General features: G+C 68.1%; 41 protein-coding genes and 1 riboswitch. Of the genes, 16 read left to right on the plus strand and 25 right to left on the minus strand.

Annotated elements, in window-relative coordinates; genetic code table 11:
* Positions 1–164: 164 nt before the first annotated feature.
* The gene (locus ABB34_RS10600; RefSeq protein ID WP_057641295.1) at positions 165–719 is read right to left on the minus strand and encodes a queuosine precursor transporter; all 555 of its coding nucleotides are present in this window, start codon (positions 717–719) and stop codon (positions 165–167) included.
* 460 nt (positions 720–1,179) lie between these two features.
* Positions 1,180–2,151, minus strand: coding sequence for a mitochondrial fission ELM1 family protein (locus ABB34_RS10605; RefSeq protein WP_057641296.1), 972 nt, complete (start codon positions 2,149–2,151; stop codon positions 1,180–1,182).
* Positions 2,152–2,283: 132 nt separating this feature from the next.
* On the opposite strand from ABB34_RS10605, the gene ABB34_RS10610 reads away from it, so the two are divergent.
* The gene (locus ABB34_RS10610; RefSeq protein ID WP_057641297.1) at positions 2,284–2,874 is read left to right on the plus strand and encodes a malonic semialdehyde reductase; all 591 of its coding nucleotides are present in this window, start codon (positions 2,284–2,286) and stop codon (positions 2,872–2,874) included.
* 87 nt (positions 2,875–2,961) lie between these two features.
* The gene (locus ABB34_RS10615) at positions 2,962–3,633 is read left to right on the plus strand and encodes a YceI family protein (protein ID WP_083490161.1); all 672 of its coding nucleotides are present in this window, start codon (positions 2,962–2,964) and stop codon (positions 3,631–3,633) included.
* 81 nt (positions 3,634–3,714) lie between these two features.
* Here the strand turns inward: ABB34_RS10615 and ABB34_RS10620 are convergent, their stop codons facing one another.
* Together ABB34_RS10620 and ABB34_RS10625 are read right to left on the minus strand one after the other, a co-directional pair.
* Positions 3,715–4,116 carry a hypothetical protein gene (locus ABB34_RS10620; RefSeq protein WP_057641298.1) on the minus strand — a complete coding sequence of 134 codons (402 nt, stop codon included), beginning with the start codon at positions 4,114–4,116 and terminating at the stop codon, positions 3,715–3,717.
* 279 nt (positions 4,117–4,395) lie between these two features.
* Positions 4,396–4,707 carry an I78 family peptidase inhibitor gene (locus ABB34_RS10625; protein ID WP_057641299.1) on the minus strand — a complete coding sequence of 104 codons (312 nt, stop codon included), beginning with the start codon at positions 4,705–4,707 and terminating at the stop codon, positions 4,396–4,398.
* Positions 4,708–4,885: 178 nt separating this feature from the next.
* Between ABB34_RS10625 and ABB34_RS10630 the strand changes: the two genes are divergently transcribed.
* Positions 4,886–5,944: a linear amide C-N hydrolase gene (locus tag ABB34_RS10630; RefSeq protein ID WP_057641300.1), complete on the plus strand. Its 1,059-nt coding sequence runs from the start codon at positions 4,886–4,888 to the stop codon at positions 5,942–5,944.
* Positions 5,945–5,975: 31 nt separating this feature from the next.
* On the opposite strand, the gene ABB34_RS10635 is transcribed toward ABB34_RS10630, so the two are convergent.
* Positions 5,976–6,767 carry a siderophore-interacting protein gene (locus ABB34_RS10635; RefSeq protein ID WP_057641301.1) on the minus strand — a complete coding sequence of 264 codons (792 nt, stop codon included), beginning with the start codon at positions 6,765–6,767 and terminating at the stop codon, positions 5,976–5,978.
* A 77-nt stretch (positions 6,768–6,844) separates the two neighbouring features.
* Positions 6,845–7,414 (minus strand): PadR family transcriptional regulator, encoded by a 570-nt coding sequence (locus tag ABB34_RS10640; RefSeq protein ID WP_057641302.1) that lies wholly within the window; start codon positions 7,412–7,414, stop codon positions 6,845–6,847.
* On the opposite strand from ABB34_RS10640, the gene ABB34_RS10645 reads away from it, so the two are divergent.
* Together ABB34_RS10645 and aceE are read left to right on the plus strand one after the other, a co-directional pair.
* Positions 7,400–7,633 carry a hypothetical protein gene (locus ABB34_RS10645; RefSeq protein ID WP_152979585.1) on the plus strand — a complete coding sequence of 78 codons (234 nt, stop codon included), beginning with the start codon at positions 7,400–7,402 and terminating at the stop codon, positions 7,631–7,633. The two genes, ABB34_RS10640 and ABB34_RS10645, sit on opposite strands and share 15 nt — an antisense overlap.
* A gap of 351 nt (positions 7,634–7,984) precedes the next feature.
* Positions 7,985–10,672 (plus strand): pyruvate dehydrogenase (acetyl-transferring), homodimeric type, encoded by a 2,688-nt coding sequence (gene aceE, locus ABB34_RS10650; RefSeq protein ID WP_057641304.1) that lies wholly within the window; start codon positions 7,985–7,987, stop codon positions 10,670–10,672.
* Between the two features lie 129 nt (positions 10,673–10,801).
* On the opposite strand, the gene ABB34_RS10655 is transcribed toward aceE, so the two are convergent.
* From ABB34_RS10655 to ABB34_RS14935, 3 genes are all read right to left on the minus strand, one after another.
* Entirely contained in the window at positions 10,802–12,025 is a 1,224-nt protein-coding gene (locus ABB34_RS10655) for an MvaI/BcnI family restriction endonuclease (protein WP_057641305.1), read from the minus strand.
* A 20-nt stretch (positions 12,026–12,045) separates the two neighbouring features.
* A complete protein-coding gene (locus ABB34_RS10660; protein WP_169788710.1) occupies positions 12,046–13,299 on the minus strand; it encodes a DNA cytosine methyltransferase in 1,254 nt (417 codons plus the stop codon).
* A gap of 61 nt (positions 13,300–13,360) precedes the next feature.
* Positions 13,361–13,807, minus strand: coding sequence for a very short patch repair endonuclease (locus ABB34_RS14935; RefSeq protein WP_338062555.1), 447 nt, complete (start codon positions 13,805–13,807; stop codon positions 13,361–13,363).
* A gap of 105 nt (positions 13,808–13,912) precedes the next feature.
* Between ABB34_RS14935 and ABB34_RS10665 the strand changes: the two genes are divergently transcribed.
* Complete coding sequence (locus ABB34_RS10665) at positions 13,913–14,350, plus strand: DUF4920 domain-containing protein (protein ID WP_083490162.1); 438 nt, start codon at positions 13,913–13,915, stop codon at positions 14,348–14,350.
* A gap of 129 nt (positions 14,351–14,479) precedes the next feature.
* On the opposite strand, the gene ABB34_RS10670 is transcribed toward ABB34_RS10665, so the two are convergent.
* From ABB34_RS10670 to ABB34_RS10685, 4 genes are all read right to left on the minus strand, one after another.
* A complete protein-coding gene (locus ABB34_RS10670; RefSeq protein ID WP_057641308.1) occupies positions 14,480–14,938 on the minus strand; it encodes a hypothetical protein in 459 nt (152 codons plus the stop codon).
* Positions 14,939–15,044: 106 nt separating this feature from the next.
* Positions 15,045–15,626, minus strand: coding sequence for a nicotinamide riboside transporter PnuC (pnuC, locus tag ABB34_RS10675; protein ID WP_057641309.1), 582 nt, complete (start codon positions 15,624–15,626; stop codon positions 15,045–15,047).
* Positions 15,623–17,803: a TonB-dependent siderophore receptor gene (locus ABB34_RS10680; protein ID WP_057641310.1), complete on the minus strand. Its 2,181-nt coding sequence runs from the start codon at positions 17,801–17,803 to the stop codon at positions 15,623–15,625. Before ABB34_RS10680 ends, pnuC begins: the two co-directional genes overlap by 4 nt.
* 70 nt (positions 17,804–17,873) lie before the next feature.
* A riboswitch (TPP riboswitch) is annotated at positions 17,874–17,968 on the minus strand.
* A gap of 43 nt (positions 17,969–18,011) precedes the next feature.
* Complete coding sequence (locus tag ABB34_RS10685; protein WP_057641311.1) at positions 18,012–19,145, minus strand: phosphotransferase enzyme family protein; 1,134 nt, start codon at positions 19,143–19,145, stop codon at positions 18,012–18,014.
* A 540-nt stretch (positions 19,146–19,685) separates the two neighbouring features.
* Here ABB34_RS10685 and ABB34_RS10690 point away from each other — a divergent pair.
* Together ABB34_RS10690 and ABB34_RS10695 are read left to right on the plus strand one after the other, a co-directional pair.
* Positions 19,686–20,183: a hypothetical protein gene (locus ABB34_RS10690; RefSeq protein ID WP_057641312.1), complete on the plus strand. Its 498-nt coding sequence runs from the start codon at positions 19,686–19,688 to the stop codon at positions 20,181–20,183.
* Positions 20,184–20,278: 95 nt separating this feature from the next.
* Complete coding sequence (locus ABB34_RS10695) at positions 20,279–20,608, plus strand: hypothetical protein (RefSeq protein WP_057641313.1); 330 nt, start codon at positions 20,279–20,281, stop codon at positions 20,606–20,608.
* A 22-nt stretch (positions 20,609–20,630) separates the two neighbouring features.
* On the opposite strand, the gene ABB34_RS10700 is transcribed toward ABB34_RS10695, so the two are convergent.
* From ABB34_RS10700 to ABB34_RS10715, 4 genes are all read right to left on the minus strand, one after another.
* Positions 20,631–21,275, minus strand: coding sequence for an ABC-type transport auxiliary lipoprotein family protein (locus tag ABB34_RS10700; RefSeq protein ID WP_057641314.1), 645 nt, complete (start codon positions 21,273–21,275; stop codon positions 20,631–20,633).
* The gene (locus tag ABB34_RS10705; protein ID WP_057641315.1) at positions 21,272–22,198 is read right to left on the minus strand and encodes an MlaD family protein; all 927 of its coding nucleotides are present in this window, start codon (positions 22,196–22,198) and stop codon (positions 21,272–21,274) included. The genes ABB34_RS10700 and ABB34_RS10705 overlap by 4 nt, the downstream gene beginning before the upstream one ends.
* Before the next feature lie 159 nt (positions 22,199–22,357).
* A complete protein-coding gene (locus ABB34_RS10710) occupies positions 22,358–23,200 on the minus strand; it encodes an ABC transporter ATP-binding protein (RefSeq protein WP_057641316.1) in 843 nt (280 codons plus the stop codon).
* Between the two features lie 35 nt (positions 23,201–23,235).
* A complete protein-coding gene (locus ABB34_RS10715) occupies positions 23,236–24,348 on the minus strand; it encodes an ABC transporter permease (RefSeq protein WP_057641317.1) in 1,113 nt (370 codons plus the stop codon).
* 85 nt (positions 24,349–24,433) lie between these two features.
* On the opposite strand from ABB34_RS10715, the gene ABB34_RS10720 reads away from it, so the two are divergent.
* Positions 24,434–25,693, plus strand: coding sequence for a threonine/serine exporter family protein (locus tag ABB34_RS10720; protein WP_057641318.1), 1,260 nt, complete (start codon positions 24,434–24,436; stop codon positions 25,691–25,693).
* Positions 25,694–25,857: 164 nt separating this feature from the next.
* Here the strand turns inward: ABB34_RS10720 and ABB34_RS10725 are convergent, their stop codons facing one another.
* From ABB34_RS10725 to ABB34_RS10735, 3 genes are all read right to left on the minus strand, one after another.
* The gene (locus tag ABB34_RS10725) at positions 25,858–26,226 is read right to left on the minus strand and encodes an H-NS histone family protein (RefSeq protein WP_057641319.1); all 369 of its coding nucleotides are present in this window, start codon (positions 26,224–26,226) and stop codon (positions 25,858–25,860) included.
* Positions 26,227–26,378: 152 nt separating this feature from the next.
* Positions 26,379–28,073: a proline--tRNA ligase gene (locus ABB34_RS10730; protein WP_057641320.1), complete on the minus strand. Its 1,695-nt coding sequence runs from the start codon at positions 28,071–28,073 to the stop codon at positions 26,379–26,381.
* Positions 28,074–28,208: 135 nt separating this feature from the next.
* The gene (locus ABB34_RS10735; protein WP_057641321.1) at positions 28,209–28,577 is read right to left on the minus strand and encodes a DUF4124 domain-containing protein; all 369 of its coding nucleotides are present in this window, start codon (positions 28,575–28,577) and stop codon (positions 28,209–28,211) included.
* A gap of 76 nt (positions 28,578–28,653) precedes the next feature.
* On the opposite strand from ABB34_RS10735, the gene pssA reads away from it, so the two are divergent.
* The 3 genes from pssA to rimI are packed head-to-tail and all read left to right on the plus strand — an operon-like array spanning position 28,654 to position 30,364.
* The gene (gene pssA / locus ABB34_RS10740) at positions 28,654–29,430 is read left to right on the plus strand and encodes a CDP-diacylglycerol--serine O-phosphatidyltransferase (RefSeq protein ID WP_057641322.1); all 777 of its coding nucleotides are present in this window, start codon (positions 28,654–28,656) and stop codon (positions 29,428–29,430) included.
* A complete protein-coding gene (locus ABB34_RS10745) occupies positions 29,427–29,870 on the plus strand; it encodes a hypothetical protein (protein ID WP_057641323.1) in 444 nt (147 codons plus the stop codon). The genes pssA and ABB34_RS10745 overlap by 4 nt, the downstream gene beginning before the upstream one ends.
* Positions 29,867–30,364 carry a ribosomal protein S18-alanine N-acetyltransferase gene (gene rimI, locus ABB34_RS10750; protein ID WP_057641324.1) on the plus strand — a complete coding sequence of 166 codons (498 nt, stop codon included), beginning with the start codon at positions 29,867–29,869 and terminating at the stop codon, positions 30,362–30,364. The genes ABB34_RS10745 and rimI overlap by 4 nt, the downstream gene beginning before the upstream one ends.
* A 201-nt stretch (positions 30,365–30,565) precedes the next feature.
* Here the strand turns inward: rimI and ABB34_RS10755 are convergent, their stop codons facing one another.
* From ABB34_RS10755 to ABB34_RS10770, 4 genes are all read right to left on the minus strand, one after another.
* The gene (locus ABB34_RS10755; RefSeq protein ID WP_057641325.1) at positions 30,566–33,412 is read right to left on the minus strand and encodes a valine--tRNA ligase; all 2,847 of its coding nucleotides are present in this window, start codon (positions 33,410–33,412) and stop codon (positions 30,566–30,568) included.
* 33 nt (positions 33,413–33,445) lie between these two features.
* The gene (locus ABB34_RS10760; protein ID WP_057641326.1) at positions 33,446–33,646 is read right to left on the minus strand and encodes a YqaE/Pmp3 family membrane protein; all 201 of its coding nucleotides are present in this window, start codon (positions 33,644–33,646) and stop codon (positions 33,446–33,448) included.
* Between the two features lie 12 nt (positions 33,647–33,658).
* Positions 33,659–34,081, minus strand: a complete 423-nt coding sequence (locus ABB34_RS10765; RefSeq protein ID WP_057641334.1) for a DNA polymerase III subunit chi — start codon at positions 34,079–34,081, stop codon at positions 33,659–33,661.
* Between the two features lie 112 nt (positions 34,082–34,193).
* The gene (locus tag ABB34_RS10770; protein ID WP_057641327.1) at positions 34,194–35,681 is read right to left on the minus strand and encodes a leucyl aminopeptidase; all 1,488 of its coding nucleotides are present in this window, start codon (positions 35,679–35,681) and stop codon (positions 34,194–34,196) included.
* A 103-nt stretch (positions 35,682–35,784) separates the two neighbouring features.
* On the opposite strand from ABB34_RS10770, the gene lptF reads away from it, so the two are divergent.
* Together lptF and lptG are read left to right on the plus strand one after the other, a co-directional pair.
* Positions 35,785–36,870: an LPS export ABC transporter permease LptF gene (lptF, locus tag ABB34_RS10775; RefSeq protein ID WP_057641328.1), complete on the plus strand. Its 1,086-nt coding sequence runs from the start codon at positions 35,785–35,787 to the stop codon at positions 36,868–36,870.
* Positions 36,867–37,973, plus strand: a complete 1,107-nt coding sequence (lptG, locus tag ABB34_RS10780; protein ID WP_057641329.1) for an LPS export ABC transporter permease LptG — start codon at positions 36,867–36,869, stop codon at positions 37,971–37,973. Before lptF ends, lptG begins: the two co-directional genes overlap by 4 nt.
* Before the next feature lie 99 nt (positions 37,974–38,072).
* Here lptG and ABB34_RS10785 read toward each other — a convergent pair whose 3' ends face one another.
* Positions 38,073–38,546 carry an RDD family protein gene (locus ABB34_RS10785; RefSeq protein WP_057641330.1) on the minus strand — a complete coding sequence of 158 codons (474 nt, stop codon included), beginning with the start codon at positions 38,544–38,546 and terminating at the stop codon, positions 38,073–38,075.
* 100 nt (positions 38,547–38,646) lie between these two features.
* On the opposite strand from ABB34_RS10785, the gene ABB34_RS10790 reads away from it, so the two are divergent.
* Both ABB34_RS10790 and purL read left to right on the plus strand, forming a co-directional pair.
* Entirely contained in the window at positions 38,647–39,423 is a 777-nt protein-coding gene (locus ABB34_RS10790) for a DsbC family protein (protein ID WP_057641331.1), read from the plus strand.
* 181 nt (positions 39,424–39,604) lie between these two features.
* Complete coding sequence (purL, locus tag ABB34_RS10795; protein ID WP_057641332.1) at positions 39,605–43,486, plus strand: phosphoribosylformylglycinamidine synthase; 3,882 nt, start codon at positions 39,605–39,607, stop codon at positions 43,484–43,486.
* Positions 43,487–43,621 lie beyond the last annotated feature (135 nt).

Below are 43,621 nucleotides of genomic sequence, written 5' to 3' on the forward strand. Positions count from 1 at the left end.
ATGGAGTCCCGATGGTTCAGGCGTCGCTGACTGCGTTTGCCCCGCATCCGCCCTTCGGGCACCTCGCTCCGCGCCCCGGCCCGGCGCAGCGCGCCGGGCGTTCAAGCGTGTGCGAGCCAGTGGCTCGCGAGCAACATGCTTTCACCCCGCAGGGAGAAAGGGCGTTACATCCGCGCCGGCGCCATCTTCCACAGCAGCGCGCGGAACGGCACCAGCAGGCACAGGCCGATGCCCAGCTTCACCAGCCAGTCGCCCACCGCCCAGCTGAGCCACGGCAACGCCGAGCCGGCGAAGGCGATCGACCAGAAGATCGCCGTGTCCAGCGTCGCGCTGCAGGTGGTGGCCACCGCCGGCGCGCGCCACCAGTTGCCGGCGCGCAGGCGGTCGAACACGGTGATGTCCAGCAGCTGCGCGCAGATGAAGGCCATGCACGAGGCGATGGCAATCCGCGGCGTGGCGATCCACAGCGACAGCACCACCGCCACCGCGAAACCGGCCCAGGCCACGCGCCGCGCGGCGCGCGGGCCGAAGCGGCGGTTGATCAGGTTGCTGACCAGGAACGCCACCGGGTAGCTGAAGGCGCCCCAGGTCAGCCAGTCGTTGATCGGGTACTGCACCAGCACGTTCGAGCCCAGCACCACCGCGCCCATCGCCAGCACGGCCAGCAGCAGCGAGGTGGGGGTCAGCGGGGCGAAACGGATGGGCGGATACGGGGACATGGACGGCAATGCCGGCACCAGGGGCACCGGGGAATGATCGGAAGGGGAAACCGCCCTGCCGGAACCGGCAGGCGCGGGGCCGGGCATTGTAAACGTCCGGCCTGAATCAGGCGTGGGCGCATGCCGGTGGCTTGCGGCGTGGTGCCCGATCATGTGCACCTTCGGTGGATGCGAAGGCCTCATGTGAATGGTTCCGCATCACGTAGGTGCCGGGCTTGCCCGGCACGGGGCTTTGCCGGGACCTGATTGGTACGAAGTTTCAGTTTCAAGCCCCTCTCCCTTCGGGAGAGGGGTTGGGGAGAGGGTATGGGGCGAAGCCGCGCGGTATTTGATTGCACCAGGCTTCGCCGGAACCCTCATCCGCCCCTTCGGGGCACCTTCTCCCGGAGGGAGAAGGGATAAGCTGAAAGTCGGTGCTGACCGGGTACCGGGAAGGCTCCATGCGGGGCAAGCCCCGCAGCTACAACCCCAGCCTTGCCTTCACTTCGGCGGCGATGCGCGGGGTTTCGCGCAACGGCTCGATGGCCGGTTGCGGGCCAGCCGCCAGCGCATCCCGCGCGTCGAGCAGGCGGCCACGCGCGCGCAACGACTGCTGGAATCGTGCCATCCGCGCCTGTGCGCGTTGGCCGAGCAGCACGCCCACCGGCACGCGGGTGGCGCAGGCCTCGGACAGCAGGTTCACCGAATCCGGGGTGCAGACGATGCGGTCGGCCCAGCCCAGCAGGCCGGCATACGGGTTGGAGCCGTCGCCGCCATCGCTCCAGATCACGCCGGGGACATCGTCGAAGGCGCGCAGCAGCGCCTGCGTCACCGCGCGCGGGGTGCGCCGCGAGGTGGTCGCCAGCACGCTGCCGCCTTCGCCGCGGATGCATGCGGCCAGCTCGGCCAGCAAGGGCGCGATCTCCTGCTCGCGCCACGGCGCATGCTCGGTGGGCCCGCCCACCAGCAGCGCGGTGCGCGGGCCGGGCAACTGCTCGAAGCTGGAAAACGCGGCGCGGCCGCAGGCCAGCCATTCGTCGTTCACCGGGTTCAGGCTGCCGAGCAGGGTGAGCACGTTGCCGCCGCGCAGGCGGTCGTGCTCGGGCACCACCAGCAGTTGCCAGTGGCGCGGGGTGATGCGCGGGTCGAGGATCTGCACGGTGTGCGTGCCGCGCCGGCCAAGCACGCGCAACGCGCCGGCGGCCTGCCGCCCGCAGCCGATCGCCAGCGCCGGCGGGTTCGCCGCCAGCCGCGCGAAGCCTTCCCCGTAGCCCTGCGCGGCGCCGGGCAGCCACCGTGGCGCCAGCCAGCGCCACGGTGCGCGCGGCTGCAGTTGCAGGCGCTGCTGCCCCCCCAGGCGCAAGGCCGATGCCAGCGCCACGGCCTGGCGCAGGTTGCCGGCGCGGCCGTCGGTAATCGTCCAGGGAAGTGTCGATTGTTCTGCGTGTGGCATTGATTCGTTTCAATCGGGCCTGGGGTTGCAGCGGTCGTGGCCCCTTACACTGCGGCCACTTGTTCGTTGTGCCATTGTTGCGGCCTTCATCGCGCAATGCCACGGCCGCAGCCCATTCGCCCTGGAGTTTCCATGTCCGACGTTTTCGACGATGCCGCGCTCGACCAGCTGTTCCGCACCGCCCGTACCCAGAATGCCTTCCAGGACCGCCCGGTCGAGGACAGCCAGCTGCACGCGCTGTACGAGCTGCTGAAGTGGGGCCCGACCGCGGCCAACGCGACGCCGGCGCGCTTCGTGTTCGTCAAGTCGGCCGAGGCCAAGCAGAAGCTGGCGCCGGCGCTGTCCGAGGGCAACCTGGCCAAGACGATGGCCGCGCCGGTCACCGTCATCGTCGGCTTCGACCTGGATTTCCACGAGAAGCTGCCGTACCTGTTCCCGCACACCGACGCCAAGAGCTGGTTCGACGGCCCGCGCGAAGGCCGCCACGAGGCCGCGTTCCGCAACGGCAGCCTGCAGGGCGGCTACCTGATCCTGGCCGCGCGCGCGCTGGGGCTGGACGCCGGCCCGATGTCCGGCTTCGACAACGCCAAGGTCGACGAGGCCTTCTTCGCCGGCACCGCGATCAAGTCCAATTTCCTCGTCAACCTCGGCTACGGCGACCCTGCCGGCGTGTTCCCGCGCCTGCCGCGGCTGTCCTTCGACGAGGCCGCGCGCATCGCCTGATTGCCGCACCCGGCGCCGCCAGTGGATGCCGGCCCTGTTGAACCCCGCACCTTCCTCCACCCATCCAGCCCCGTACCGGAGAGACCGATGAAGACCATGAAACTGCTGCTCCCGCTGGCCCTGGCCGCCGCCATCGCCGCCTGCTCCCAGCCGGCCGAACCGGCCGCCGCCGTCGATGCGGCCACCGCCGCGCCGGCCGAAACCGCCGCCGCTCCCGAAGCCGAGGCCTTCCAGGTGGCGTCCGGCACCTACAAGCTCGATCCCAGCCACACCGACGTGCTGGTGCAGTGGAACCACATGGGCTATTCCAACCCGAGCGCGCACTTCGGCGATGCCGACGGCACCCTGGTCTACGACGCCGACGACGTGGGCAAGTCCAGCGTGGAAGTGACCCTGCCGCTGTCGGGCCTGAACAGCTTCACCGCCAAGTTCGACGAGCACCTGCGCAGCGCCGATTTCTTCGACGCGGCGCAGTTCCCGACCGCCACCTTCAAGAGCACCAGGGTGGAAGCGGCCGGCACCAACAAGCTCACCGTCACCGGCGACCTGACCGTCAAGGGCATCACCAAGCCGGTGACGCTGGACGTGACCATCAACGGCGCCGGCGAACACCCGATGATGAAGGTGCCGTCGGTGGGCTTCGATGCCACCACCACGCTCAAGCGCAGCGATTTCGGCGTGGGTGCCTATGCGCCGGCGGTGAGCGACGAGGTCAAGGTGCGCATCACCACCGAGGCGTCGATCCCGAAGGCCGAGTAAGCCCGGCAATTGCCGATGCACGAAGGCCCGCCATTGGCGGGCCTTCTGCTTTCCGTGGGTGCATGGCCCGGCTGCCGTGCCTCAGCCCAGTGATTGCAGCCACGCGGCGGCGGCAGTGCTGGGCGTTTGCCCGGCTTTCACCGGCAAGCCGCTGGCCTGCACGAACGTCTGCGCGGCCTGCGCCAACCGCTGGCGCGCGACCAGCATGACCTGCCGGGCCGCGGCCTGCTGCTTGCGCAGCTGCACGATGTGTATCGACGGCCGTCCCGCCGGCGCGTACTTCTGGTCGCGGCGCAGCACGTCCGTCACCTGGTCGACGTCATGTTCGGCCTGCAGCAGCAGGTGCTGCGCGCGCACCAACGCACGCAGCGGCTCGCGCAATGCCTGCGTTCGGGCCAAGCCGGCCAGCGCCGTGTCGCAGTGCGCGTCCGCGGCCATGCGCTCGCGCAGGGCTTCCAGTCCCGCCATCGTCAGCTTGCCCACGCCATCGCCTGTTTCACCGTGACCGGGCGCGATTGTCGCATCGACACGTCTGTTGGAGTGCGAGGGCATGTCCGTAGATGCGGGGCTTGCCCCGCATGGGGCATTACCAGGGGAGCTCCCGTGCCGGGCAAGCCCGGCACCTACGAGGCATCTTGTAGATGCGGGGCTTGCCCCGCATGAAGCTTTCCCGATGAGCCCCGTGCCGGGCAAGCCCGGCACCTGCAACGGCGTTGCTCGTTGGGGTGCCAGGGAACGTCGTTTCTTTGCCTGCCGCTTGGCTTATTCGCAGCGCACCGCGGTGATGGTGTTGCCGGCGTCGAGGTACACGCGCAGGCGGTCGCGGCGGAAATCGCGGGAGACGACCGTGGTCGGGCCGACCGGGTTCACCAGCCCGGCGCCGCTCTCGCGCGACAGCCGGCGCATGTTCGCCTCGTTGCCGGGCTCGCCTACCGCCCACTGCGACTGCGAGGCATCGCACTGGCCGTCGCCGGCGACGGTGGGGCCGGGCGTGCTCAGGCAGCCGGACAGGCCCGCGGCGAGCAGCGCGGCGCTGGCGCAGGAACGGAAATGGCGGGGGAACCGTGGGGTCATGGCAGGCAACCGGATGAACCGCCGGAAGCATAGCAGCCACGGCCCCGGGCATGCCGGGCCGGCGGCGCACATCGCGGCACGGGGGAAACGGCGCGGGCGTTCACGGCTGCGGGACGGCACTTGTCCTAGCGTCGCCCGGAACCATCACCGAAACAGGGCGGAAGGGGAGCTTGCAGCCATGAAGAATCCGGGGAAATCCATCATCGCGGCGTGCATCGCCCTCGTCGCCGGCGGCCTGGGCCAGCAGGCAGACGCCTGCACCCGTTTCGTCTACCAAGGCGCCGGCAACGAGGTCATCACCGGCCGTTCGATGGACTACAAGGTCGATACCGGCACCCACCTGTGGATGTTCCCGCGCGGCATGCAGCGCACCGGCGAGGCCGGCGCGAACTCCCTGCGGTGGACCTCGCGCTACGGCAGCGTCGTCGCCAGCGCCTACGACATCGCCATCACCGACGGCATGAACGAGGCCGGGCTGGTCGCCAACCTGCTGTGGCTGGCCGAATCGGAATACCCGGACCGCGACAGCGGCAAGCCCGGCCTGAGCATCTCGGCGTGGACGCAGTACATGCTCGACAACTTCGCCAGCGTCGACGAGGCGGTGAAGGCGCTGGCCGACGAGCCGTTCACGCTGATCACCGACAGCCCGCCGGGCGAACAGCGCCTGGCCACGCTGCACCTGTCCCTGTCCGATGCCAGCGGCGACAGCGCCATCATCGAGTACATCAAGGGCAAGCAGGTCATCCACCACGGCCGCGACTACCAGGTGATGACCAACTCGCCGATCTTCGAGGAACAGCTGGCGTTGAACGAATACTGGCGGGCGATCGGCGGCACGGTGATGCTGCCGGGCACCAACCGCGCCGCCGACCGCTTCGCGCGCGCCTCGTTCTACGTCAACGCGATCCCCAAGTCCGCCGACCCGGTCGAATCCGTCGCCTCGGCCTTCGGCGTGATCCGCAACGTGTCGGTGCCCTACGGCATCACCACGCCGGACCAGCCGAACATCGCCTCCACGCGCTGGCGCAGCGTGGCCGACCAGACGCGCAGGCTGTATTTCTTCGAGTCGGCGTTGGCGCCCAACGTGTTCTGGGTGGACCTGAAGAAGATCGATTTCTCTGCGGAAACCGGCAGGACCCGGCGGCTGGACCTGGGCCAGTACCAGCGCACCATCCATTCGGGCGAAGCCAACGCGCAGTTCGAGGAAACCGCGCCGTTCCGCTTCCTGGGCGTGTGAGCCCGGGTTCGTCCTTTGCCGATCCCGCCGCTTATTCCGCGTCGTCGGGATCGGCCTTCCAGTAGCCGGTGGCGCGGATCCATTCCTTGGGCACCTGCAGGTGGCCTTCGACGAACTTGCGCATCAGCCGCGCGCGCCGCGACTCGACCGCGATCCAGTAGAACGCATCGCCGTCGGGCGCCTCGAAATCCACCAGCGCGTCCTCCAGCAGGGTGCTGCCGGCCGCGTCGAAGCCGTTGCGCTCGAACCACGTCACGTTGACCTGCGCGGTGCTTTCCAGCGGCTGGCGGTCGCCTTCCTCGGGGATCTCGACGAACACCTCGGCCACGGCGTGCGCGGGCAGTTCCGCCAGCCGCCGGGCGATGGCCGGCAGCGCGGTTTCGTCGCCGATCAGCACGTAGGCATCGAAGTCGTCGGCCACCACGTGCGAGCCGCGTGGGCCGGCCACCACCAGCGCGTCGCCGGGGGCGGCGGCGGCCGCCCAGCTCGTGGCCGGGCCATCGCCGTGCAGCACGAAGTCCAGCACCAGCTCGCCGGCCGCTGCGTCGTAGTGGCGCGGGGTGTAGTCGCGGGCGGGCGAGGGCGGCTTGCCCTGCGGGTAGCGCGGGCCGTGTTCGGTCAGTTCCGGCAGCACGAACTCGCCTTCGGCGTTGGGGAAGAACAGCTTGACGTGGTCGTCCGGGGAGCGGCTGTCGAAGCCTTCCAGCGCCGGCCCGCCGACGACGATGCGCTGCATGTTGGGCGTCAGCCGTTCGCTGCGCAGCACCTGCAGGTGGCGGAAGCGGGGCGTGAGGCGGACCAGTCGGGTTTCATGGCGTGACATCGGGAATCCTGCGCAGGGTGGGGAATGCGGGAGCGCCACGGCCAGCGGCCGTGGCGGGTGTTGGTGCGGTGGCCGGCTCAGGCCGTCGCATCGTCGGCGTCGATGCGGCCATGCGCCTGCATCAGGATGCGTGCGACGCGTGCGGCTTCCTCTTCGGTCCACAGGCCCTGGCGATCCAGCAACGCACGCTTCAGCTGCTCCATCGCCTCGCGCACCGGCGGCGGGATGGTGGCCTTGGCCATGCGCCGGGCGCTGTCGCGGGTGCGGGCCTGCGCGGCATCGATCATTTCGCGGTTGGCGTCGATCTGCTCGCGGCCGGCGTCGGTGATGGCGTAGCGCTTGCGGCTGCTGTCCTGCTCGGCGGCGATCAGGCCCATGTCCTCCAGCAGCGCCAGCGTCGGGTAGACCACGCCGGGGCTGGGCGCATAGGCGCCGCCGAACAGTTCGCCGATCAGCTGGATCAGCTCGTAGCCGTGGCGCGGCTGTTGCTCGATCAGCGCCAGCAGCAGCAGGCGCAGGTCGCCGCGGCCCAGCGGCCGGCGCGAGCCGCCATCGCCGCCGCGGCCCCCGCGTCCGCCACCGCCGCGGTGTCCGGGATGGGCGCCGCCGTGGCCGTGTTCGCCGTGGCCCCGGTGGCCGCCCTGCATGCGCATGCCGCGCCGGTGCGGGCCGCCATGCCCTTCGCCGCTGCAGTGGATGCGGCCGGCGTGGTGCCCGCGATGGTGCGGGTGCAGACCGTCGGCGCCCACGCCATCGCGGGCATGCGGCCGGTGGAAGGGATGCCTTTCGGGGCGGAAGAAGGGATGTGCGTGGTGATGATGATGGGATTCAGTGTTCTTCATTTTCAGATATATCGATTTTTGTAGAAGAAAAGATATATCTAAAAGCGCGGAATGCCAATGCGGAAATCAAGCCATGAAGGGTCCCGTTCAGCTTGGGGAGTCGATGCCGTGGTCCCGCCTGTTTCGTCGGCCAACTGCCGGCGCCATCGGCGGCATCGGGACGGTGTGCTTCATCGCCATCGGCCGGCTGCGGACAGGGTGCCCGGATTGTCCCCGCATGGCGTCCGTGGCCTGTCGCGGATGTCTTGCGGACAGCGGCTTTCCAAGCCTCCATACGTATGCGTAGCCAGCTTTGCGGGCAACCGGGTGCGTTACACTTTGCGGCTCGAAACTAACGAACAAGCGCGCGCGTGCGTGCAGTAACTGGGAGCGACAATGAACTGGTTGAACGAGGTGCTGAACAACGATCCGAACCCACTGGAAACCCAGGAGTGGATCGAGTCGTTGAAGGCCGTTATCGATGTCGAGGGCCCCGAGCGCGCGCATCAACTGCTGGAAGGCATGGTCGAGCTGACCCGACGTTCGGGCGCGTACCTGCCGTTCTCCCCGACCACCGAATACGTCAACACCATCGAGCCGCAGCTGGAGGCCAAGAGCCCCGGCAACGCCGAGCTGGAATGGCGCATCCGTTCGATCATCCGCTGGAACGCGATGGCGATGGTGGTGCGCGCCAACCGCAAGCCCGGTGACCTCGGCGGCCACATCGCTTCCTTCGCCTCCGGCGCCACGCTCTATGACGTGGGCTTCAACCATTTCTGGCGCGCCCCCAGCGAGAACCACCCGGGCGACCTGCTGTTCATCCAGGGCCACAGCTCGCCGGGCATCTACGCCCGCGCCTTCCTCGAAGGCCGCATCGACGAGCAGCAGCTGGACAAGTTCCGCATGGAAGTGGACGGCGGCGGCCTGTCCTCCTACCCGCACCCGTGGCTGATGCCGGACTTCTGGCAGACCCCGACCGTGTCGATGGGCCTGGGCCCGCTGGCGGCGATCTACCAGGCGCAGTTCATGAAGTACCTGGAGCATCGCGGCCTGATCGAGAAGAGCGACCGCAAGGTGTGGTGCTTCATCGGCGACGGCGAGAGCGACGAGCCGGAAACCCTCGGCGCCATCGCGCTGGCCGGTCGCGAAGGCCTGGACAACCTGATCTTCGTGGTCAACTGCAACCTGCAGCGCCTGGACGGCCCGGTGCGCGGCAACGGCAAGATCATCCAGGAACTGGAAGGCGTGTTCCGCGGCGGCGGCTGGAACGTCATCAAGCTGCTGTGGGGCTCGTACTGGGATCCGCTCCTTGCCAAGGACACCGACGGCGTCCTCAAGAAGCTGATGATGGAAACCGTCGACGGCGAATACCAGAACTGCAAGGCCTTCGGCGGCGCCTACACCCGCGAGCATTTCTTCGGCAAATACCCGGAGACCGCGGCGATGGTGGCCAGCCTGTCCGACGACGACATCTGGCGCCTGAACCGCGGCGGCCATGACCCGCACAAGGTGTACGCCGCCTACCACCAGGCGGTGAACACCAAGGGCAAGCCCACCGTGATCCTGGCCAAGACGGTCAAGGGCTACGGCATGGGCAGCGCCGGCGAGGCGCTCAACCCGACCCACCAGACCAAGAAGCTGGACGACGAGGCGGTGCGCCACTTCCGCGACCGCTTCAACATCCCGGTCACCGACGAGCAGCTCAAGGACGGCCAGGTGCCGTTCTACAACCCCGGCCCGGATTCGCCGGAAGTGCAGTACCTCAAGCAGCGCCGCGCCGAACTGGGCGGCTACCTGCCGGCGCGCCGGCGCAAGGCCAGCAAGTCGTTCGTCGCCCCGCGCCTGGAAACCTACGAGCGCCTGCTCAAGGATTCCGGCGAGCGCACCTACTCGACCACGATGGCCTTCGTGCAGACGCTGAACATCACCCTGCGCGACAAGGAGATCGGCCCGCGGCTGGTGCCGATCGTCGCCGACGAGGCGCGCACCTTCGGCATGGAAGGCCTGTTCCGCCAGATCGGCATCTACGCCCCGTACGGCCAGAAGTACAAGCCGGTCGATGCCGACCAGCTGATGTACTACCGCGAGGACCAGAGCGGGCAGGTGCTGCAGCAGGGCATCAGCGAACCGGGCGCCATCGCCTCGTGGATGGCCGCCGGCACCAGCTACTCGGTGTCCGACGTGCCGATGCTGCCGTTCTACATCTACTACTCGATGTTCGGCTTCCAGCGCGTGGGCGACCTCGCCTGGCAGGCGGCGGACATGCGTACCCGCGGCTTCCTGCTGGGCGGCACCTCCGGCCGCACCACGCTCAACGGCGAAGGCCTGCAGCACGAGGACGGCTTCAGCCAGCTCGTGGCCGGCGGCATCCCCAACGTGCGCAGCTACGACCCGACCTTCGGCTACGAAGTCACCGTGATCCTGCAGCACGGTACCAAGGCCATGCTCGAAGACCAGATCGACGAGTACTACTACATCACCCTGCTCAACGAGAACTACACCCACCCGGCGATGCCGGAGGGCGCGGCCGAGGGCATCATCAAGGGCATGTACCTGCTCAAGGACGCCGGCAAGCCTAAGAAGGGCGAGCTGCGCGTGCAGTTGCTGGGCAGCGGCAGCATCCTGCGCGAGGCCATCGCCGCGGCCGAACTGCTGGACAAGGACTTCGGCGTCACCGCCGACATCTGGAGCTGCCCGGCCTTCAACGAACTGCGCCGCGACGGCTTCGACGCCGAGCGCTGGAACCGCCTGCACCCGGAAGGCGAGCAGCGCAAGGCCTACGTCACCGAACTGCTGGAAGGCCGCCAGGGCCCGGCGATTGCCGCCACCGACTACGTGCGCGCCTACGCCGACCAGATCCGCGCCTTCGTGCCGATGACCTACTCGGTGCTGGGCACGGACGGCTTCGGCCGCTCGGACACTCGCGCCAACCTGCGTCGGTTCTTCGAGGTGGACCGTTACTACATCGCGCATGCCGCGATCGCGGCGTTGGCGAAGGATGGGAAGATGACGGCGAAGGATGTTGCCCGGGCGATCAAGCAGTACAACATCGACCCGGAGAAGGCGAACCCGGTTGGGGTTTGAGTCGGACTTCCTGCGGTGCTGGCAGTCATCTGGTTTTCGTAGATTAGGAAGGGCGGCTTGGCCGCCCTTCCTTCTTGATTTTGTGCGGGAGGCGCGTCCATCGGTTTTGGGCAATGGGAAGATAACTCCTTAGAACGTATGGAGTTCGCCGGGAGGAAATAGCAAGTCCATGTCTCGTTTCCAGATCTTGAAGAGGGGGCCTTGCTCTTTGACCCGGCCATCGAGATCTTTCGTGATCAGGTGGTCGACGGTGACTATGCCGGACTCCAGTAGTGTGGGTAGGGCGTTGATCATGGGTTTTCGCGTGTGCAGCACATGCTCGTAGCGGAACTCCTCTGCATCGCCCGATTTGCGGCTGGCGGCAGTTACCCAGAATGTTTCGGGATGTTTCGTTGCAAGTGATTGCTTCAAGTCTTCGATCCGCCACGCGACGACTTGCGGATGCTTGGGGTGTTGGCTGTTCTCGTGCAACAGGGCTTGGTCCCGACTGAACTCAAGGTACAAGCCTTGGCTGTTCGGTACACGGGCGGAAACAGTGCAACGTAGCTGCCTTTCGTACTTTTCAGTTGCACGTCGGTAGCCAAAGGTATCCAGGATCGCGGCACTGCTCTTCAGGTGGCTGATCGACCAATCCGGGACTTTCGCGAAGAGGGTTTGCCGATTCTTCCCGCCTTTCCTGCCCGACTTGATTTCGATTCCCTTGTAGTCGGGGAGGCGGGAACTGTTGGTGCGGATGCCCAGCAGTTCCTCAAGTAGCCTCCCGACCTCGGTATCGCGCCGCTTGCCAGCGATACCGCGATGCCATTGGCCGGAGATGCCCCGTATGAGGGCAAGCAGCTCATCGGCAACAGTGCGGGATACGGCAAGCAGCGGCGCAAGTATCGCCTCAAGGTCGATGTCGGTGCAGTCCGCAATGCGGAGCCGCTCCCCGTGCCGGGGAGAAACTCCGGGGACTAGTCCCGCGTTGCTCGCATTGACCACGAGAAGTTCGTTGTTGCCGACGGCAATGAGTACCAGGACATTGCCCGGTTCCGCATGCTGTGCCAGTCCATAGATCCAAAGGCGGGGGTCTCCCTTCTTGGTAACTGGTCGATAGAGGCTCGTGGTCGTGGAGACGATGCCTGCGGAGGTAGCGATACGGGTGGGGACGAGCTTCTTATGGTCCCCACCCTGTTCTTGCTTGTCGAAATCATGGACCCCTGACGCCTTCAGGAAATCCCTGACGCTACCGGTGGCATCCATGATGCCCTTTGCCATGCCGGTGGCGGTAGGGACGACTAGGCCTACGTCTAGCCCCTTGTTTGTGAAATAACGCAGTACTTCTTGGATGGAAACGTCGGCGGCGGATAGCATCCTTTCCTCGGGAACCAGTACTAGTCCTTGGATAGTAGCGCCTTCAGGTGCTCGCCCACGGCCTTGGCGAGGCCAACTGGTACCGCGTTGCCAATCTGCGTGTACTTGGGCACCTCGCGGTCGAAGATTCCCTCCCTGGGGTTACCCGCACGCCGGATGCCGCCGGTGGTGCGCTTGCCAGCAAATCGGTACCAATCCGGGAACATCTGGAGCCTCGCCCATTCCCGGACGGTCAGGACGCGGGGCTGGGAAAAGTGCACGTAGTCATCCGCAAGGGAGGTCGCGGTTATGGTCGGGCCTTCCTTGCCCCAGCGGGCCGGGAGCAAGCGCTGGGCGAATTTCTTGGTGCGGAACTCGCTCGGGACATGGCCGCCACTGGAATGCATCGCGCGAAACTTTGCCATGACGCGTTCGTTGTGCTTGCTGTATTCATGCTCCGTAAGCGGAGCGCCCTTCTTGTATGGAGGACCACCTTCCTGCGGCGTGCGCATGGACTTTTGGATGGCCGTGCGCGCGGATGCTGGATACTGGGTCGTGGCTCCTCCGTTCTCATAGTCAGGGTCAACTAGGTCGCCGAGCAGGTCGATAAGGTCAGGTGCGGTGGCTTCGGTCGGGGCAGGGAGGTAGCCGCGGGCTATGGCGTCCTCGGGATTGCCTTCGCGGGTGAGGGAAGCCTGGACGTCGTCACGTATGCCAACCATGAGGACGCGCGGACGATTCTGCGGGACCCCGTAGTCCTTCGCATATACCAGTGAGTACGCGACGGTATATCCGGGTATGTCCTGGTACGTGCCGAGGATGTCCCTGAAGATTTCCCCCTTTTGCCCTGATTCGGTCCATCTGCTGTTCAAGAGGCCACGGACGTTCTCGAAAAGAAACGCCCGCGGCCGCATCCTGTGGATGATCGCCGCCATGTCTTGGTATAGGTGGTTCGACGGTAGCTGCTCCTTGTCCACGGAATATGACCGCCGGTGCCCGATCCCGGAAAATCCCTGGCATGGCGGGCCGCCGACCAGCAGGTCTAGCTCGCCGTGCTGGATTCCAAACGTTCCTGCTAGCCGTTTCTCCAGTGCGGGTAGGAATTTTTTCTCCAATACCATCCCCTTGACATCGGCGGTGCTGAAGCCTGATTCCGCCAGCCACTCATGCCTTTCTTGACGATTCTGGATATAGGTGCGACGGGCATCGTCGTTTAGTTCATTTACGAAAACCGGGGTGAAGCCCGCTTGCTCAAGGCCGAGGGAAAGGCCACCGCATCCTGCGAATAGGTCCATGACCTTGAGGGTCCTTTTAACCACGGGAAGATCTCCTGAATATGCAATTGGCAAATACTGGCTAGGCGCCGTCTCGCTGGTTGCGACGTATGCGCTTCGCCAAGGCCTTGATGGTCCGCTCCCTGCCCGCGATGGTCCTTAGCTGGCATTCCCATACAACGTATACGTGCCAGCCTTGGCCCCGGAGTGCTTGGGCCACGCGCACGTCCCTGCGCTTGTTGGTCAGGAATTTTTTTTCCCAAAACGCGGGGTTCGTGCTAGGTATGCGTCCTTTCTGGCAGCTATGGGAGTGCCAGTAGCAGCCATGCACGAAGATAGCGGTGGAGTATCTTCGCATAACGATGTCAGGGCGTCCAGGGAGGTTCGCGACGTTCACCCGGAACCTGAACCCTTCGGCGTGTAGGGCTTTTCTTACGAACAGTTCTGGCTTGGTGTCCCGTCCCCTAACCCGGGCCATCCTCTCGCTGCGTTCGGTGGGGCTTAGGAAGTCCGCCATGTGCGCAAGCATGCGTATGTAGGAAGAAAATTTCCAGGGGGATTGTCGCGGGTTTGGCGGAAGTTGCGTGGACCGGCGTATTCTCGCCTCTACATCCTCAATTCGCTGGAGCCCCCCATGCGCCGCGTCCTTCTCCCCGCCTTGCTACTGGCTTCAACCAGCTTCGCTTATGCCGGCGAGCCTACCCGCTATGGTGCGCCGTTGCTCGCTACGGCAGTGATCCCGGTGTCCGAGGCGGTCGCTGCGTTCGACCAGCATGCCGGCAAGCCGCAGCGTTACAGTGGCCGCATCACCGATGTTTGCCAGGCGCAAGAGTGCTGGATGGTGCTGGAGGACAACGGCCAGACGGCGCGGGTGATGTTCAAGGACCATGCGTTCCTGATCCCCAAGGACAGCAGTGGTCGTGCCGAGGTGGTTGGCGTGCTGTCGCGCAAGGAGCTTGCGCCCGAGCAGGTCGAGCACATGCGTGAGGACGGCAAGGGCTTGGCGGTGTCGTCGGTGGAATACCGCATCGTGGCCGAAGGGGCAGAACTCGAGACGGTTCCGGCAGGATGAAAAGGCGGAGCCGATTGGTTCCCGGCTTGCAATCATCTATCGCTTTCCACGCCGCATGAATGCGACTGGCGATCTTCATTGACTCCAGCCGCCCCCGGGTTGGCTGGCGTCTGGCTCATGGGCCTCAAGCTAGCCTCTGCCCCTGCGCGCATCCCCCGACTTGAAGAACAGAAAGCCGGCTTCGATGCCGAGGGCAAACGAGGCACCAAGTAGAAGGGATTGCCAGAAAAGATCGCTTCCTGCGTTGCTCATTGCCATGACCGATAGGGTGAGAAGCAGGCCTATGGCGTGAACCACGATGCGGGAGGACCTTCCATATCGGTCCCAGTCCCCGCGCCTTGCGTGCCCCATGTCCCTGAAGCCGTGCTGGTGGAACATCTTGAACAGGTAGAAATGGCGCCAAGTGGAGGAGATCAGCCCGCGTTTGGCACCGGGGAGCGAAAACATCCACATGGACAAGGCCCCTATGGCATATAGCGCGGGCGGCAGCCATGCCCAGCCGTCTATGCGGCCATAGGTGACGCTGATTGGAGCCATCACGAAGAAGTGCAGCAGCAGGATCACCCCACCCGAAAGTCTGTAGCGCATTTCGACCTGGTTCTCCGCTGGAATGGTGGTGCGGAGGGAAGGGCAGGGCTTCCCTCTGCGGACCACTTTCGCAAATACCCGCGGCTTGCGCCACGCTTGCGGGGGTTCAATCAATTGCTGGCTTCAGGCCTTTGCCAGCATTGCTCCATGCCCGCAACCCCATCACTGCCAGCCCGATGAAGAGCAGGTACAACCCCGCGGTGACATGCAGCGACTTCACCACATACATGCTCACGTAGACCACATCCACCACGATCCACAGCCACCACGCGGCGGTGTGGCGGCGGGCCTGCCACCACTGCGCGACCAGGCTGAGCGCGGCGAGCATCGCGTCCAGCCACGGCAGGGCGGCATCGGTATAGCTGTGCATGGCTGCGCCCAGCGCGAGGCCGAAGGCCATGCCGAGGCCGAGGTCGCGGATGCATTCGCCGAACGGCAGTGGTGCGATGACGACGCGGCCGTCGGGCTTGTCCTGCCGGTGCCAGTTGATCCAGCCATAGAGCAGGAACGCGGCGAAGGCACCTTGCAGCAGGGTGTCCGAATACAGCCGGGCCTCGAAGAACACCAATGCGTACAGGCCGACGGAAACCAGCCCGATCGGCCAGGCCAGCATCCGCCGCTGCGCCATCAGCCATACGCCGAGGATGCTGAAGGCGACGGCTGACCATTCCAGAATCGCGGGGTTCATAGCGCGATGGTCACCGACAGGCGCGCCTGCCGCGGGGCGCCGGGGAACAGGTAGTAGTCGCCGGCGCTGCTGCCGGTGTCGCGCCAGTAGAAGCGGTTGAAGACGTTGTCCACCGACAGGTTCCAGTCCAGCGCGTGCCCCTGCAGCTGGTGCCGGAAGCGCAGGCCGGCGTCCACCACGCTGTAGCCGGGCGCGCGCACGCGGCCATCGACGGTGGCGACGTTGGAGGAGGCGTAGCGCCAGCCGCCGGTGATGCCGAGGTCGGGGGCGAACGGCAGCTGGTAGTCGGCATGCAGGCTTGCGCGCGTGGTCGGCACGTTGACCAGCGGGTGGCCTTCGTAGGCCGGCGTGCCGGTATCGTGCGCGCGTGCCCGCAGCACGCTGGCACTGGCGGTGAGTTGCAGGCGCTCGGTGATACGCCCCTGCGCGCTCAGTTCCAGGCCGGTGTGGGTCTGCTGGCCTTCCTGCACGAAGGTGTAGCCGTAGTCGCTGTCGTCAGGCCTGGCGTACTGGAACGGCCGGCTGATGCGGAACAGTGCGGCGCCCAGCGTCAGGGAATCCAATGGTATGTATTTGGCGCCCACTTCGATCTGGCGCGACAGCACCGAAGGCAGGAAGTTGCCGTCATTGCTGGTCCAGAACGGCGCCTCCTGGCCGAGCGCGATGCCGCGCACGTAGCTGGCATACACGTTGAGTTGGCCGGTCGCGCTCCAGATCAGCGCGGTCTGCGGCAGGAAGCGCGACACGCGGCTCTCGCGCTCGGGGTTGCCGCGCTTGTCCCATGCGCGTTCGTCCAGCTGCACGAAGCGGCCGCCGGCCAGCCATTGCCAGTTGTCGGCGAAGCTCACCCGATCCAGCACGAAGAGGGCTTTCTGGCGGCTGTCGAGGCGGCGCACGGAGGGGCCGGGTTCCAGTGGGGAAGGATCGAACTGCGGCACTTCCCTGTCGTGGATGTTGGCGGTGCCGACGTATTCGTTGACGTTGCGGCGCTTGTCCACGCTGCGGCGGAAGTAATCCGCGCCGGTCACGAGCTGATGGTCCACCGCACCGGTGGCGAAGCGGCCGCGCAGTTCGGCGCGCAGCTGCTGGTTGCGGCGGGTGTCGTCCGGGCTGCGGTAGTCGTAGATGTCGTAGTCGCCGTTGGGCGCGAAGTAGTTGCCCGGCACGCTGCCGTCCCAGCAGGACTCTGCGTAGTAGCAGCCATAGGCGAAGGCGACGTTGTCGTCGATCACCGAGCGGCTGTGGCTGGCCGACACGCGCGATTGCCACGCCGGGCTGAAGTCGTAGGTGTGCAGGGCGGTGATGTTGGTGCTGTCGATGCCCACCGGCTGCTGCCAGCGCTGGTAGCCGAGCATCTGCTTGCGGTCCACGTCGCGCGGCAGGGCGGTGGCGCCCAGCAGCTGGTAGCCCGAGACCGAGCGCTGCGCGCTGGTCTGGTAGTTGGCGTCCACTTCCAGCTTGCCGTGCTCGCCGAGCAGCCAGTCGCTGGCCAGCGAATAGAAATTGCGGCGGCCGTCGGCATGGTCGACATACGAGTTGCCGTCTTCCCATGCGGCGTTGAAGCGCAGGCCGATGCGCGGGGTCAGCCAGTGGCCCACGTCCACGGCGGCGTGACGCGAGCCTTCCGAATCGGTGCCGAGGGTGACGCTGCGCACTTCGGCCGGGCGCTTGCCGACGAAGTTGATGACGCCGCCGGGGGCGATCACGCCAGCGGCGAGGCCGGCTTCGCCCTTGAGGATTTCCACCTGCTGCACGTTCTCCAGCGCCAGCCGCTGTTCGCCGGCAATGGTCAGGCCGTTGAAGCGGTAGCCGGTGGCGGTGTCCAGCGCGAAGCCGCGGATGGCGATGTTCTGGTAGTAGCCCACCGGCGCGTAGCTGTCGCCCAGCGAGGCGTCGTTGCTGGCCAGTTCGGACAGCGTGCGCACGTGGCGGCTGTCGAGCAGGCTGCGGTCCAGCACGCTGACCGAGGCCGGGGTGTTCTTCCAGTCGCCGCTGCCGAAGCTGTTGGATTGGGTGTCCCTGGCGCCGGGCTGCCTGGCCTGCACGCGCACGGCGGCCAGCTCGGTGGTGGAGCGGGCCTGGGTGTCGTTGGCGTCGGTTTCGGGGGTGCTGGCATGCAGCGGCAGTGCCGCGCCCAGGGCGGCGGTCAGCAGCGGGATTCGGTAGCAGCGGTTCATTCGGTTCGTCATCGGCCGGTGGGGGAGACGAAGCGAAGGCGCGCATGCGCGACCGGCCACGAAGGCGGTGTGCCTGCTGCTCAAAGCTCCCTACGCCGGTGCAAACCGGATCAGGTTCCAAGGGACTCTCTCAGCCTGACTGGTCAGGCACCCCCGCTTCAGGGGCGTATTTGACCATAAACGGTACGGATTTGCCCCGCGTGCGCGTTCAGGCGGCGGCGTGCAGCGCGGCCAGCAAGGCCTGCCCGGCGTGGGTGCCGAACCATTCGGCGTGGCCCAGCAGGAAGGTGTGCCACGCCACGTCGGCGTTCGCGGTCGAGCCGGTGGCGCCGTGGAAATATTCGACCTCCGACAGTGCGAAATCGAAATGCACCACCGGCAGCAGGTCGGCCAGCAGGTGTACCTGCGCGGCGGATAGCGGCCGTACCTGCCGGTAGCCGTCGAGCAGGGCGAGCGCGGTATCGACATGCACGGCCTGCATGCCGCGTTCCAGCTCCAGCCACGCCACCGCGTTGCGCTCGATCGCGGTGGCCAGGTCGAACAGGGCGCTGGTGGGCGAGGCCAGGCCGAAATCGAGCACGGTCGCCACGTGCATGGCATCGCCTTCGCGGTGCCAGAGCAGGTTGGAGACGTGCCAGTCGTTGTGCGCCCACAGCCGCGGTTCGGCCTGCAGGCGCTGGTGCAGGCCCGCGTGCCACGGCAGCACGGTCTGCCGGAGGGCGTCCCGCCACGGCTTGCGCGACAGGTAGTCGGCCAGCGCCGGGCGTTCGCCGAAGTCGTGTTCGAGCCGTGCGATCGGGGCGGCGGCGCGGATCAGGTCGTCGCGCGCGACCAGCATGTGAGTACTGCGCTGCGGAGCGCCGTAGCTCGCCGATGCCCGGTGCAGCATGGCCAGCATCCTGCCGGCCTCCCGTGCCTGGTCGTGCTCGGCAAGCGGCGTCCACGAGGGGACGTCGCGGTACAGGTCCTGCCCGTCGGCCACGGCATGCAGTTCATAGGTCCAGTCGCCATGCTCGACGGTGGTGGCGCCGTCGCGATCCCGCAGCACCTCGACCACCGGCACGCCCGCGCCGGCAAGGTGGGCGATGAAGCGATGCTCCTCGGCCAGGCTCGCCGCGTTGCGCACGCCGTGGTGATGGCGCTTGATGAATACCTGCCCCGCCGTGCCCTCGACGATGGCGGCCGCCGACATCGGGCGCGGGCTGTGCCACAGCGCGGCGCCGGCGCCTTCAAGCTGCGGGAATCGCCCGCGCAGCCATGCGACCTCGCGTTCGCTGATCGCGGGCCAGTCGGCGGGCACCTCGTCGTTGTCGAGGCCTTGGACGCGGTGGTCGGTGTTCATTGGGGGACGGGCAGGGCACGGGATGGTGTCGTGATGAAGCTAGGGTAGCGGCAGCGCCCGGGTTTGCGCGGGTTCGTGCCTTGCCCGTGGCAAGGAATCCCGGTTCTTTGCCCGGGCGCGGGAATCATGCCCGGAGCAATGGCGGTGGCGTGGCACGCATGGGACCGGGTGTTCCTGTAGATGCGGGGCTCGCCCCGCATGGGGCTTTCCCGGTGAAGCCCCGTGCCGGGCAAGCCCGGCACCTACGGGGCTCCCCAAGGGCGGCCCCGGCGGACGTGCGTTTCCCGCGGTTGACGAGAAGAACCGACCTTTCCGCAGTGGGCACGCGGTCATCTTTGTATCCATTCCGCCACGCAAGGCCACGCCGCCCTAACCGCTGCCGGTGGAGGCTGGGTGTGCGGCAGGTGTCGCGTCGCGGAGGGAGACTGCGTGATGATCCGCCACCCCAATACCGGCCAGGTGCAGCAACAACCGCGTGCAGGGCCAATCCGGCGCGACAGCCGCCCGCTGGCGGCGTATCCGACTGAAGGAGATATCGCCATGAAGAAGCGGCATGTATTCAGTGCATCCAGCCTGCCGATGGCCGAGGCGGCGGTGGTGGCCGCGCGCCGTGCCGGCGTGGACAACGACGACATCCTGCTGGTGGCGCGCTCGGACATCGAGAAATACGTGATCCCCGACAAGCGCAAGATGGCCGACACCGACCTGATCACCGCCGCCGGCCGCGGTGCCGGCTATGGCGCGGCCACCGGCCTGCTGGCGGGGCTGGTCGCCGTGGCGGTGCCGCCGCTGGGCATCACCCTGGCTGGCGCGGCGGCCGTCGGCGTGGCCGGGGCGCTGGTCGGCAGCCTGGCGGCGGCGCTGCTGGGCGCGACCGTGCCCGACCCGGTGCGGCAGGCGTTCGACGACGAGATCGAGGCGGGCAACATCCTGGTCGTGGTCGATGGCGAACCGGAGGTGCTGGAGGTCGCCGGCCCGGCCATCGCCGGGCTTGGCCTGCAGCCGTTGCCCTATGAATCCACGTCGGCACTGACCTGATGCATGGCATGCACGCCGGTGGCGAGGGCATCGACGCGGCATGCACGCGTGGGCGGTGATCGTCGCGGTTCTTTTCCAACCGTGAGAGCCGCCGCATGGCCCCGTCCCCACCGCACACGCCCGATGGCCGCTATCTGGTGGTGCGCGGGCGGCTGTGGCGTGCCGCCAACCCGCATCTGCCGGAGGCGCAGCGCCAGTCATGGGTGCGGCAGTTGATGGCGGCGCGACGGGAGGTGGGTCTGGCCCGCCGCCAAGGCGACCGCGAGGCGCTGGCGCGCGCCGGTGCGGCGGTCGATGCCGCCAAGCGTGCGCTCGGCGAGCGTGGCCCGGTCTGGTGGGACGATGGCGCGCCGGACTACAACCGCCATCTGGTGAAGAACACGCCGTATGCGGCGTGGCATGCGCAGTGGACGGCGGCGGAATGAGCGCGGGGACTTGCCCGCCGGTTCAGCGCCGGTCGGCGCTGGCCTGCCAGTCGGCCTGCCCGGCGGCCAGCGTCCAGCCGACCAGTTCGGTGGTGGTCCTGCCCAGCGCGGTTTCGAATGCCGCCGCCACGCTGGCCACCTCGGTGCCGGCGGCCGGTTCGGCCAGCAGGAAGGTGCGCGAGGCCACCACGCGCTGGTTGAGGCTGTGGATCAGCTTGGCGTTCAGTTCGATGGTCGCCGCCGGATGCGCGTTGCCGGCGTAGTCCGACTCGAAACGGCGCAGGTCGATGCTCAGCTTGTAGTCGGCGCGGATGCCGCTGGCGATGCGCGCCACCGCGGCGATGCGGCCGGAATCCTCGAAGCCGCGCAGCAGCGCGTCCTCCAGCATGTCGGTGGCTGGCTGCGACCAGGTTGCGCCGCGGTAGACCTCAAGTTCCGCAGGGGTGGGGCGCACGTTGATGCGCGGGCTGTCCACCATCCGCGCCGCGGCCGGCTTGGCGATGGCCAGCTGCCATTCCACCTGCGGCCAGGCCGGGTCGGCGCTGATGCGCGCCTGCGGCGCGTAGATCGTGATGGGGTGGCGGTCGTTGCTGGCCAGCAACGAGCAGCCGGCCAGGGCCAGCAGGCAGAACGGGGCGAACAGGCGTGTCGGCAGGGAGCGCTTCATTTCGGTTCGAACTCCTTGGGGGCATCGCGGCCGAGCAGGTAGCGTGCGGGGTTGTTTTCGAGGCGGTCGCTGACCCGGCGCAGGTCGCGGATCAGCCCGCGCAGCTCGGTCAGGGTGGGACCGAGCTGGGCCAGGCCGTCGTTGGCGAAGCTGTTGATGGCGGCGCGGTTCTCGCCAAGGATGGCGTCGGCGTTGCCGGCGGCCGAGTCGAGCTTGCCCAGGCTGGCGTCGAGCTTTTCCAGCGTGGCCGGCAGTTGCCGCACGATGTTCTGGTCCAGGTGCTGGAGGGTGCCGTTGGCGGTGGCCAGGGTGGTGTTGAGGTTGCGCGCGGCGTCGCGCGCCTCGACCAGCAGCGCCTGGGTGCCTTGGTCGCGGTCGGCCAGCCCGCCGCTGATGGTTTCCAGGTGGGCCAGGGTGTTGGAGATGCGGTCCACGTTGTCGTCGCTGAGCAGTTCGTCCATGCGCTCGACCACGCGGTTGGCCACGTCGGTGATGTTCTGCAGCGCCGAGGGCGTGGTCAGGATGGTCGGCACCGGCTCGCGGCTGGCGGTGGTCAGCGCCGGCGCCTGCGGGCTGCCGCCGCTGAGCTGGATGATCGACGGGCCGGTGAGGCTGGTGATGGCCAGCTTGGCGCGGGTGTCGGTCTTGACCGGGGTGGTGGAGTTCAGCCGCACCTTGGCAATGACCTTGCGCGGGTCGTCCGGCGCCAGCGTCAGCTCGGTGATCGAGCCGACGGCGATGCCGTTGTATTGCACCGGGCTGCCCACCGACAGGCCGGTGACGGCTTCGTCGAACACCACCCGGTACTCCTGCCAGGTGCGGTCGGAGGAATACTTGGCCGCCCACAGGCCGAAGCCGAGCAGCGCCAGCCCGACGATGAGGGTGAAGGCTCCGATCAGGACGTAATTGGCTTTGGTTTCCATGGGGTCACGGCCGGGAATGGGTCAGGTTTAGTAGATGCGGGGCTTGCCCCGCATGGGGCGTTATCGGGATGGCTCGGTGTGGGGCAAGCCCCACACCTGCGGCGGGCAGGTGTTCGGAGTATTCCAGCGGTGCGGTGGTGGCGAGGCAACGGGAGCGGTTCATTCCCGTTTCCCCGTTCCCCGTTCCCCGCTTTCACGCGCCGCCCGCGCGCGCGGGCCGTGGAAATATTCGCGTATCCACGGGTGGTCGAGGCGTTCGATGTCCGGCAGCGGCGCGCAGGCGATCACCTTGTGGTCGGCCAGCACCGCCACGCGGTCGCAGATGGCGTAGAGCGTGTCCAGGTCGTGGGTGATCAGGAACACGGTCAGGCCCAGCGCTTCCTGCAATGCCTTGATCAGCCGGTCGAAGGCGGCCGCGCCGATCGGGTCGAGGCCGGCGGTGGGTTCGTCGAGGAACAGCAGCGGCGGGTCCAGCGCCAACGCCCGCGCCAGCCCGGCGCGCTTGCGCATGCCGCCGGACAGCTGCGAGGGCAGCTTGTTGATGGCGTCGGCCGGCAACCCGGCCAGCTTCACCTTCAGCAGCGCCAGCTCGTAGTGCCAGGCTTCCGGCAGTTCCGGGTAGTGCTCCTTCAGCGGCACCTGCACGTTCTCGCCGACGGTGAGCGAGGAGAACAGCGCGCCGTCCTGGAACAGCACGCCGGTGTTGCGCTCGATGTGCAGGCGCGCGGCGGGCTCCTCCGAGCGCGCGTCCTTGCCCAGCACCTCGATCCGGCCGGCATCGGGCCGGCGCAGGCCGAGGATGGAGCGCATCAGCACCGACTTGCCGGTGCCCGAGCCGCCGACCACGCCGAGGATCTCGCTGCGGCGCACGTCCAGGTCAAGCCCGTCGTGCACGGTCTGGCTGCCGAAGCGGTTGACCAGCCCGCGCACCTTGATGACGGCGTCGTCGCCATCGGGAACGGTGGCAGCCCCGGTCTTCGCCGGAGCAGCGGCGTCCTCCATTTCCCGTTCCCCGTTCCCCGTTCCCGGCTTCATCATCACCAGTCCATGTGCATGAACCACAACGCCGCCAGCGCGTCGAGAATGATGACCAGCGAGATGGTCTGCACCACGCTGGAGGTGGTGCGCTCGCCCACCGATTGCGCGGTGCCTTCCACCTTCAGCCCTTCCAGGCAGCCGATCAGGGCGATGATGATCGCGAACACCGGCGCCTTGGACAGGCCGACGAGGAAGTGCCGGGCCTCCATCGTCTCGTGCATGCGCGCGATGTACATCTGCGGCGGGATGCCGAGGTCGAACGCGCCGACGGTGACGCCGCCGGCCAGGCCGGCGATCATCGCGATGAAGGTCAGCAGCGGCAGCATCACCAGCAGCGCCAGCACCCGCGGCAGCACCAGCAGGTCGACGGGGTCCAGGCCGAGGGTGCGGATGGCGTCGATCTCCTCGCGCGCCTTCATCGCGCCGATCTGCGCGGTGAAGGCGCTGGCGGTGCGCCCGGCCAGCACGATGGCGGTGAGCAGCACGCCGAACTCGCGCAGGAAGGCGATGTTGACCAGCTCCACCACGTAAATTTCCGCGCCGAAGTCGCGCAGGATGGTGGAGCCGAGGAAGGCGATCACCGCGCCGACCAGGTAGGACAGCAGCGCGATCAGCGGCACCGCGTCCAGCCCCACTTCCTCCATCTGGTGCACGGTGGCGGTCAGCCGCAGGCGCCGCGGCTGGCGCAGCAGCCGCGCCAGCTTGGCCAGGTTCTCGCCGAAGAAGCCCAGCAGCACCACGACGTTGCCGCCGATGGCGTGCATCGAGCGGCCCAGCCGCTCCAGCGCCGCGGCCACGCCGTAGTCGCGCTGCGGCTTGGGGCGTTCGTCGGCCACTTCCTCGATGGTGCAGACCAGCGCGCGGTGGTCATCGCGGAACAGCAGCGCCTCGTCGGGCAGCCCGGCGCGGTGCGCGAAGCGCAACAGCTGCAGCACGCCGGCCGAATCCAGCTGCTCGATGCCACGCGCATCCAGCGTTTGCGGCGAGGTGTCCAGCGCGCGCAGCAGCTGCGCCGACTGCAGCGCGGTGGACAGCGTCCAGTTGCCGGACAACCTGAGCTGGCCGTCGGCATCGGGGTCCATCGCGCAATGGGGCGGTCGGGGCTGTTTCATCGCGGGCATCCGTGGCCGAGCATAACCTGTCATTCCGTTGTCTGCGGGCGAGTACGGCGGCCGCTTCCGGGTGATACTAGCGCGCATGTCCGCCGACCCGACCGCCCTTCTTCCCAACCGTGCCACCTACGCCCAGCGCGTGGCATTCGTCTCGGAGATCGCAGGCCGCCTGCACAGCTACGGCACCACCGCGCAGCGGCTGGAAGCGGCGGTGGTGGGGTTGTCGCAGCAACTGGACCTGGACTGCGAACCGTGGTCGAACCCGACCGGCCTGATCCTGAGTTTCAGCGACCCGACCCAGGCCATCGGTTCCAGCGACATCACCCGCGTGATCCGGCTCGGGCCGGGCGACAACAACCTGCACAAGCTGGCGATGGCCGACCAGATCGCCGATGCGGTGGCCAGCGGGCAGATGAGCATCGCCCAGGGCCACACCGCGCTGCGCCAGCTCGACCGCGACCCGACCTGGCGCGACAACACGCAGATGCTGCTGTCCTTCGGCCTCGGCTCGGCCGGCGTGGCGGGCATGTGGCGGCTGCCGTGGCTGGACGTGGTCACCGCCGGCATCACCGGGCTGCTGATCGGCGTGCTGCTGTTCTATGCCGACCGCCGCGTCGCCACCCGCGAGGCCGGCGAAGCGCTGGCCGCGATGCTGGCCGGTTTCGTGGTGGTGCTGGTGGCCACTTTCATCGGCCCGCTGAACCAGAACTCGGTGATCATCGCCGCACTGGTGGTGCTGGTGCCGGGCATGACGCTGACCAACGCGGTCAACGAGCTGACCAGCCAGCACTGGGTATCGGGCACGGCGCGCTTCGCCGGCGCGCTGACCACGATCATGAAACTCACCGTCGGCGCGATGATCGCGGTGACCATTACCCGGCTGCTGGGGCTGGAGCCGCAGATACGCGCGCTGCGGCCGCAGCCGGAATGGGTGGAATGGGGCTCGGTGGTGCTGGCGTCGTTCGCCTTCGCGATGCTGTTCCGCGCCGCGTGGCGCGATTATCCGTGGGTGATGGCCGCCTCGCTGGCCGGTTATGCCATTTCCCGGTACGGCGGCCAGCAATGGGGCGGCCCGGTCGGCATCTTCCTGGCGGCGATGGCGCTGGCCGCGGCCGGCAACCTCTTCGGTCGCGTGGTGCAGCGCCCCGGTGCCATCGTGAGGCTGCCCGGCATCATCATGCTGGTGCCCGGCAGCATCAGCCTGCGCGGGGTATTGAGCCTGGTCCAGCAGCAGAACGTGAATGCCGGTGAATCGGCGCTGCTGACGGTGATGAACGTGGTGATGGCGCTGGTGGCCGGGTTGCTGTTCGGCAACCTGCTGATTCCGGCGCGGAAGAATCTCTGAAGGCCTGAAACGCATTCACAGGAGCGACGTCAGTCGCGATCGGGTTTTACCGGTAAAGCTTCATCGCGACTGACGTCGCTCCTGCACAGGCTGGCTTGCCGAACCCAGTCCCGAAAAAAAACGCCGGCATTTGCCGGCGTTTTTTCAGCGAGGTATTCCCCGGATCACTTCTGGATCAGGAAATCCTCGACCTTGCGGCCGTTGCCGGTGTATTCGGCCAGCCAGCGCGGCTGCTTGCCACGGCCGGTCCAGGTATTGGCGGCATTGGCCGGGTCGCGATACTTCGGGGCGATCTTGGTGCCCTTGTTGGGGTTCTTCGCGGCCTTGGCGGCACGCGGTGCGCGGGTGGCCCGGGGGGCGCCCGCGCCGAACAGTTCGTCGATGCTGTAGCCGGCCTTCTGCGCGGCCTTCACCAGTTGCGCACGCACCTTGGTGATGGGCTGGCGCTTGGAAACCACGGTCTTGCGCTTCTGCGCGTCGCGGATCAGGGAGGCCAGTTCTTTGGCCGACAGGCCGCTCAGGTCAATACTCATCGGTTACTCCGGATAATGGGGCAGGGGGTATCGCCATTCCGTGGCGGCGCCGCGAGCATAACGGCATCGGGGCGCGCTTGACAAACCCCCTTCGTATTCCGGAAAGGCAGGGCGGACATGAAAAGGCCGGGGTATTGCCCCGGCCCCGTGGATTAACCGGCGATTTTCCGCAGTATCGCCGCCTTGTCCAGATTCTCCGCCTCGCTGGCGCTGCGGGCACGGTATTCAAAGGTGCCGGCGGCCAGGCCGCGCTCGGACACCACGATGCGGTGCGGGATGCCGATCAGCTCCATGTCGGCGAACATCGCGCCGGGGCGCAGGCCGCGGTCGTCCAGCGCCGCGTCGATGCCGGCGGCCTGCAGTTCGGCCAGCAGCGCCTCGGCGGCGGCGGTGACGGCCGCGTCCTGCTTCGGGTTGATCATGCACACCACCGCCTGCCACGGTGCCATCGCCGCCGGCCAGACGATGCCGGCCGCGTCGTGGTTCTGCTCGATCGCCGCGGCGACGATGCGCGACACGCCGATGCCGTAGCAGCCCATCGCCATCACCGCGGCCTTGCCGTTCTCGTCCAGCACCGTGGCCTTGAGCGCCTCGGCGTATTTGCGGCCGAGCTGGAATACGTGGCCGACCTCGATGCCGCGCGCGATTTTCAGTTCGCCGCCGTCGCGGGCACGGTCGCCGGCCACCACGTTGCGGATATCGGCCACTTCCGGCTCGGGCAAATCGCGGCCCCAGTTGACGCCGGCGATGTGGAAGCCCTTTTCGTTGGCGCCGACGACGAAATCGGCCATCGCCGCCACGTCGCGGTCGGCGACCACGCGGATCGCCTTGCGCGGATTCAGCGGGCCGAGGAAACCCGGTTCGCTGCCGAGGTGTTCGGCAATCTCGACCTCGCTGGCCATGCGGTAATCGGCCAGCCCGGCGACCTTGGCCAGTTTGATTTCATTGACGTCGTGGTCGCCGCGCACCAGCGCCAGCACGAAGTCGTTTTCGGCCGTCATCACCGCCACCGACTTGACCGTGCGCAGCAACGCGATGCCCATCAGCGCGGCCACGTCCTCGCAGGTTTTCTGGGTCGGGGTTTCGACCTTGCGCAGTTCCTCGCTGGCGGCCGCGCGCGGGGCCGGGTCGGCGGCGACGGCGGCCTCGACGTTGGCCGCGTAATCCGAGCCGGTGGAAAACACCAGCGCGTCCTCGCCGGAATCGGCGATCACGTGGAATTCCTGCGAGGCATCGCCGCCGATCGCGCCCGAATCGGCCTGTACCGCGCGGAATTCCAGCCCCAGCCGGGTGAAGATGCGGGTATAGGCCGCCTTCATGTTCTCGTATTCGGCGACCAGGCTGGCCTCGTCCAGATGGAAGGAATAAGCGTCCTTCATCAGGAATTCGCGCGCGCGCATCACCCCGAAGCGCGGGCGGATTTCATCGCGGAACTTGGTCTGGACCTGGTAGAAATTGACCGGCAGCTGCTTGTAGCTGGACAGCTCCTGCCGCGCGAAATCGGTGATGGCTTCCTCGGCGGTGGGGCTGTAGCAGTATTCCTGCTCCTTGCGGTCGCGGATCTTCAGCAACTGGTTGCCGAATTTCTCCCAGCGCCCGGTTTCCTCCCACAGCTCCTTCGGCTGGATGGTCGGCAACTGCAGTTCCACCGCGCCGGCGCGGTTCATTTCCTCGCGGACGATGGCCTCCACCTTGCGCAGCACGCGCAGGCCCAGCGGCGACCAGGTATAGAGGCCCGAGGCCAGCTTGCGGATCATGCCCGCGCGCAGCATCAGCTTGTGGCTGACCAGCTCGGCGTCGGCGGGGGTTTCCTTGGTGGTGTGCAGGTGGAACCGGGAAAGGCGCATGGCGGGGGTCGCGAAACGGCGGGCCGGCCATTTTGCCAGAAGCCCCGGCGGGGCATGGGAACTTCCCCGTGGCCGCCGGGCTTTACCGTAGCTGCCGGGCTTGCCCGGCAGGCGCCGGCGGGGCGAGCCGTGCCGCTACTTGCAGTAGACCGCGGCGGCGGCCTCGGCCAGTTGCTTCTGCGCCGCGCGCTGGGCCTCGTCCAGTTCCGCGTCGGGCTTGCCGTCGCCGTCGGTGTCCTGCATCACCGGGCCGCTGCCGGCCAGCAGCTTCAGGTTGTCGCGCGCCGAGGTGCACTGCGGGGACGCTTCGGCCTTGGCCGGCTCGGCCTCGGCCACCGGGTCGCCGTTGTCGGTGATGCGACGGGTTTCGTACTTCTGCCCCTCCGGCGGACGCTCGGAGTACTGGGTGACGCCGTTGGCGTCCTTCCACTTGTACAGGGGGCCGGCCACGGCGGTGGCGCTGGTCAACAGCAGCAGGCAGCAGAGGCTGGGCAGGGCGCGCATGGCGGCTCCGGATGCTTGGGATCGGTCGATTGCAGCATCCGGTGACTCCTCATGCAAGTCGATTAAACTTCCGGGCATGGACCAGAACCGCCCACCGCCACGTTCGCGCAGCATCTACCTGCTGCCCAACCTGTTCACCACCGCCGGCCTGTTCGCCGGCTTCTACGCGATCATCGCCGCGGCCAACGGCCAGTTCGTCAACGCCAGCATCGCCGTGTTCGTGGCCGCGGTGATGGATGGCCTGGACGGCCGCGTGGCGCGCCTGACCGGCACCAGCAGCGAATTCGGCGTGCAGTACGACTCGCTGGCCGACCTGGTCAGCTTCGGCATGGCGCCGGCGCTGGTGATGTACCACTGGGCGCTGGCCTCGCTGAAGTTCGATGGCGACGTGATGGGCCGGGTGGGCTGGGCGGCCGCCTTCCTGTACGCGGCCTGCGCGGCGCTGCGGCTGGCCCGCTTCAACACCCAGGTGGGCGTGGTGGACAAGTGCTGGTTCGTCGGCCTGGCCAGCCCGGCGGCGGCGGGGCTGATGATGTCCTTCGTCTGGGCGTTCGCCGATGGCGGCCTGGGCTGGAACGGCGAGGAACTGCGCTACGTGGCGCTGGGCGTGACCATCCTCGCCGCGCTGCTGATGGTCAGCCGCATCCGTTTCTGGAGCTTCAAGGGCGGCAACGGCAAGGGCGCGCGTTCGGAGCGGGTGCCGTTCGTGGTGCTGGCGCTGGTGCCGATCGTCATCGCCATCATGGTGACCGACCCGCCGCGGGTGCTGTTCGTCGTCGGCGTGATCTACGCCTTGTCCGGGCCGGCGATGTGGCTGTGGCAGCGTTGGCGCCAGCCGGCCGCGGTGGAATGAACGGCGCATCGCCCGTGTCCGTGTGGTCGGCATCGCAGCAGGCGTGGCTGCAGGCGATGGGGTATGCGGTGTACGTGGAGGGTGGCGCGCTGGACGCGCTGCCGCCGGTGCAGGCCGGGATGCCCGTGATGGCGGCGCACGAAGCCGTGCCCGAGCGCCCGCGCGCGCCTGCGCGCCGCGAACCGGCCCCGCGGGTTTCGCCGGAGGTGCCGGCCACCGCGCCGGAAACGCGCGCCGCGCCGCCGCGTCGGGGCGGCGGCCCGCGCCTGCCCGACCGCCTGCAGATCGCCCTGCTGCGGGCTTCCGGCTGCAATCCCAACGATCCGCAGACCCGCGCGCTGATGGAAGGCTGGCCGCTGGCCGAGCTGCGCGCCAACCCGGCGGCCAAGCGCGCGCTGTGGCCGCAGCTGCGCGCGCTGCGGCGGAAGCAGCGGCAATGAACGCGCTGGCGGTTGCGCCGGCGCCGCTGCTGCGCCCGATGCACGAGGGCGACCTGGACGCGGTGATGGAGGTCGAGCGCCGCGCCTATCCGTTCCCGTGGACGCGCGGCATCTTCCAGGACTGCCTGCGCGCCGGTTACTCCGGGCGCGTGCTGGAGCTGGATGGCTGCCTTGTCGGTTACGCGATGCTGAGCATCGCCGCCGACGAGGCGCACGTGCTCAACGTCTGCGTCGATCCGCATCGCCAGTCGCACGGGCTGGGCCGGCGCCTGCTGCGCGAACTGGTGCGGCTGGCGCGGCAGCGCGACGCGGTGCGGGTCTTCCTCGAGGTGCGCCCGTCCAATCGTCCGGCCATCGCGCTGTACCACAGCGAGGGCTTCAACGAGATCGGCCGCCGCCCGCGCTACTACCCGGCCGAAAACGGCCGCGAGGATGCGCTGGTGATGGCGATGGAGCTGGTGGACGCGGATATCGCCACGATGCCGCCGTTGTAGGTCGGGGCTACGCCCCCGACGTTTCGTGCATGTCGCCGTCGGGGGCTTAGCCCCGACCTACGGGCTGTAATTGGATTTTGCAGGAGCGCACCTTGGTGCGCGAGAGGCTTTACCGGTACAGCTCCATCGCGCACCAAGGTGCGCTCCTGCGGGGCAAAGGCAGTGCCGACCAACGGTCGGCACCCACCGGCGATCTGACTTTTACAGCTTGGCGCGCTGCTCCTGCAGGCCGGCCAACTGGCTGTTCCAGTCGGCCAGGCGCACGCGCTCCTGCTCGACCACCGCGGCTGGCACCTTGTCCGTGAACTTGGACAGCTTGGTCTCGCTCTTTTCCTTCTCGGCCGACACGCGGGCGATTTCCTTGTCCAGGCGCGCGCGTTCGGCGTCCAGATCGACCAGTCCTTCCAGCGGCACCAGCAGCTTCAGTTCGCCGACGATGGCGGCCGCGGCCGGCGGGGTCTGCGCGTCGCCAGTCAGCCAGTCGATGCTTTCCAGCTTGAGCAGGAAGCGCAGCTGCGAGGCGAAGCGTTCAATGCGGGTGCGGTCGGCTTCGCTGCCGGCCTGCAACAGCAGGCGCACCTGTTTGGACGGCGGTACGTTCAACTCGCTGCGCACGCGGCGCAGGGCGCTGACCATCGTCTTGAACCATTCGACGTCGGCCTCGGCCTGCGCGTAGTCGCCGGCGAACTCGTCGGCGGTTGGGTAAGCGCGCAGCGACAACGTATCGGCGGCGATGCCCAGACGCGGGGCGACCTGCTGCTGCCACAGCTGTTCGGTGACGAACGGGATCAGCGGGTGCAGCAGGCGCAGCACGGCTTCGAGCACGTACAGCAAGGTGTGGCGGGTGCTGTCGGCAGCAGCGGCATCGTTGCCATTGAGCGCCGGCTTGGTCAGTTCGAGGAACCAGTCGCAGAACTCGTTCCAGACGAATTCGTACAGCGCCTGCGCCAGCAGGTCGAAGCGGTAGTCGGCAAAGTGCTGCTGCGCTTCGGCCGCGACCTTCGCCAGTCGCGAAAGAATCCACTTCTCCGCATCGGTGACGGGTGCGGGCTTCGCCCATTCCCCGTTTCCGGTTCCCGGTTCCCGGCCTTCCGTGTTCATCAGGGTGAAGCGGCTGGCATTCCACAGCTTGTTGCAGAAGTTCTTGTAGCCCTCGGCGCGGCCCATGTCGAACTTGATGTCGCGGCCATGCGTGGCCAGCGCGGCGATGGTGAAGCGCAGCGCGTCGGCGCCGTGGGCGATGATGCCGTCCGGGAACTCCTTGCGCGTGGCCTTCTCGATCTTCTCGGCCATCTTCGGCTGCATCAGCCCGTGGGTGCGCTTGGCGACGAGGTCGTCGATGCTGATGCCGTCGATGATGTCCAGCGGGTCGAGCACGTTGCCCTTGGACTTGGACATCTTCTGGCCCTGCGCATCGCGGATCAGGCCGGTGATGTAGACGTCCTTGAACGGGATCTGCCCGGTGAAGCTGTCGGTGGCCATGATCATGCGCGCCACCCAGAAGAAGATGATGTCGAAGCCGGTGACCAGCACGTTCGACGGCAGGTAGCGGTCGAAGCCGCGCTGCGCCATTGCCGTTTCGTTCGGCCAGCCGAGCGTGGAGAACGGCCACAGCTGCGAGGAGAACCACGTCTCCAGCACGTCGCTGTCCTGATGCAGCACGACGTCATCGCCCAGCCCGTGCTTGGCGCGCACTTCGGCTTCGCTGCGGCCCACATAGCAGGCGCCGGCGTCGTCGAACCACGCCGGGATGCGGTGGCCCCACCACAGCTGGCGGCTGATGCACCAGTCCTGAATGTTTTCCATCCAGTGGCGGTAGGTGTTGATCCAGTTGCCGGGCACGAACTTGATCGAACCGTTTTCGACCAGTTCGAGGCCGCGCTTGGCCAGCGCGTCCATCTTCACGAACCACTGGTCGGTCAGGTATGGCTCGATCACCTGCCCGGTGCGGTCGCCGCGCGGCACCTGCAGCTTGTGCGCCTTGGTTTCGACCAGGATGCCGAGTTCTTCCAGCTCGGCGAGCACGATCTTGCGTGCCTCGTAGCGATCCAGCCCGCGGTATTTTTCCGGGGCGTTTTCGTTGAGCGCGGCGACTTCGGTGAACAGGTTGATCATCGGCAGGCCGTGGCGCACGCCGACCTGGTAGTCGTTGAAATCATGCGCAGGCGTGACCTTGACCACGCCGGTGCCGAACGCCTTGTCCACGTAGTCGTCGCCGATCACCGGCACGCTGCGGCCAGTCAGCGGCAGGGTCACGCGCTTGCCGATCAGGTGGGCGTAGCGTGCGTCTTCCGGGTGCACCATCACCGCGGTGTCGCCGAGCAGGGTTTCCGGGCGGGTGGTGGCGACCACCAGATAATTGCGGGTTTCGCGCAGTGTCTCAACGCCGTCGGCATCGACTTCGACATGCTCGTAGCTGGCGCCGTCCTCCAGCGCGTAGGCGATCGACCACAGGAAGCCGTCTTCCTCCACGCTCTCCACTTCCAGGTCGGAAATGGCGGTCTTCAGCACCGGGTCCCAGTTGACCAGGCGCTGGCCGCGGTAGATCAGGCCCTGCTCGTGCCAGCGCACGAACGCCTCGACCACCGCCTCGCTCGGGCCTTCGTCCATGGTGAAGGTGCTGCGCGACCAGTCGGCCGAAGTACCGAGGCGACGCATCTGGCCTTCGATCACGTTGCCCGAGTGCGCTTTCCACTCCCACACCTTGTCGATGAAGCCGTCGCGGCCCAGCGAGTCGCGGGTTTCGCCCTTGCCTTCCAGCGCCAGGTTGCGGCTGACCACCATTTCGGTGGCGATGCCGGCGTGGTCGGTGCCGACCTGCCACAGCGTGTCGTAGCCGCGCATGCGGTGGTAGCGGATCAGCGCGTCCATCAGCGTCTGCTGGAACGCGTGGCCCATGTGCAGGGTGCCGGTGACGTTCGGCGGCGGCAGCAGGATGGTGTACGGCTCGCCCTTGCCGGACGGCTTGAAGTGGCCGGCCTTTTCCCACGCCTCGTACAGCGCGGTTTCAAAGGATTTGGGGTCGTAGCTGGAGGCGAGTTGGGTCATGCGGGGAAACCGGGTGGAATGCTGGGGGAGGGATCAGCGGAACGCGCCGGTTTTCAGGGCGCGCTTGATCTTCTGGTCGGTGTGGTACTGGCTGACGGCGTAGGCGGCCCAGATCGCGGCCGGCACCCAGCCGATCAGGGTGATCTGCAGGATCAGGCAGACGGTGCCGGCGATCGGCCGACCGATGGTGAAGAAGGCCAGCCATGGCAGCAGCAGGGCAATCAGCAGGCGCATGGGCGTCGTCCTTTACATGTCATGTTTGTTGAGCGCGTAGCCGGCGGCCTTGTACTGGCGCCAGCGCTCGCGCAGCGGTTCGCGCGCGGACGGGTCGGCCGGCACCACTTCCAGCACCCGCTCGCAGGCGCCGAGGTGCGGCTCGTCACGCAGGTTGATGACCAGCGGGCGCGTCGGCGCGTCGGTGCCCGGCGTGGCGATCAGCACGATGGCCTCTTCCTCGTCGATGTCCTCGCCGACGATCTGGTGCGGGATGTAGGCGTCCGGGTCGAACGACCACAGCAGTTCGTCCAGTTCCTCGGCCTGCGCCGCGTCGCGCGCCAGCACCAGCGTGTACTGGTTGCTGTCGTTGGCCTTGCGCGCCAGCTCGCAGACCAGCTTCAACGGCTCGGTCAGGAAGCGGGGCTTGGCGATCAGGTAGAAGTCGGCGCGGATGGTCAAGGTGGGGAACCGGGAACGGGAAACAGGGAATGAAAGCACAAGGGTGAGGTTGGGGAACCGGCGCGGGGAACTTTCATTCCCCGTTCCCTGTTCCCCATTCCCCGCTTCAAGCCACCCTATCGAGCAGCCACTGCGCCAGCAGGCCCACCGGGCGGCCCGTGGCCATGCCGCGCTTGCCCTCGTCGCTGGCGACGCCGGCGATGTCCAGGTGCGCCCAGCGCTGGCCTTCGGCGAAGCGCGACAGGAAGCAGCCGGCGGTGATCGCGCCGGCCCAGCGGCCGCCGATGTTGTAGACGTCGGCGAAGCTCGAATCCAGCATCGGCTGGTACTCGTCCCACAGCGGCAGGCGCCAGGCGCGGTCGAACACGTGCTCGCCGGCGGCCAGCAGTTCGTTGGCCAGGTCGTCGTGCTTGCTCATCAGGCCGGCGGTCTGGTGGCCCAGCGCGACCATGCACGCGCCGGTCAGGGTCGCCACGTCGATCAGGGCCTGTGGCTCGAAGCGCTGCGCATAGGTCAGCGCGTCGCACAGGATCAGGCGGCCCTCGGCGTCGGTATTGCCGACCTCGATGGTCTTGCCGGACATGGAGGTGATGACGTCCGACGGGCGGTAGGCGTTGCCGTCGATGGCGTTCTCCACCGCCGGCACCACCACAACCAGGTTCAGCGGCAGCTTCGCCTTGACCGCGGCGACGAAGGTACCGATGACGTTGGCGCCGCCGCACATGTCGTACTTCATCTCCTCGATGCCGCCCTGCGTCTTCAGATTGACGCCGCCGGTGTCGAAGGTGATGCCCTTGCCGACCAGCACGTAGGGCTTGGCGTCGGCGCCGCCGGCCTGCGGCAGGCCGGTCCACTTCAGCACCACCAGCTTCGGCCGGTTGGCCGAGCCACGGGCGACGGCCAGCAGCGAGCCCATGCCGAGCGCTTCCATCTGCTGCTCGTCGAGGATCTCGGCCTCGGCGCCGTCGTGTTCGGCGGCGAACTTGACCGAGGAGGTGGCCAGGTAGGCCGGGGTGCACAGGTTCGGCGGCAGGTTGCCCAGCTCGCGGGCGTACTCGACGCCGGCGGCGATGGCTTGGCCCTGCGCCAGTGCGGTTTCGTCGCTGCCGTGGATCGCCAGCGTTTCCAGCCCCGGCGCCTCGGGCTTCTTCTTGCCCAGCGTGGCGGTGTAGCGGTAGCTGGCGTGGTTGGCGGCGATCACCGCCTGGCGGATGTTCCAGGCCGCGTCGCGGCCGGCGACCGCCAGCTCGGACAGGGTGAACAGCGCGCTGCGGGTCGCCCCGGTCCTGAGCGCGCGGGCGGCGTCGCCCACCGCCTTGAGGTACTGCGCCACGCCGAACTTGGCCGCCTCGCCCAAGCCGAGCACCAGCACGCGCGGGGCGGTGACGCCCGGCAGGTCGTGCAGCAGCGCGGTGTTGCCGGTCTTGCCACCGACGTCGCCGCGCTCCACCAGCGCCGCGATGCGACCGCCGCAAGCGGTATCCAGCGCCTGCGCGGCCGGCGACAGCGACTTGTCGGAGAAGGCGCCGACGACGATGCAGTCGAAGCCGGCGTTGGCCGGGGCGGCGTGGTTCAGGGTGAATTGCAGAGCCATTGATCAGATTCCATTGCCAAATCCGTACAATCGCGGACTGTTTCCCCCGACCAACCGGCCGGGCGCGCCGCGAACGAAACCGGGAGTTTAAACCACCGCCCCCATGTCCAAGCTTGACCGCTACCTGCTGAGCGACTTCGTCCAGAGCTTCCTGGCCACCCTGACCGTGCTGCTGGTGGTGAGCGTGGGCGGGGTGCTGGTGGACATCCTCGGCCGCATCGCCGATGGCCGCCTGCCCGCCGGCCTGCTGCTGTCGCAGCTGGGCCTGCAGTTCATCGTCTACCTGCCGATCATCCTGCCGCTGGCGCTGCTGCTGGGGCTGGCGCTGGCCATCGCCCGGCTGTACCGCGACTCGGAGATGGCGGTGCTGACCGCGGTGGGCGTCGGCCCGAAGCGGCTGCTGCGGCCGATCCTGATGCTGGTGGTCCCGGTGGTGGCGGTGATCGGCGCCTGCTCGCTGTGGCTGGGGCCGTGGGCCGACCGCGCCGCCGAGACGATGGTCGAGAACGCCAGCCGCAGCGTGGTGGTGGCCGGGCTGGAGCCGGGCAAGTTCACCCAGCTGTCCGGCGGCGGCATCGTCTACCTGTCCTCGCTCAGCGAGGACGGCACGGCGCTGGGCAAGATCTTCATGCAGCGGCAGAAGGACGGGCGCATCGACGTGGTCACCGCCAACCGCGGCTCCATGTTCTTCGAGGGCGAGCGCCAGCGCTTCCTGCGGCTGGAGGACGGCTACCGGCTGGAAGGCCCGGCCGATGGCGGACTGGACTACCGGCTGATGCGCTACGCCAGCAACGAGGTGGCCCTGCCCGACCGTGACGAGCCGCGCAACCAGGACGACCCGGAGATGCTGCCGACCACGCGCCTGTTCGGCGACGAGCGCCCGGCGGCGCAGGCGCAGCTGCACTGGCGCATCACTCCGCCGCTGCTGGCGCTGGGCTTTGCCCTGCTGACCCTGCCATTGGCGCGCAGCGCGCCGCGGCAGCAGCGCTACGGCAGCATCATGCTGGCCTTCCTGGCCTACGTGGTGGGCGTCAGCATGATGATCAGCGGCCGGCAATGGCTGGCGACCGGCAAGCTGCCGCCGGAGGCCGGGATGTGGTGGTTGACGCTGCCGTTGCTGGCATTGGCGACCTGGCTGTACTTCCGCGACGGCCGCCTGCGCCGCCGCCGCGCGAGGGCCGGTGCATGAGGCTGGCCCCGCGCATCCACGACCTCTACGTCGGCCGCAACGTGCTGGCCACCGTGCTGGTGGTCTGGCTGGTGCTGCTGGGGCTGGACGCGACCCTGGCGCTGTCCGGCGAGGCCAAGAACATCGGCACCGGCAGCTACACCTTCGGCCATGCCGTGGCATGGACCGCCTATACCGTCCCGCGCCGGGCCTACACGCTGTTCCCGATGGCGGCGGTGATCGGCGCGCTGATGGGGCTGGGGCAGCTGGCGGCGACCTCGGAGTTGACCGCGCTGCGCGCGGTCGGCCTGTCGCGGCGGCGCATCGCGCTTTCGGTGGCCATCGCGCTGTCGCTGCTGACCGCGATGATGGTGGTCAACGGGGAGACCCTGGCGCCGTGGGCGCAGGAAAAGGCCGACCTGCTCAAGGGCAGCGCCAAGTACGAGACCGACATGGCGGTGGCCCGCTATTCGGGCCTGTGGGCGCGCGAGGGCAACACCTTCCTCAATGCGCAGACCGGCGAGGAACAAGTGGATGAAGGCGGCAGGAGCCGCCTGCTGCTGCACGACGTGCGCCTGTACCGGCTGGATGCCGACGGCCGCCTGGCGAGCCTGACCCATGCCGCCACCGCACGGCACGACGCCAATGGCTGGACGCTGGAGCAGGTGCGCCACGACCGTTTCGGCGAACGTTCGGCGACGCGGCAGGCGGTGGCCAGCGAGCGCTGGGATTCGCAGCTGGACGCCGCCGCGCTGGCTTCCGGGCTGGTCAAGCCGCGCAGCCTGAGCGCCACCGAACTGCGCAGCAACATCGAATACCGCAAGCGCAACGGCCTGGATGCGCGCGATTACGAGGACACCTACTGGAGCCGCTGGTTCTACCCGCTCAACGTGCTGGCGCTGTGCCTGGCGGCGGTGCCGTTCGCGTTCGGCTCGCTGCGCAGCGGCGGCATGGGCAAGCGCCTGTTCCTGGGCATGCTGTTCGCGCTGGGCTTCCTGCTGCTGCAGATGTTCTTCGGGCGCATGGCCGGCGCGTTGAAGTTCGACTACCGCATCGCCTATGCGTTGCCGCCGATCGTGATGCTGGCCGTGTCCGGGTGGCTGTTCCGGCGGCGCTCGAGCTGACGAACCCGCATATTGTTGCAGGAGCGACGTGAGTCGCGACCGAAGCTTTCCCGGGAAAGCCCATCGCGACTCACGTCGCTCCTGCGAAAGCCCGCAAGGTCAATCTTCCTTGGGTATGCGCACCAACCGGGTTCCGCTGAACCGGTCATGCCACGTCAGCCTGTCACGGTCGAACAGCGCCCACCAGAACCCCAGCCCGCCGCACAGCAGCGACAGCGTGCCCATCGCGTAGCGCTTCCACAGCATGGCCCGCGTCGGCACCTGCCCGCCCGCCGCGCGCAGTTGCAGGCGCCAGGGGCGCATGCCCAGGGTCTGGCCGCCGAGCCTCCAGCTGAAGGTGGCGTACAGCCCGCTCGCCACCCAGCAGCACAGCCACAGCAGCCAGCCCAACAGGCTGTAGGGGGCGATGTTGTGGTGGGTATCGCCCCCGTTCACGGCCACGTCCAGCAGCACGAACGGCACCGCGACGAGCATCCACAGGGCCAGCGACGGCCAGAAATCGTAGAACAGCGACAGCAGGCGCCGGACCAGCAGCGGCGAGGGGCACGGGGCGGAAAGGGATGAGTCGGTCATCGCGCGAGGATAAGGCTTTCGCGCGCCAGCGATGAACGGTGGGCCGTCCCGTCACCCGCGGTATGCGAGAATCCGCCGGTTCCTCCACCGTGGGTTGCCGATGTTCCGTCTTGCCATTGCCGCGCTGCTGGGCGCGATCAGTCTTTCCGCCTGCGCGCAGCAGCCCGCATCCCCCGTGGCCGGGGCCACCGCGCCGGCCGCCGACAGCGCCGCCGACAAGCGCGTGCGCGAGGCCCTCAAGCAGCTGGACCCGAACTTCGCGCCGGACTACATCGGCGCCGCGCCGTTCCCCGGCTTCCGCGAGGTGGTGGTGTCCGGGCAGGTGCTGTATGTCACCGACGACGGCCGCTACCTGATGCAGTCCCAGCCCTACGACATCGAGAAGCGGGCGATGGCCACCAGCACCGGCCTGCTGGCCCACCGCCGCACGCTGCTGGCCTCGCTGCCGCACGCCGACCGCATCGTGTTCGCGCCGCCGAACGCCAAGTACACCATCAGCGTGTTCACTGACATCGAGTGCGGCTACTGCCGCAAGCTGCACCAGGACATCGCCGAGCTGAACCGGCAGGGCATCGCGGTCGAGTACCTCGCTTTCCCGCGCATGGGCCTGGGCAGCAAGGACTACACCGACATGATCTCGGTCTGGTGCGCCGACGACCGCAAGGCGGCGCTGACCGCCGCCAAGGCCGACCGGCCGGTGGCGGCGAAGTCCTGCACCAACCCGGTGGCGATGCAGTACAACGTCGGCCAGCAGCTGGGCATCAGCGGTACCCCGGCGATCTTCGCCGCCGATGGCTCGCAGCTGGGCGGCTACCTGCCGCCGGCGCAGCTCAAGGCGGCGCTGGAGCGCCTGCCCGGCGCGGCCGGCAGCCCCTGAACCGGGAAACGGCGGCCGCGGCCGCCGTCCCGCGGACCATCGACGGGTAATGCCGAAAGCCGCCTCTGGCGGCTTTTCCGTTCCCGGCGGGACCGCGGGGAACCAGCGCCGGCCGGTTCCAGCCTGCGGCGCCGGCTCCGGTTACAATGGCGAGCCAACTCCCACCATTGGTCTCCCGGACATGATCGTCCTCGAGGGCGCAGCCGCCCTTTCGCCGTTCCGCCGCGAACGTCTTGAATCCCGCCTGCAGTCCATCGCCGCCGATCTGCGCATCACCGGGGCCTGGCACGTCTATTTCACCCGGGCCGCCGACGTGGCGGCCGTCGACCAGACCACGCTCGGCCGCATCCTGCAGGGCCAGCCGCAGCCGGCCGAACGCGCCGCCGACGCGGTGTCGCGCTACGTGGTGCCGCGGCTAGGCACCTTGTCGCCGTGGTCGAGCAAGGCCACCGAGCTGGTGCGCGGCGCCGGCCTGCCGATCCAGCGCGTGGAGCGCGGTACCCGCATCGACCTGACGGGCTGGCCCGCCGACCCGGGCCAGCAGGCTGCCGTCGCCAAGCTGCTGCACGACCCGATGACCCAGTCGCTGCTGGCCGATATCGCCCAAGCGCAGGCGCTGTTCGACAGCCCGCCGCGCAAACCGCTGGAGCGCATCGCACTGGCCGACCTGGAAAGCGCCAACAAGCGCCTCGGGCTGGCGTTGGCCGAGGACGAGATCGACTACCTGCGCACGCGCTATGGCGAACTGGGCCGCGACCCGTCCGACGTCGAGCTGATGATGTTCGCGCAGGCCAATTCCGAGCACTGCCGGCACAAGATCTTCAACGCCAGCTGGAGCATAGACGGGCAGGCGCAGGACCGTTCGCTGTTCCGCATGATCAAGCACACCCACCAGCAGACCCCGCAGCACACGCTGAGCGCCTACAGCGACAACGCGGCGGTGATCGAGGGCGAGCCGGCCGCGCGCTACCGCCCCGATCCGGCCACCGGCCAATACCGCAGCGAAGCGGTGGTGCCCAGCGCCTTCCAGATCAAGGTGGAAACCCACAACCACCCGACCGCGATCGCGCCGTTCCCCGGCGCCTCGACCGGTGCAGGCGGCGAAATCCGCGACGAAGGCGCCACCGGCCGCGGCGGCAAGCCCAAGGCCGGCCTGACCGGTTTCTCGGTGTCGCACCTGCGCATCCCCACGCTGCCGCAGCCGTGGGAAGCGCCGCGCGCGCTGAACCCGCGCATGGCCCCGGCGCTGGACATCATGCTCGACGGCCCGCTCGGCGGCGCCGCATTCAACAACGAGTTCGGCCGCCCGAACCTGCTGGGCTACTTCCGCAGCTTCGAGCTGCCGGAGGGTGAGATCACCCGCGCCTACGACAAGCCGATCATGCTCGCCGGCGGCCTCGGCGCCATCGACCGCGTGCAGGTGGACAAGCTGAAACTGCAGGATGGCGACGTCGTCATCGTGCTCGGCGGCCCGGCGATGCTGATCGGCCTGGGCGGTGGCGCCGCCTCGTCGGTGGCCTCGGGCGAGAGCGCCGAGGACCTGGATTTCGCCAGCGTGCAGCGCGACAACCCGGAGATGGAGCGCCGCTGCCAGGAAGTCATCGACCGCTGCGTGGCGATGGGCGAAGGCAACCCGATCAAGTTCTTCCACGACGTCGGTGCCGGTGGCCTGTCCAACGCGATCCCGGAACTGCTGCACGACTCGGGCGTGGGCGGCGTGATCGACCTGGGCAAGGTGCCGACCGACGACCCCTCGCTGTCGCCGCTGGAGCTGTGGTGCAACGAATCGCAGGAGCGCTACGTGCTCGGCATCCCGGCCGAACGGCTGGACGAGTTCGCCGCGCTCTGCGCGCGCGAGCGCTGCCCGTTCGCCGCGGTCGGCGTGGCTACTGCCGAAGAGCAGTTGGTGGTCGCTTATGGCGCGACGCCGGGCAACGTCCCCGCCGATGCGCCGATTAACCTGCCGATGGACGTGCTGTTCGGCAAGGCGCCGAAGATGCACCGCGACACCGCGCACCCGGCCGCACCGCGCTGGTCGCAGCTGAAGACCGCCGGCATCGACCTGCGCGAGGCCGGCCTGCGCGTGCTCGCGCACCCGACCGTGGCGGCCAAGAATTTCCTCGTCACCATCGGCGACCGCAGCGTCGGCGGCCTGACCGCGCGCGAGCAGATGATCGGCCCGTGGCAGCTGCCGATGGCCGACGTCGCCATCACCCTGGCCGGTTTCGACACCCATGCTGGCGAGGCGATGGCCATTGGCGAACGCACCCCGCTGGCGCTGCTCGACGCCGCCGCCTCGGCGCGCATGGCCGTGGGCGAAGCGATCACCAACCTGTGCGCCGCGCCGGTGGCGGCGCTGGACACGGTGAAGCTGTCGGCCAACTGGATGGCCGCTTGCGGCCACGGTGGCGAGGACGCGCTGCTGTACGACGCGGTGAAGGCCGTGGGCATGGAGCTGTGCCCGGCGCTGGACATCAGCATCCCGGTGGGCAAGGACTCGCTGTCGATGCAGGCGCAGTGGCAGGCCGATGGCATGACCGAAAAGTCGGTGTCGCCGGTGTCGCTGGTGATCTCCGCGTTCGCACCGGTGGTCGATGCGCGCCGGCAGCTCACGCCGCTGCTCGACCGCGAGGCCGACAGCGAGCTGTGGCTGATCGGCCTCGGCGGCGGCAAGCAACGGCTGGGCGGTTCGATTCTCGCGCAGACCCAGGCCGACCATTCGCCGCTGCCGGCGTTCGGCGGCGAAGTACCGGACCTGGACGATCCCGAGCGCCTGCGTGCGTTCTTCGAGCTGATCCGCGATGCGCGCGAAGCCGGCCTGCTGCTGGCCTACCACGACCGCAGCGATGGCGGTGCCTTCGCCGCGCTGTGCGAGATGGCCTTCGCCTCGCGCCGCGGCCTGGATATCGTGCTCGATGCCTGGGGCGACGACCCGTTCCGCAGCCTGTTCAACGAGGAACTGGGCGCGATCGTGCAGGTCGCCAACGACGACCGCGCCGCCTTCGCCGACCTGGTCGAGCGCCATGCGCTGACCGAATGCGCGCAGCGCATCGCGCGGCCGACCACCGCGCCGGTGGTGCGCGTGCAACTGGCGGGGGAGAGCCTGGTCGAGTGGCGCTGGGAGGAGCTGTTCGACGCATGGTGGTCGGTGACCCATGCCATGCAGAAGCTGCGCGACAACCCGGAGGCCGCCGAGCAGGAACGCGCCATCGCGCGCGACTTCAACGCGCCGGGGCTGAAGCCGAAGCTGGCGTTCGACCCTTCGGAAGACGTCGCCGCTCCCTTCATCGCCACGGGTACGCGGCCGAAGGTGGCGATCCTGCGCGAGCAGGGCGTCAACGGCCAGATCGAGATGGCCAACATCTTCGAGCGCGCCGGCTTCGATGCCTATGACGTGCACATGAGCGACCTGATCGAAGGCCGCGTGCAGCTTGCCGATTTCCGTGGCATTGCTGCGTGCGGTGGTTTCAGCTACGGCGACGTGCTCGGCGCCGGCCGCGGCTGGGCGACTTCGATCCTCGAACGCCCGGCGCTGCGCGGGCAGTTCGCCGCGTTCTTCGCGCGCCCGGATACCTTCGCGCTGGGCGTGTGCAACGGCTGCCAGATGATGAGCCAGCTCAAGGACATCATCCCCGGTGCCGAGCACTGGCCGACCTTCCTGCGCAACCGCAGCGAGCAGTTCGAGGCCCGCACCGCGTTGCTGGAAGTGGTGGAGTCGCCGTCGATCCTGCTGCGCGGCATGGCCGGCTCGCGGCTGCCGGTGGCGGTGGCGCACGGCGAGGGGCGCGCCGAGTTCGACGGTGCGGTCGATCAGGCCGCTGCGAACATTGCGCTGCGCTACGTCGATGGCGACGGCAAGGTGGCCACGCAGTACCCGCTGAACCCGAACGGCTCGCCGGACGGCATCACCGGCCTGACCACCCGCGACGGCCGCGTCACCATCCTGATGCCGCACCCCGAGCGCACCCCGCGCAGCATCAACCTGAGCTGGGCGCCGCAGGGCTGGGGTGAGGATTCGCCGTGGCTGCGCATGTTCCGCAACGCGCGGGTGTGGTGCGGTTGATCCGCACCACCAATGACGCGGGAACAACCCCTGCAGGAGCGACGCGAGTCGCGACCGGGCTTCACCGGGAAATCCTTGTCGCGACTCGCGTCGCTCCTACAGGGTTGCTGCCCGCTGCTAGGCCGAATCGACATT

Origin of the sequence: Stenotrophomonas daejeonensis (assembly GCF_001431505.1) — a bacterium.
In the GTDB taxonomy this organism is placed as follows: domain Bacteria; phylum Pseudomonadota; class Gammaproteobacteria; order Xanthomonadales; family Xanthomonadaceae; genus Stenotrophomonas; species Stenotrophomonas daejeonensis.

Bases quoted from the DNA above. Each gene is read 5' to 3' on its own strand.
- aceE (WP_057641304.1), top strand. From the start codon at position 7,985: ATGAACTGGTTGAACGAGGTGCTGAACAACGATCCGAACCCACTGGAA.
- ABB34_RS10665 (WP_083490162.1), top strand. From the start codon at position 13,913: ATGCGCCGCGTCCTTCTCCCCGCCTTGCTACTGGCTTCAACCAGCTTC.
- pnuC (WP_057641309.1), bottom strand. From the start codon at position 15,626: ATGAACCCCGCGATTCTGGAATGGTCAGCCGTCGCCTTCAGCATCCTC.
- ABB34_RS10715 (WP_057641317.1), bottom strand. From the start codon at position 24,348: ATGAAACAGCCCCGACCGCCCCATTGCGCGATGGACCCCGATGCCGAC.
- ABB34_RS10700 (WP_057641314.1), bottom strand. From the start codon at position 21,275: ATGAAGCGCTCCCTGCCGACACGCCTGTTCGCCCCGTTCTGCCTGCTG.
- ABB34_RS10755 (WP_057641325.1), bottom strand. From the start codon at position 33,412: ATGACCCAACTCGCCTCCAGCTACGACCCCAAATCCTTTGAAACCGCG.
- ABB34_RS10710 (WP_057641316.1), bottom strand. From the start codon at position 23,200: ATGGAGGACGCCGCTGCTCCGGCGAAGACCGGGGCTGCCACCGTTCCC.
- ABB34_RS10605 (WP_057641296.1), bottom strand. From the start codon at position 2,151: ATGCCACACGCAGAACAATCGACACTTCCCTGGACGATTACCGACGGC.
- ABB34_RS10600 (WP_057641295.1), bottom strand. From the start codon at position 719: ATGTCCCCGTATCCGCCCATCCGTTTCGCCCCGCTGACCCCCACCTCG.
- lptG (WP_057641329.1), top strand. From the start codon at position 36,867: ATGAGGCTGGCCCCGCGCATCCACGACCTCTACGTCGGCCGCAACGTG.
- ABB34_RS10625 (WP_057641299.1), bottom strand. From the start codon at position 4,707: ATGACCCCACGGTTCCCCCGCCATTTCCGTTCCTGCGCCAGCGCCGCG.
- rimI (WP_057641324.1), top strand. From the start codon at position 29,867: ATGAACGCGCTGGCGGTTGCGCCGGCGCCGCTGCTGCGCCCGATGCAC.
- ABB34_RS10670 (WP_057641308.1), bottom strand. From the start codon at position 14,938: ATGCGCTACAGACTTTCGGGTGGGGTGATCCTGCTGCTGCACTTCTTC.
- pssA (WP_057641322.1), top strand. From the start codon at position 28,654: ATGGACCAGAACCGCCCACCGCCACGTTCGCGCAGCATCTACCTGCTG.
- ABB34_RS10770 (WP_057641327.1), bottom strand. From the start codon at position 35,681: ATGGCTCTGCAATTCACCCTGAACCACGCCGCCCCGGCCAACGCCGGC.
- ABB34_RS10695 (WP_057641313.1), top strand. From the start codon at position 20,279: ATGGCCCCGTCCCCACCGCACACGCCCGATGGCCGCTATCTGGTGGTG.
- ABB34_RS10660 (WP_169788710.1), bottom strand. From the start codon at position 13,299: ATGGACCTATTCGCAGGATGCGGTGGCCTTTCCCTCGGCCTTGAGCAA.
- ABB34_RS10630 (WP_057641300.1), top strand. From the start codon at position 4,886: ATGAAGAATCCGGGGAAATCCATCATCGCGGCGTGCATCGCCCTCGTC.
- ABB34_RS10730 (WP_057641320.1), bottom strand. From the start codon at position 28,073: ATGCGCCTTTCCCGGTTCCACCTGCACACCACCAAGGAAACCCCCGCC.
- ABB34_RS10790 (WP_057641331.1), top strand. From the start codon at position 38,647: ATGTTCCGTCTTGCCATTGCCGCGCTGCTGGGCGCGATCAGTCTTTCC.
- ABB34_RS10655 (WP_057641305.1), bottom strand. From the start codon at position 12,025: ATGCTATCCGCCGCCGACGTTTCCATCCAAGAAGTACTGCGTTATTTC.
- ABB34_RS10720 (WP_057641318.1), top strand. From the start codon at position 24,434: ATGTCCGCCGACCCGACCGCCCTTCTTCCCAACCGTGCCACCTACGCC.
- ABB34_RS14935 (WP_338062555.1), bottom strand. From the start codon at position 13,807: ATGCTTGCGCACATGGCGGACTTCCTAAGCCCCACCGAACGCAGCGAG.
- ABB34_RS10735 (WP_057641321.1), bottom strand. From the start codon at position 28,577: ATGCGCGCCCTGCCCAGCCTCTGCTGCCTGCTGCTGTTGACCAGCGCC.
- ABB34_RS10615 (WP_083490161.1), top strand. From the start codon at position 2,962: ATGAAGACCATGAAACTGCTGCTCCCGCTGGCCCTGGCCGCCGCCATC.
- lptF (WP_057641328.1), top strand. From the start codon at position 35,785: ATGTCCAAGCTTGACCGCTACCTGCTGAGCGACTTCGTCCAGAGCTTC.
- ABB34_RS10745 (WP_057641323.1), top strand. From the start codon at position 29,427: ATGAACGGCGCATCGCCCGTGTCCGTGTGGTCGGCATCGCAGCAGGCG.
- ABB34_RS10725 (WP_057641319.1), bottom strand. From the start codon at position 26,226: ATGAGTATTGACCTGAGCGGCCTGTCGGCCAAAGAACTGGCCTCCCTG.
- purL (WP_057641332.1), top strand. From the start codon at position 39,605: ATGATCGTCCTCGAGGGCGCAGCCGCCCTTTCGCCGTTCCGCCGCGAA.
- ABB34_RS10680 (WP_057641310.1), bottom strand. From the start codon at position 17,803: ATGAACCGCTGCTACCGAATCCCGCTGCTGACCGCCGCCCTGGGCGCG.
- ABB34_RS10705 (WP_057641315.1), bottom strand. From the start codon at position 22,198: ATGGAAACCAAAGCCAATTACGTCCTGATCGGAGCCTTCACCCTCATC.
- ABB34_RS10640 (WP_057641302.1), bottom strand. From the start codon at position 7,414: ATGCAGGGCGGCCACCGGGGCCACGGCGAACACGGCCACGGCGGCGCC.
- ABB34_RS10610 (WP_057641297.1), top strand. From the start codon at position 2,284: ATGTCCGACGTTTTCGACGATGCCGCGCTCGACCAGCTGTTCCGCACC.
- ABB34_RS10785 (WP_057641330.1), bottom strand. From the start codon at position 38,546: ATGACCGACTCATCCCTTTCCGCCCCGTGCCCCTCGCCGCTGCTGGTC.
- ABB34_RS10635 (WP_057641301.1), bottom strand. From the start codon at position 6,767: ATGTCACGCCATGAAACCCGACTGGTCCGCCTCACGCCCCGCTTCCGC.
- ABB34_RS10685 (WP_057641311.1), bottom strand. From the start codon at position 19,145: ATGAACACCGACCACCGCGTCCAAGGCCTCGACAACGACGAGGTGCCC.
- ABB34_RS10690 (WP_057641312.1), top strand. From the start codon at position 19,686: ATGAAGAAGCGGCATGTATTCAGTGCATCCAGCCTGCCGATGGCCGAG.
- ABB34_RS10760 (WP_057641326.1), bottom strand. From the start codon at position 33,646: ATGCGCCTGCTGATTGCCCTGCTGCTGCCATGGCTGGCCTTCTTCACC.